Raw genomic sequence first — 57,143 nt, forward strand, 5'->3', positions numbered from 1 at the left:
CTCGGGCGAGACGGAGAAGCGGCCGATCTCCTGGAGCGGCTCATAGCGGACGCGCCGGCGCGGCGGCACCCTCGATACCTCGCCTTGCGTGCGGCAGCCTGCAGTCATTTGGGGCGCACCGAGGAGGCGCAGCGATGTGCCAGTGCCTCCATTGAGTCGGTCGGCAAGTGTTGGAAGGGCGATCCGGCGGCGGGGCCGCGGCAATATGTGGACTGGCTCGTGGATACCTTGTACCTGCGTCGGGACGAGGACGCGGAACGGTTGCGCGAGGGCTTGCGGCGAGCCGGGTTGCCGGCTTGATGATGGCTTCTTCTGACGGCTCTTCCCAGCAAACAAGTCATTCCGCCAACGATTGCATATGGCAGAGTTTCACCCTGGTGAGACCTACGGGAACGAACAGAGTCGACCCGAAGCGGCCACTGCCAACTAGAGTGGTGAACGGCTGCGGTGAGCCCGAAGCAGTCGTTCGCCCGTGAATCGACGGTCGGCAACGCGCGTTTTTGTCAGGCAGCCTCCGCAAGAAGAATAGCCCGAACGGTGAATGACAGGCTCACTAGAAAGAACGAGTGGCGAATTACTGTATTTCTCGTCTCCGCAGTCCTCCTCAGGGCCTAGTCGAGGTGGTTCAGCGTGACCACACCCGTATCGGCGGCAACCCCGGCAAGTGCGATGGAAGTCGACCAACAAATTGGCGCTCGAGGGTCGATTGACTCTTTCTTTCAAGACGGCGGCCCGCCAAGTAACCTCCTGATGACATCGTCGCAATCGGAGTCGAAGCACCGACCATGACTGAGCACAATGCGCTCCGGCCGCCAGGAACGGATTTTCGCGAACGCTGCATTGGCCTTTCGTCGCTGCAATAACAGGGGCAGCCTCATGCCGAAGAATATTTGCCCGCGGGGATGGTACATTCCGCTCAGTTTCGTTGCCGTTCGCCAAGGCTCGGGCATTTTGTCCAACTCGACGTTGATGATCGTGTCCGTCAGGATCAGCGTTCTCGAGGTTTTGTGGTAGAAGATGAACTCCTTGAAATATCCGCCCGGAAACAGCGTCTGGTCGATGTCTTGCCGCCAATCCTCGGTCGGATTTAAGTCGAGGTCCCGCGCAAACGTGACATCGTTGCGCCGGGCGCGCGCCCTTTGGCGGACATGCGGCGAAGCCCAGGTGATCGCGTCGGGAAAGACCTTGGACCACTCCCCGATATGAGCGTAGTGAAATTGGTTGGGCGAGACGAGATGACGGATTGCGCCCATCCGCTGCAGCTCGCCTGCCAACGCCTCGTCGAACTTGATCGGCGAGTGCAGGAACAGACTACCGTCCGAAAGGCGCACGATGGTCATCCGGGTCGTGAAAGGCAGCGGTAGCCTGACGCCACCTACGGTCAGATACTCGAATGGTCCATCGACTATCCCGATTTCCGGCCCTATCGGCTTGTATACGTTGATCGGCTCGTAGAGAGAGGCGCCCACAGATCGTCTCCCAGATAACTTCTTGAACCGAGTATGTCTGATTGCTTGATGTCTGCAACCGGTCCGAAATTCAGCCGCTGAGCGGGAGCGTTAAGGCAGACAACGCGCCGCTATGAGATGGTCTGCAACGCACGATCCAAACGGTCTCTGTAAAGTGCCACGGCGGGAACCAGCGCAAATACGCATCCGGTCGCAACGAGAACCGCTGCCAGGGACACTTCTTGGAGACCAATCGAGGGTGAGAGTGCCACGCCAGTCTGACTGGCAACAAACAGTCCGGCCAGGTAGGAGCCCGCGAATCCGAGGATGAGGCCAGCAATCGCGCCAGTGGCGACGATGGTCACGACGTAAAGCCAGATGCAGGCGAACACATAGGCCCTGGGTGCTCCGAGCGCCCTGAGCACGGCGAAACGACGCCTGTGGACGCGCAGCAGGACAATCACGCAGGCGATCACCGCGGCGATGACGAGAGCCTGGGTGCCAGCGGCGAGCGCCGTCATCATCACGCGGATGTCGCCGAGCACCTGATAGAGCCCGACCAGCACTTCCGCCGGAAAGAATGCCGTCGATGTCTCGGTTCGGAACAGGTTGCGCAAGCCGTACGCCGCGGCCAGATTTTCCGGCTTCACCACCATTGCCGGAACTCCGGTCAGGTAGGCGTCGTCGAACGGCGGGCCGAGGACGGGTCCCGCCTCCGGCGCGTGGCCCGTCGGAAGATTGTGCAGCTTCCAGATCTGCTCCACCGGAATGATCACGGCGCGATCCCACGGCGATCCCTGCGCCGGAAGTCGACCGACCACTGTAAATCTGCTGGCATGGACCAGGCCGCCTGTCGTCTCCTCGGGACCGTGGCCATGGCTCGTCTGGAACGTGTCGCCCACCTTCAATGGCGAAGCCTGCCCGACGACCGCCTCTTCCCAGTTCTCAAAGCCCCGGCCCTCTGCCAGATGTCCGTCCGCCAGATGAAGAACGAGGTCACGAGTCGTCCCGACGACCGGGTCGCCGTTGACGCTGTCGCCGAACGCAAGCGGCGCGGCGAATGCGACGCGCTTTTCCGCAACGACCTGCCGAACGACCTCCGGCTTCAGCAGTTCGACCGCGCCAGGTCGCAGGAACAGTGACTTCAGGGTCACGTCTGTAATGCTTCCGGGAGCCGCGACTATCAGGTCGAACTTGTCGACGGCCCGCGCGCTCGCCTGCTTCAGGGCGCGCTCCTGCGATATGATCGCCACACCCAGAGCCGTGGCAATCATGACGAGGATCACGAGCATCAGGTTCAGGCGCCGGTCGGCGCGGAGCGTCGAAAGGACCATCGGCAACGGGTTCATTGCGCGCGATCCTTTCTGACTACTCTTCCGTGATCGAGATGGATGGTCGTTGCAGCTCGCGCGGCGAATTCCGGATCGTGGCTGACGGCAATAACCGTCTTGCCCTTGGCCGCTTCTTCGATCAGCGAATCGATGACGAAGGATCCGTTTTTTGTGTCGAGGCTGGCGGTCGGCTCGTCGGCCAGGATGATCCGCGGATCGAACAGCAATGCCCTGGCAATCGCGACCCGCTGCTGCTCACCACGCGACATCCGCGAAACCGTCGTTCGGTCTTCCGGAACGCCGAACCGCTTCATGAGCGATCTCGCATCGGCGGCAGGACGGGCCGCCTTGCCGAAGCTTTCAGGCAAGCGAATATTGTCGAGCGGCGACAATTCGCCGATCAGATTGAAGTCCTGGAAGATCATGCCGACAGTCTGGCGTCGCCAGGCATCTCGCCGGCTTTCGCGGAAATCGGTCACTGTCTCCCCAAAAACGGTGACGGAACCGCTTGTGAGGGGCGTGATGCCGGAAATGACGTTCAAGAGCGTGGATTTGCCAGATCCCGATGGCCCCGCCACCACGGTCAATTCCCCAGGTGGAAACGAGAGATCCTCGATGGTGAGAATGGCGCGTCGGTCATTAGCCGTATCCGGCACTTCGACGTTGATTTTCTTGAGGGAGACCATTGGGTGTTCAAAGCCGCTCGAAAACAGCATCCGTGAGGCGGAGGAAGCTGACAAAGCCGGTTTCCGGATCCTTCTCGAAGCCGACCTCCAGCTTGCCCACCACCTTGATCGGGAAATTGAAGGGCGTGGGGTCCACGATCGACGAGGTTTTGATGAGAACGATGTCGGTCGGCCAGTCCAGCGTCGAATCGCAGAACGGGCAGACGGCCATCGGCATCTTGGTCAGCACGAAGAATGTCGCCTGTGCCTTGAGCGGGGGTGCCATGTATCCGACGATCTCGACCTCGCTGCCTGTAAGCGCCTTGGTCTTGGCGGACGGATCACTGCCCTTCTCATAGAGTTCCGCGAAGCTAAGCGTGCTTGCTGCCGCTATGGCAGCGCCCGCAGCGATCGCAACCGCGATGAACATCAAGAAGGCACCCGTGATCAATCGTCGCATTCGTCACCCATCAAAATGGAGCAACCCGGCCGTCGACCGGGTTGCCGGAACATCCGTCAACGATGAACCGTCAGTCCTGCTGGCCGAGGCCCGAGGCGTTGGAGAGGACGTGATAGATGTAGTTCTCTTCGACCGTGCCCGAGACCAGATGGGCCTGCGGACCCCAGGCATAGATCACCACGTCGTCACCGGCATGGGTTTCCGACTCCATCGGCACCAGGGCCGGCTGCAGGAAGTCTGGTGACTTTGTGTCGACCGTCGTCAGGTCGGGACGGACGCCGGCAGGCTGGGCTTCCGTCTTGCCTTTTTCCAAAGCGGGGAACACCGCACCCGGACCGTTGGCGTAGCCGAGGGTCGTGTAGGGCTTGCCGTCGGCCGCCTTGGCGACCTCGCCGTCCACATCGACGACGAGACCGAACAGCGGGTTGCCCCGCTTCGGGTAGCCGTTGATCGTCATGGTGTGGCCGTGGTCGGCGGTTGCGACGATCAGCGTGTCTTCGCGCTTGGTCATTTCCAGCGCCTTCTTGATCGCCTGGTCGAAGGCGATCGCATCTTCGAGCGCGCGGGCGGCATTGCCGGCATGGTGGGCATGGTCGATGCGGCCGCCCTCGACCATCAGCACGAAGCCTTTTTCGCCCTGCGAGAGACGCTCGATCGACTTGGCCGTCATCTCTGCGAGCGACGGTTCGCCCTTGGCATCCTTCGGACGATCCAGCTCGTATTCCATGTGGCTACGGTCGAACAGGCCGAGTAGCTTGGCACCGGAGGAAAGGTCGGCGGCGTCGAAGCCCGCCTTGTCCGTCACATAGAGATGGCTGTTGCTCTTCGAGGTCCACTCGGCCGTCAGGTCGCGCTTGTCGGTGCGGCTGCCGGTCTTTCCTTCATCCTCGACATCGGCGGTTTCGGCTGGAACGAAGTTGCTGCGGCCGCCGCCGAGGATGACCTCGAAACCGTCGCCGGCCGTCCAGTTGACGAGCTGGTCGGCAAGATCCTTGCAGCCCTTGGCGAGATTCTCGCCGACTTCCTTGTCGTTCTCCCAGTCGCGGTCGGGCGTATGGCCGTAGGTCGCAGCCGGCGTTGCATGCGTGATGCGGGCGGTCGAGACCACGCCCGTCGCCAGGCCCGCCTCTTCGGCGAGTTCGAAGATCGACTTGACTTCCTTGCCCTTCGAGGCCTCGCAATCACCGACGACCGCGTCCTGGTTCAGGCCGATGATGTCGTTGCGCGTCTTGACGCCCGCCACCATCGCCGTCGCAGTCGGCGCGGAATCCGAGACCTGGCCGTCGTGGCTGTAGGTCTTCGACATCGCGGTGTAGGGGAAGGTGTCGATCGTCAGGACGTTGGACTCGCCGTCAACGCCGCGCTTCTGCCCTTCGAGGATGCGGGCGGCCGTGACAGTTGCCACGCTCATGCCGTCCCCGACGAAAATGATGATGTTCTTCGCCTTGCCAGAGATCGGCTGGACCGCGAGTTTTGCCTCGAGCGCGGCCTTGGCCGCGGTGAAATAGCTGTCGCTGGCCTGCGGGAGATCGGCGGCGCTCACATGCGCGGCCATCAGCGCGGCGCAGCATACGCCGGAAAAAAGTGTCCTGATCATCAATGAAACCCCTCGAAGAACGTGGAAGGCATGGCACCGGAAGTGCCGCGCGGAGGGACCCTATTGGGGGTTCATTTCAGTTATGTGACACTTAGTCGTGAGAGTGCCCCGCGTGGGAGTGCTCGCGCGCATCAGCAGGCTCGACCTCGGAATGGACGGTCAACTCACCACCCGGTTCGAAGCTCAGGACCATCTCGATCCCGTCTCCGACCGCAAGCTCTTGCGACAGCCCGTCCAGCTTTATTGCAAGTCCGCCTGGATCAAGCTGGACCTCTCCGACGGGGACGTCGATGGCACCGACAGCGGCTGTCGTGAGCTCGGTCCCTTCCATCACGATGCCGACGAGCTCGGCGCGCTCGGCCACGTCAGTCCTGACGCGGGTCAGCCTGACGGGGCCGCCGGCATTCTCGATATCCATGAAGACCAAGGTCGAACCACCGGCATCGGCCGCCCTCGCCCACGGGTGCACCACCCGGATGTCTCCCATTGCAGCGACGTGACTCTCGTGATCCTCCGCCATCGCGTTCGAAGCATAGAACATGACGGCGCAAATCATCGATCCAAGTAGTTGTCTAACTCGCATCCGTCCCTGCCTTGTTTGTCCATGAGATAGCAACGGGCCTTATCACTTGTGTGACAGCCAGGCATTTGCTGTGATTTCCCGCAGATCAGCCGTCGCGAGAACGGCTTAATTCCATCTTCCGGACGCCAGCCACAGCACCGCGCAGGCGGCGACAATTGGCGCTGCAAATTTGAGCCAGGCGTGGAGAGGGGGAAGCAGCCGACCTTGCCGAGCGCCGTCGGCGCTGGCCGCATACAGGGCAAATGCGCACCATCCGCCGAGGAAAGTAACGGCACCTGCTTGCGCACCGACATAGCGATCGCCGAAGAACCAAGTGCCCAAAGTAATCGCTGCCAGAAGAACGATCAGGCCGACGGCACAGACTGCGATCTCAGCCCGATCATCTGTCTGCTTCGGGCGTTCTTGTCGGCTTCGTCTCACAATCCGGTTCATCGTTCCGTTCCGAATGCTTCCTCTGGTGAACGCTCTCAAGAATGCCCCAGTGCGCAGCACCGCTATCAAGCGGTTCCGCTCTGCGCAACGCCCTTCTGCGGCGCGGCCGCGATGGAGGACAGGTCCTCGTCAGGGTTGACGGGCGTTCTGGCTTCCTTGCGCTCCGAATAGCGGTCGACCAACCGGGCGGAGTGCGGCCGCAGGAGGATGGTGAAGCGAACGAGTTCCTCCATCACGTCGACGATGCGGTCATAGTAGCTCGACGGCTTCATCCGCCCATCCGCATCGAATTCCTGGAATGCCTTGGCGACGCTCGACTGGTTGGGAATCGTGAACATCCGCATCCAGCGACCGAGTATCCGAAGCGTATTGACCGCGTTGAAGCTTTGCGAGCCGCCGGACACCTGCATGACGGCCAGCGTACGGCCCTGGGTCGGACGGATGCCGCCCATGTTCAGGGGCAGATGGTCGATCTGCGCCTTCATGATTCCGGTGATCTGACCGTGCCGCTCCGGCGAGCACCACACCATGCCCTCGGACCAAATCGCGTGCTCGCGCAGCTCCTTCACCGCCGGGTGGTTATCCCCCTTGACCTGGTCAGGCAGCGGCAGGTCGGAAGGATCGAAGATGCGGGTCTCCGCGCCGAAGTATTCCAGGAGACGCGCGGCCTCTTCGACGGCTAGTCGCGAGAAGGAGCGTTCGCGCAGCGAACCATAGAGGAGCAGAATGCGCGGCTTGTGGTCGTTCGGCCCGAGGCCATCCGCCGGGTTACGGTGCATGTAGGCGGGATCGAGCGCCGGAAGGTGGTCGAAATCGGTAAGGGGGCGTAGTCTCATTTCAATTCCCATGCGTAAGAAGCGCGGCGGTTCAGACGAGCCGGCGGCCATTCTCGTCGAGAACCGCTTCCCCATCTTCCTTGACGAAGGGTCCCATGAACGCGTCGGCCGGCAGGATGTCGAGGACAGCCTCGGACGGCCGGGCCAGCCGCGTGCCGATCGGCGTGACCACAAACGGCCGGTTGATCAGGATCGGATGATCGAGCATCGCTGTCAGGAGTTGGTCGTCGGAGAGTGCCGGATCCTCGAGCCCGAGCTCCGCATAGGGTGTTCCGTTCTCCCGGACCGCTTCGCGGACGGTCAGGCCGGCACCGCGGATCATCGCGGCGAGCTCCTCCCGGCCCGGCGGCGTACTGAGATAGTCGATCACCGTCGGTTCGATGCCTGCGTGGCGAATGAGCGCCAGCGTGTTGCGCGATGTCCCACATGACGGATTGTGGTAGATGACAACGTCCATGATCATTCGGTCCCCTTGACCTTAATTGGTGAAGTTGAGGTGTTTTGCTCGGCAAGCAACCACCCGGCGATAGCCGTGGCCACGAGCGCGCCGAGAACTTCGGCGGCGACAAAGGCCGGAACGTCCGTCGGTCGGATGCCCGAAAAAGTGTTCGAAAAGGCGCGGGCGACAGCGACAGCGGGGTTGGCAAAGGACGTCGAGGCAGTGAACCAGTAGGCCGCGGTGATGTAGAGGCCGACCAGCGACGGGATGGCGTCGGCGCGCAAGCGCAGTCCCGCCAGGATCGTAAACACGAGGCCGAAGGTGGCGACCGTCTCTGCGATCCACTGGCCCTGCCCTGTCCGCAGTGTTTCCGAAACCTGGAAGATCGGCAGGTCGAACATCGCATGGGCAACAAACGTTCCTGCGAGGCCGCCGGCAAACTGCGCGAGGACGTAGAGCGCCGCTGCGGATGGCTCGATCTCGCGCCTCGCCGCGAACACCATTGTTACCGCCGGATTGAAGTGCGCTCCGGAGATCGGCCCAAGAATGCTGATCAAGACAACCAGGATCGCGCCCGTTGGAATCGTGTTTCCGAGAAGGGAGACCGCGACGTCATCGGAGAGGCGGTCGGCCATTATCCCGGAGCCGACGACGGTGGCGACCAAAATAGCAGTGCCGAGCGCTTCCGCGCCGAGGCAGCGTTTGAGGTCGAAGGTCATGCTTCAGCTCGCCTGCGGCCTTGCGGCGGCAGTGGAGCCTTCCATCCGGCCGATCTCGTGGAGGCTTGAGGTCAGGCTCATCCGCTCGAGGCTCTCGACAGGCAGAGCTGCAAAGGCTGCAATGCGAAGCTTCATGTAACGGAGCGTCGTTGCGAAGGCGACACGCTTTTCGGCGTCCGTCCCCTCGACTGCTGCCGGATCCTCGACGCCCCAATGCGCCGTCATCGGCTGGCCGGGCCATACCGGGCAGGCCTCGCCCGCCGCGTTGTCGCAGACGGTGAAGACGAAATCGAGATCAGGAGCGCCGGGCCGCGCGAACTCGTCCCAGTTCTTGGAGCGAAGTCCGTCGATCGGATAATTGTGGCCCGCGAGCGTCTCGAGCGCAAAGGGGTTGACCTCGCCTCTTGGCTGACTGCCGGCTGAAAAGGCGTTGAACTTGCTCCCCCCGTCCTTTCTAAGGACGCTCTCGGCAATGATCGAACGGGCGGAGTTTCCCGTGCAGAGAAACATCACGTTGAACGTCGTCTTGGTCATGGGGCTACCTTTTCGCTTGAACGGCAGGGGTTGAGCGCTTCGACCAGCGGCGCGCAAAGATCGGCGTTTCCGCCGCAACAATCCTGGACGAGGAAGAGGGTCAGATCGCGCAAACGCGAAACATCCGCGCGGTAGACGATAAGTCGGCTGCGGCGTTCGGAAGAAACCAGACCCGCCCGAGCGAGGATGTTCAGATGCGTCGACATCGTATTGTGGGGCACGGCCAAGGCGCGGGCGATGTCGCCTGCCGGCAATCCATCGGGCTCATGCCGGACAAGCAGGCGGAAGGTTTCAAGGCGTGTCGACTGGGCGAGTGCCGCAAGCGCGAGAATTGCGTTTACTTGTTCCATATGTCGAGAATACCCGAAATGTGGACAGCGTCAACCGTCGGTGCTACACATTGAACGAAGAGGTGGAGCAACTCCGCCGAAGGCTTTTCGAGGAGACGGGAAGCATCGCCCGCAAGAGGCACGCGGGAGGAGCCAATGAAGGGAATCGAGGACATTCCCGACTGTCGGCCCGGCGGACACGCCAGGCTTGGCAGACGATGCTTCATTGGAGGCGCGCTGTCGCTTTTATCGATGCCAGCACTCGCAGCCGCCGCCGCGAACTCCTTGGAAAAACCAGTACTGCGCTTCGGTCTGACGCCGGTCTTTCTCTCCAATGACCTCGAGGTTCTCGACGAACTGAAGAATTATCTCGCTAACGCGACGGGGCATGAGGTCCAGCTTGTCACACAGAGGACCTACCAGGAAGTGACCGCCCTGCTCGTGGCGGGGAACCTGGAGGCCGCGTGGATCTGCGGCTATCCCTACCGGAAATTCCAGGACGAACTGGTGCTCGTCGCGACGCCATCGTGGCGCGGACAGCCGCTCTATCAGTCCTATCTCATCGTGGGAGCGGACCGGGGGGCAAGCTCGCTCGACGATTGCAGGGGCGACATCCACGCCTTCTCGGATCCCGATTCCAATTCTGGCTACCTGGTCACGAAAGCCTACCTCGCACAGCGTCACCTGAGCGAGGATACGTTCTTCCGGAAGACGTTCTTCACCTACGGGCACCGCAACGTGATCCGCGCCGTCGCCGCGGGCCTTGCGAATTCCGGCAGCGTCGACGGCTACGTGTGGGAGGTGATGAAGAGCATCGAGCCGGACCTCGTCTCCCGGACAAAGGTACTGGTCAAATCGGATTGGTACGGTTTTCCGCCGATCGCCGCGCCCGCAAGGCTCAAGGGCACGGCCGCCTTCGAAAGACTTCGATCGGCCTTCCTCGGGATGGTGTCCGATCCGGTCGGACGGTCGCTCCTTGGTCGCCTGCAGCTTGACGGATTCGTCGATGCGCCGCCTTCGACCTTCGATGGCATCGCCGCCAACATCGAACTCGTCAGGAGGCTGGGGTGAAGCTCGTCGACGAATTCCGGCGGATACCCCTCACGATCCGCGTGCCCGCGATGGTCGCAGCGCTGATGATCGTCGTCAGCGCCATAATCTCGGAACGCGTGCTAAGCAGGCTCTACGAAACCCAGCAGCAGCACATGGCGGCCGTCGTGGGCACCTACCTCGACGGGCTTTCGAATGCGCTCATTCCTCCGGTGCTACGCGGCGACATCTGGGAGACCTACGATATCCTTGACCGGACACCGTCTACCTACGGCGTGCTCGTCCCTCTCGAGACGATCGTCACCGGGCGCGACGGCCGGGTCCTCGCATCGAGCCACCCGAAGTCGGTAGCCCCGCTCGCGGAATTGCCCGCCGAATACGCTGACCGCGCTCCGCCGAGCGACGGCATGCAGATCGACTGGGAGAAGCGGACAGGTTTCGGCAGGCGTGACCTCCTCTACCAAGGCAGGCCGGTCGGCGCGATCCACGCCTCCTTCGACATATCCCACCTGATTGCCGAACGGCGCGAGGTCCTGAACACCCTGCTCGCCACGAACGCCGCGCTCGCCATCGCATTCGCGACTGTCGGCTACCTGCTGGCGCGTCGAATGGTCCGGCCCGTGAAGACCTTGGCCGACCACATGAGATCGGGGGCGAGCGCCACTCCCCGGCCGATCGCGCTCGAGGAATTCCCGCGGCGGGAAGGCGAGTTCGCCGAGCTGTTTCACGGGTTTAACGCGCTGGTCGAGGCCGAGCGGGAACGCAGCGCCCTCACGCTGAAACTCGCGGAGGAGGAGAAGCTCGCCAGCCTCGGGCGTCTCGCTTCCAGCATGGCGCACGAGATAAACAATCCCCTCGGCGGCCTGTTCAACTGCATCGACACCCTCAAGCGTCACGGAGCCGACGAGTCAGTCAGGGAGACCAGCCTGTCGCTTCTCGAGCGCGGCCTGACCGGTATCCGGGACGTGGTGCGCGCGGCTCTTGCGACATATCGCGCGGACCGGTCCGGGCGGCCGCTGACCGTCCAGGACCTCGACGACGTGAGGCTGCTCATCGGGCCGGAGATCGCGCGAAGACAGCAGACGCTGAACTGGGAGCGATGTCCAGACACGCCGTCGCTCGCGGTGCTTTCCGGCGTCGCGGTCCGACAGGCACTTCTCAACCTAGTGCTGAATGCCAGTACGGCGGCCGGCGACGGCGGCAAGATCTCTGTTCAGTCCCGCTTCGATGCCGAAGCATGCACATTGGTGCTCGCAGTCGGCGACAGCGGCCCTGGCTTGAGCAGTGATGCTCTCGAAGTGCTCGTGGCACCGGACCCTGCACCCGCAAGCCGCCGCGCCAATGGGCTGGGGCTATGGATGGTCAGGAAGATGGTCGACGAGACCGGTGGTCGGATAAGAGTTGGAGAGAGCGACAGCGCCGGCGCACTCGTCGAACTCCATCTGCCGCTGCGAGACCCCTTGGAGGTGAACCATGCAGCATAACGCAGGACGCATCGGGCTTCTGGAAGACGATCCCATCATGGGCGAATCGCTTGTGCAGCGCCTTTCGCTCGAGGGACACAAGGTGCAGTGGTGGACACGCGGCGAGCAGGCGCTTCGAGAGCTGTCCGCCCACGTCGGCGATTTCGATCTGGTGATATGCGACATCCGCCTCCCGGACATGAACGGGGAAGACGTCTTCCGGCAGAGTTGCTGCGAAAGTTCGACACCGTTCCTGTTCATGTCGGGCTACGGCGACATCGACCAGGCCGTGCGGCTGATGCGCAGCGGCGCCGTGGACTTCATCACCAAGCCTTTCGAAATGGCCACGCTGCTCGACAGGATAGCATCAAGCCTTCGGTCGAGCCCCAGGGACTCGCTTGAGGGCGAGCTTGGGATCTCAGCTTCCATGCGGCACGTGGAGATGGTCCTCCGGAGATATGCCGCGCACACGCTGCCAGTCCTCATTCAAGGCGAAACCGGGACGGGAAAGGAAATCTGCGCGCGCTTTCTCCATCAGGTATCCGGCCGGGCCAGTTCTCCATTCATGGCGGTCAACTGCGCTGCGATTCCGGGCGAGTTGCTGGAAAGCGAGCTGTTCGGCCACGAAAGGGGAGCGTTCACCGGGGCGAACCAGCTTCATCGCGGTTATGCCGAACGAGCAGGCGACGGCATCCTCTTCCTCGACGAAATCGGTGACATGCCGATTCCGTTGCAGACGAAGCTGTTGCGGCTCATCGAGGACGGACATTTCCACCGCCTGGGGAGCGAAAAGCCGATCCCGTTCAAGGCACGCATCGTCTGCGCCACCCACCAGAACGTCGAAAGCGAGCCTGGCCGCTTCCGCCAGGACCTGTACTTCCGCTTGTCTGCCCTGCCGGTTGCGATCCTACCCCTCCGGGAGCGACCCGAGGACATTCTGTGGCTGGCGCAGCGGTTCCTGGACGAGATCACCGAGGCGCGCGACACACCGGTGCGCGGTATCAGTGCGCTCGCCGAAGATGTGATGCTCGAGCATCAATGGCCGGGCAACGCGCGCGAGCTCCGCAACCGTCTGGAACGCGCGGCGGCGCTGTCCGAGAACACGTTGCTGATGCCGATAGACCTCTTTCCAGACAAACGAGCCGGACACGTCGCCGGCTCCGTCGCTACCCTGTCGGAGGCGCGCGACGCCGCCGAGCGCAGGCAGATCCTCAGGGTTCTCAGCATGACCAACGGGCAGATATCCGAGGCCGCGCGTTACCTCGGCGTGTCGAGAACGACGCTGTGGGAGAAGATGACTCGGTTCGGGATCGAAGGTGGAGCACGTTCGGAAAACTGAACATCCGGCACGTCGGCTGTTCGCATTTTCCGACAGCTTTTAACGCCTTTATCTCGCAAAGGACCGTTCTCCCCCGGAAATCCGGCATTCTCCTAAATGGCATGACGTTTGCTGACCTGTGGACGAGGACATCCAACGTAGGGAGGCTTGAATGTCACGCTGTCGAAACATGGTCGATCTGGGCCGCCGCCAGTTCCTGCGCGGCAGTGCGTTGATGGCCGCCAGTGCCACGGTTGCCGCGGCCGGAGCCGCGCCTCAGGCGAAGGCCGCGACGCCCGCGGCCAGGGTCGAGTACCCTTCAAACCGTCTCGCCAATGTCTCCGAACTCAAGTTGAACGAGCCCTTGGAGGTCACCTATCCGGACCCGGACGCGCCGGGAGTCCTTCTCAAGCTCGGCATACGCGTCGAAGGCGGGGCCGGGCCCGACGGCGACATCGTCGGTTTCTCGACGATCTGTCCGCACAAGGGCTACCCCCTCAGCTATTCGGCCGACAGCAAGACCTTCAACTGTCCCGGACACTATTCCGTGTTCGATCCTGAGAAAGGAGGCCAGCAGGTCTGGGGCCAGGCCACGCAGAACCTGCCGCAGTACGCGCTTCGCATCGCGGAGAACGGCGACATCTTCGCCGAGGGCGTGGATGAACTGATCTACGGCCGCCTGTCGAACGTGCTTTGAGGGAGAAAGACGATGGCCTACAAACGCAACATCGACCGTCTGCCGATCATCCCCGCGGACGCAAAGCAGCACAACGTCACATGCCATTTCTGCATCGTCGGCTGCGGCTATCACGCCTATACCTGGCCCGTGAACAAGCAGGGCGGCACGGAGCCGGATAAGAACATCTTCGGCGTCGACCTCTCGAAGCAGCAGCAAGCAGAAACCGTCGCCTGGTACTCGCCCTCGATGTACAACATCGTCAAGCAGGACGGCCAGGACGTACATATCGTCATCAAGCCGGATCGCGAATGCAGCGTGAACTCCGGATTGGGCTCGGTCCGCGGCGCTCGCATGGCGGAAATGAGCTACTCGGAGGCGCGCAACACCCAGCAGCAGCGACTGACCGACCCGCTGGTCTGGCGCTACGGCCAGATGCAGCCGACGAGCTGGGAAGACGCGCTCGATCTCGTCGCACGCGTGACCGCAGCCGTCATCAAGGAGAAGGGAGAGGATGCGCTCTACGTCTCGGCCTACGACCACGGCGGCGCTGGCGGCGGATACGAGAACACCTGGGGCACGGGCAAACTCTACTTCGAGGCGATGAAGGTCAAGAACATCCGCATCCACAATCGCCCCGCCTACAACTCCGAGGTCCACGCCACCCGCGACATGGGGGTTGGCGAGCTCAACAACTGCTACGAGGATGCCGAGCTTGCCGACACGATCTTCTGCGTCGGGGCCAATCCGCTCGAGACCCAGACCAACTACTTCCTGAACCACTGGGTTCCGAACATGCGCGGCACGACAGCCGACAAGAAGAACGAGCAATTGCCGGGCGAAGAACATCCTCCCGTCAGGATCGTCTTCGTCGACCCGCGGCGAACCGTCAGTGTCAACGCATGCGAGGCCGAGGCTGGCGCGGACAACGTGTTGCACCTCGCGATCAACTCGGGCACCGACCTCGCCCTCTTCAACGCGATCTTCACGCACATCGTCGAGAAGGGCTGGACCGACAAGGAGTTTATCAAGGCAAGCACTGCAGGATTCGACGAGGCCGTCAAAGGCAACAAAACGACCCTCGAGGAAGCTTCCGAGATCTGCGGAGTGCCGGCTGCAGACATCGAAAAGGCGGCGCAGTGGATCGCCGAGCCGAAGGCCGACGGCAAGCGCCGCCGGACGATGCTGCCCTACGAGAAAGGACTGATCTGGGGCAACGACAACTACCGCACCAACGCAGCGCTGGTGAACATAGCGCTCGCCACCGGAAACATCGGACGGCCTGGCGGCGGCTGCGTGCGCCTCGGCGGCCATCAGGAAGGCTACTCCCGCCCGTCCGACGCCCACGTCGGCAAGCCAGCAGCCTATGTCGACCAGTTGCTGATCGGCGGACAGGGCGGCGTGCACCACATCTGGGGGTGCGACCACTACAAGACGACCCTGAACGCCCACGAGTTCAAGAAGGTCTACAAGAAGCGGACCGACATCGTGAAGGACGCGATGAGCGCCGCGCCCTACGGCGACCGGGACGCGATGGTGAAGGCGATCGTCGAGGCGATCAACCAGGGCGGATTGTTTGCCGTGAACGTGGACATCATTCCCACCAAGATTGGCCAGGCCTGTCACGTCGTGCTTCCCGCCGCGACCTCCGGCGAGATGAACCTGACGTCGATGAATGGGGAACGTCGGATGCGCCTCACCGAGCGCTACATGGACCCGCCCGGCCAGGCGATGCCGGACTGCCTGATCGCGGCAAGGCTCGCCAACAACATGGAGCGCGTGCTGCGCGACATGGGCGATGCGGCCTATGCCGACAAGTTCAAGGGCTTCGACTGGAAGTCCGAGGAAGACGCCTTCATGGACGGGTATCACCAGCACGAGAAGGGCGGAGAGTACGTCACATACGCTCGGCTTCGCGCGATGGGCAACAACGGCTTCCAGGAACCTGCCGTTGGCATCGAGGGCGGTCCCGTCGCCGAGGGCAGTTCGCGCGGCGAGACCACGACCGGCGCGCAGCCGGGAATGATCGTCCAGGGCCCGGCCGTCGAAGGCGCGCGCGGCAAGGAACCGGTTCAGCAGGCTGACCCGAACGCCGCGGCCGCTCCAGTGCCTGACGCCGGCACGCAACGCATTATCGGCACCCGGCGGCTCTACGCCGACGGAAAGTTCAACACCCCTGATGGAATGGCCAAGTTCATGGTGTCTGAATGGCGCGGCCTGCAGGCTCCGGGCAAGCAGGAGCAAAAGGACAAGTACAAGTACCTGATCAACAACGGCCGGACCAACCATGTCTGGCAGTCGGCCTACCTCGACCAAGAGAACGACTTCGTGATGGACCGCTGGCCCTATCCGTTCATCCAGATGAACCCTCAGGACATGACCGAAGCGGGCCTGAAAGAAGGTGATCTCGTCGAGGTCTTCAACGACAGCGGCGCGACCCAGGCGATGGTCTATCCTACGCCGACGGCGAGACGCGGCGAGACCTTCATGATGTTCGGCTACCCGACAGGCGTGCAGGGCAATGTCGTGAATGCGGGCACGAACGAGCTGATCCTGCCTAACTACAAGCAGACTTGGGCCGACATTCGCAAGATCGCGGACGCACCGCGAAACGTCGCCCATCTCACCTTCAAGTCGCAGGAATACAAACCATCTTGAATCACCGCGGGAGGGCGGCCGTCGCCCTCCCATTTCCACTTGAATGCTTTTTCCCGCACTTCCGGGGCTGACTGAGGGATGCCGACTCTGTTGCATGCGACTTCAGGAAAAGCGCTGACGGCTCGTTCTCGACGCCCCGCGAGATGCTCCTATTTCCATGGGAATCGAAATACTGATTGACATGGGAACATCGGCTTCGTTATGAATATTTCCATGAAACTCGAATTAGCCGCATCTCAACTGGAATCCTTGGGCAATCCAACGCGACTGCGCCTATATCGGGCGCTGGTGCGGGCGGGCGTCGATGGCCTTCCGGTCGGAGGCCTTCAGCAGAAACTCAACATTCCGGCGAGCACGCTTTCGCACCATTGTCGCAAGCTGATCGACGCCGGACTTGTGACGCAGGAACGAAACGGGACGACGCTGATCTGCCGTGCCAACTACAAGGCGATGTCGTCGCTCATCGGCTATCTTGCCGACGAGTGCTGCGCCGATGGGGCATGCGAGGAACGCAGGGAGACGGCCGAGGCCTGATCCTTTTTTTGACTAGTAATTTCGATAAAACCAGAAGTATGGAAGGACTTGAACATGTACCACTACTCCGAGCTTCCGGTCGCAGTGATCGGCGCGGGGCCGGTCGGACTCGCCGCGGCCGCCCACCTCCTCCAACGCGGGCTGCAGCCGGTCGTATTCGAGCGCGGAAATGGGCCCGGCTCCTCGCTGGTCGATTGGGGCCATGTTCGCGTGTTTTCTCCCTGGCGGTACGTCTTCGACAAGGCCGCCCTGGAACTCCTTGAAGAGAGCGGCTGGAGCCAGCCCGATCCGGACGCCCTTCCGACCGGATCGGAGATCGTGCAGCAGTATCTGATCCCGCTCGCCCGTCTGGTGGCGCGGTACACCAAGTACGGCACGACCGTTCATTCGATCGCCCGTCTCGGGCTCGACAAGGTCTCCAACGAAGATCGCGACCGCGCCCCGTTCGTGGTTCGCTACCGGGACGAAGCAGGAGCGGAAAGGCGTCTCACGGCGCGGGCGGTGCTGGACGCCTCCGGAACTTGGCTCCGGCCCAATCCTATCGGTGTCGATGGGCTTCCGGTACCAGGCGAATCCTTGGCGGGTGACCGGATAAGCTACGGCATCCCGGACGTGCTGGGGCGCGAGCGCGAGCGCTACGCCGGGAATGACGTGCTGGTGATCGGAAGCGGTCACTCGGCCATAAATACAGTGTTGTCACTGCTCGACCTTCAGAGGGAGCATCCGAAAACGTCGGTCACCTGGGCGCTGAGACGCAACAAGATCGACAAGCTGCTTGGTGGAGGCCTGAACGACCAACTGCCCGCCCGTGGCGCGCTCGGCCTGGCGGCCAAGAACGCCATTGAAAGCGGCCGCCTGAAGCTGTTGGCACCATTCTCCGTCGAATCCATCGCTCCCAGGGGAGAAACCCTCGAGGTCAAAGCATTGGTGGGCGGCCGACCCGAGTCGCTCAATGTGAACCGTGTCGTCGTCGCGACAGGATTCCGCCCGGATCTGGAGATGTTGAGCGAATTACGCATCGATCTGGACGTCGCCGTCGAGTCGCCGCGCCGGCTCGCCCCGATGATCGATCCGAACTTGCATTCCTGCGGTACCGTGCCTCCGCATGGCGTCGAAGAGCTTGGCCATCCCGAACGCGACTTCTTCATCGTCGGTTCGAAGTCGTATGGCCGCGCGCCGACGTTCCTCATGGCAACGGGCTACGAGCAGGTGCGCTCCGTAGTCGCCGAGCTGGCGGGCGATCATGTCGCTGCGCGCCAGGTCGAGCTCGTGCTTCCTGAAACCGGGGTGTGCAGCGTGACACTGCCCGGTCTCTCGGGCGCGCCAACGGGAGGCTGCTGCGGTGGCCCTGCTCCGGTCGAGGTCGACGCTTGCTGTGTCGCTGACGCGGGGGCCAAGTCAGAAGGCAAATCTGGTTGCGGTTGCGGCGCTAGCCAGAAATCAGAAGCGGAAACTGCCGCATGATTGAACCGAACGCGCCCGCACGAGTGATCTGGGCGCTCGGCGTGACCCAGATCATCGGCTACGGCACTCTGTATTATTCCTTCAGCATTCTCGCGCCAGGAATGGCGCGGGATTTCTCCATACCGCTGGATTGGCTGTTCGGCCTTTTGTCGTTGTCACTGCTGTTCGGTGGCATCATCGCTCCGAAGGCAGGAGCCTGGGCCGACCGCTTCGGTGCGGGCAGGCTCATGGTTCCGGGTTCCCTCGGTGCCGGGCTTGCCATGACGGCGGCCGCATGTTCGCCGAATGCGATCGCGTTCGGCATCTCATTGGTGCTGATGGAGGTGGCATCAGCCTTCGTGCTCTACGGCGCGGCCTTCGCAGCAATCGTGCAGATCGGCGGACGCGGCGCCCAGCGCAGCATCACCCATCTGACGCTGATCGCAGGATTCGCTTCGACATTGTTCTGGCCCCTGACGGGGATCCTGAGCGATCAAGTCGACTGGCGAACCATCTACCTTGTCTTCGCCGCGCTGAACATCCTGGTCTGCATGCCAATTCATCTCTGGGTCGGGCGACTGCCGCGTCAGCCTGAAGCTCCGTCATGTGCTGACCAGGAGCCTCTCGCGCCCAGTGCAACTCTGCACCCACCACGAAATGGCCTGTTCATTGTGATGCTCGCTGCATTTGCAATCGAGGGTTTGGTCCTGGCGTCCATCCTCACACACATGGTGCCGATGGTGAGTGCCCTGGGATTGGGTACTGCAGGGTTAGTGACTTCGAGTCTGTTCGGGCCGTCCCAAGTGGCAAGTCGCCTGCTGAACATGCTGTTCGGAGGGCGATTGTCCCAGACGTCTTTGGCCATCACTTCCGCCGGGTTGCTGACGATGGGCCTGGGCGTGCTGTTCATGACCAGTCCTTGGCTGCCCGGCGTTGTCGTCTTCGCCATCCTTTTCGGCCTGGGCTCCGGTCTCGCCAGCATTGTGGGAGGCACGCTGCCGCTCGAACTGTTTGGGCGGCCAGGCTATGCGGCTCGGCTCGGTTGGGTGAGCTCTGCTCGACAATTCTCTTCCGCCCTCGCACCGTTCGCGTTCGCGTTCATCATGCAGGCACGGGGAATCAGCGAGGCAATCTTGATCGGGATCGCAACGGGTGGCGCGGCCATTGCCTTGTTTTCGCAGGTAGCTTTCCTCCACAGAAGGCCGTCGTCGTCCCCCACTGCAGTTCCAAGCAGCTAGTATGATGCCACCTAGTAGTCGCTGAGCGCGTAGCCCGCGCCCCGAACGGTCCGGATTACTGTATCCGCCTTGCCCAGACTGATGCCTTTCCTCAGTCGGCCGATGTGGACATCGACAGCGCGTTCGTCGACGGTCGTATCATCGCCCCAGAGGGAAGCCTTGAGCTCGGAGCGCGAATAAACCCTTCCGGGCGAACTCATCAGGAATTCGAGCAGCTTGAACTCCGTCGGACCGAGCTTCACTTCGCGCTTCTGCCGATGGACTCTGCGCGCCGCCCGGTCCAGCGTGAGGTCGCCCACCTTGATCATGTGGTCGAGCAATGCGGGGTTTGAGCGTCGAAGTAGGTTCTTGACGCGTACGATGAACTCCATGATCGAGAACGGCTTTACCAGGCAGTCATCTGCTCCAGCCGAGAGACCGGCGATGCGTTCGTCCTCGCCCGCCGCATCCACCAAGAGCACGATCGGCAAGTTGAAGGTTGCAGAACGCGTCCGGAGGCGTCGGCAAAGATCGATGCCGGTAACTCCAGGCAGAGACCACTCAAGCACAAGGGTATCGGGGGCGCTTGCTTCTATCCGGGCCTCCGCTTCGTCTCCGCGCGTGAGTCCGTCGACCGTGAATCCCTCCTTGCGGAGATTATGCTCGAGCGTCAAACGCAGTGGCTCGTCATCCTCGACGACAAGAATTCGCGCTCCCATGCAGTCTTCACTCCCTTACTGAGTCTCCAGCGAATACCCCGCCCCGCGCACAGTCCGGATCACATCCGGCATATTGGAGAAATTCAACGCCTTCCGCAGCCGCCCGACATGAACGTCGACCGTGCGCTCGTCCACGTAGATGTCGTGCCCCCACACGCCATCCAGGAGTTGCGCCCGCGAAAAGACCCGTCCAGGAGACACCATGAAAAACTCCAGCAGACGGAATTCCGTCGGTCCGAGCCGGACCTCTCGACTTCGACGATGGACGCGATGCGTTTCGCGGTCGAGTTCGATGTCGCCTGATTTCAGGACCGTGGAGAGGACCTCCGGCTTGGCACGCCGCAGCATCGCCTTGACGCGGGCCATCAGTTCGGGTGTCGAGAAAGGCTTGACGACGTAGTCGTCAGCGCCCGTCGAGAGCCCCCGGACCCGCTCGCTTTCCTCGCCTCGCGCCGTCAGCATGATGATCGGCAACCGCTCTGTCTCGGCCTTCTGGCGCAACCGTCTGCATAGCTCGATGCCGGACACTCCCGGCAGCATCCAGTCGAGGATCAGGAGGTCTGGAAGGCGCTCCTGCAGGCGGACTTCCGCCTCGTCGCCGCGAAGGATGGTGTCGACCTCGAAACCTTCGGCTTCGAGGTTGTAGCGAAGAAGGATGCTCAGTGCCTCCTCGTCCTCAACAACAGCTATCCTGGGTAGCATTCAGCCAAAACTCCGTTGTGATTTGATCCTGTTGCCAGTTCGCAGGCGCTACTCTCCCGCGCCTACGGACGGGGTCGTGTCGTCCTTTGGACGCTCGCCTTCGGGCTGAGAACCGGTCGCCATATAATAGATCGTTTCGGCGATGTTGGTCGCATGGTCGCCGATCCGCTCGATGTTCTTGGCGCAGAAGAGCAGGTGCGTGCACGTCGTGATGTTGCGCGGATCTTCCATCATGTAGGTGAGCAGTTCGCGGAACAGCGAGGTGTAGATCGCGTCGATCTCCTCATCGCGCTCTCGGATGCTGTTCGCCTTCTCCGGCGACCGCGATGCGTAGACGTCGAGCACTTCCTTGAGCTGGACCGCAGCGAGCTCTGCCAGATGCTCGAGGCCACGCGCGAGCTTGCGCGGAACGCCAGAGCCCGCGACCGCGATGACGCGCTTGGCGGTGTTCTTACCCAGGTCGCCGACACGCTCCAGGTCGGCCGCGATCCGGATCGATCCCATGATCTCGCGAAGATCCGAAGCGACCGGCTGACGCTTGGCGATGGTGACGATCGCCTTCTCGCCGATTTGGCGCTCGGCATCGTCGAGGATCGTGTCGTCCGAAATCACCTTCTGGGCAAGCGCCAGGTCGGAGTTCACCAGAGCCCGGACGGAGTCCGCCACCATCTGCTCGGCGAGACCGCCCATCTCCGAAATCCGGCGGGTCAGATATTTCAACTCTTCATCGAAGGCGGTCGTAATGTGTGTGTGAGACATCTTCTGTTCCTCGATAGGCGCGCTCTTCACAGGGTCTGGCCGATCAGCCGAAGCGGCCCATGATGTAATCCTGGGTGCGCTGGTCGTCCGGATTGGTGAACATCTTGTCCGTCTCATTCTCCTCGACGAGGTTGCCGAGATGGAACATGGCGGTGCGCTGCGAGACGCGGGCCGCCTGCTGCATCGAATGGGTCACGATGACGATGGTGAAATTCGAGCGCAGCTCGTGGATGAGTTCCTCTACCTTGGCCGTTGCGATCGGATCGAGCGCCGAGCAGGGCTCGTCCATCAGGATCACTTCCGGACTGACGGCGACGGCGCGGGCGATGCACAGGCGCTGCTGCTGGCCCCCGGAAAGACCCGTTCCCGGCTCCTGCAGGCGGTCCTTCACCTCGTTCCACAGACCCGCCTTCTGCAGGCTGTTCTCAACGATCTCGTCCATGTCAGCCTTGTGGCGTGCAAGCCCATGGATACGCGGGCCGTATGCGATGTTCTCATAAATGGACTTCGGGAACGGATTGGGCTTCTGGAACACCATGCCGACGCGGGCGCGCAGTTCCACCACGTCGACGGTCGGATCGTAGATGTCATCCGTATCGAGCGTGATCTTGCCGACGACGCGGCAGCCCTCGATCGTGTCGTTCATGCGGTTCAGCGTGCGCAGGAAGGTCGACTTGCCGCAGCCCGACGGGCCGATCAGGGCCGTGACCGTGTTCTTGCGGACGTTGAGGTTCACGTCGAAGAGAGCACGCTTCTCGCCGTAGTAGACAGAGACGTCCTTTCCGACCATTTTGAAGTTTACGGTGCTCATCTTCTTATCCAGTGCCTTTTCCACTGCTGCTTCGGACATAATGTTCATCTCGGTTTCTCCCTACCAGCGGCGCTCGAAGCGCTGTCTGAGAAATATCGCGATCCCGTTCATCAGCACGAGAAATGCTAATAGAACCAAGATTGCAGCGGAGGTACGGGACACGAAGCCACGCTCCGGGCTATCCGCCCAGATGTAAATCTGTGTCGGCAGTGCGGTGGACGCCGCGAAGACACCCTCGGGCGGGCTGGTGATGAAGGCGTTCATGCCAATCAGCAGCAGCGGCGCGGTTTCACCGAGCGCTCTCGCCAGCGAGATGATCGCTCCGGTCATGACCGTCGGCATCGCGAGCGGCAGGATGTGATGGAAGATCATCTCGTGCTTCGACGCGCCGACGCCCAACGCCGCTTCGCGAATGGAGGATGGTACCGACTTCAACGAGACGCGTGTAACGATGATCAGAGTCGGCAGCGTCATCAATGCCAACACCAAACCGCCAACGAGAGGCGCGGAACGCGGCAGGCCCATCCAGCCGAGGAATACTGCGAGACCGAGCAGACCGAACACCACGGACGGAACGGCAGCCAGGTTGTTGATGTTGACTTCGATGAGGTCGGTGATCCTGTTCTTCGGTGCGAATTCCTCGAGGTAAATTGCTGCAGCAATACCGATCGGGAAACTGATGAGGAAACAAACCAGCAGCGACCAGAACGAGCCGGAGATTGCGCCCGCCAGACCGGCGAGTTCAGGGAAGCGGCTGTCGGCGTTGAAGAACAGGCCCCAGTTGAACGGCGTCGAGATCACGCCGTTAGCGACGAGCTGATCGTAGATCCCGATCTGCTTGTCGTTGATGCGGCGCTGGTTCTCTGGGACGTCGCGGCTGATGCCGGCCTTGGCCAACTGGTCGACCGGATCGGCCATCGGTATCGCGAAGCTGCTCTTGCCGGTCAGCTTGCTGGGGTCGGCGACGACCGCATCACGGACCAGGAACGGCGCCGACGAGGTGAACATCTCGAAGAACTTGCGCTCTTCGCTTCTCTTCATGTCGGGCACCAGGCCGCGCAGGGCGCCGCGGACGATACCGCGCCAATCCGCTTCACCGATGTTTGCCGGATCCACCTTTGCCGTCGACAGAACGATCTCGACGGTAGCGACGGTCTGCGTAAAGGCCTTGTAGCCGGTGAAGCTCAGCGAACCCACCAGGATGGCAAGGAAGCCCAAGGCAAACGTGATCGCGATGATGCCGTAGATCTGCAGACGTCTGTCTGCCGCATACCGGGCTTTGCGTCTCGCCTTCATCTCATCGGAGTGCCAGTTCACTCCGGCGGGGCTGACAGTGTCAGTAATGGCTGCGCTGGACATCAGTATTTCTCCCGGTACTTCCGCACGGTGCGCAGAGCGATGAGGTTCAGGATCAACGTCACGATGAAGAGGATGAGGCCGAGCGCGAAGGCTGCCAGTGTTTTCGGGTTGTCGAACTCGGAGTCGCCGATGAGCAGCGTGACGATCTGCACGGTTACCGTGGTCACCGCGTCGAACGGATTGACAGTCATCTTGGCGATAAGGCCTGCGGCCATGACGACGATCATCGTTTCACCGACGGCGCGGCTGAGCGCCAGCAATACGCCGCCAACGATGCCGGGCAGAGCTGCCGGAAGCAGTACCTTGCGGATCGTCTCGCCCTTCGTCGCGCCAAGAGCGAAGGACCCTTCCCGCATTGCCCTCGGCACGGCCGCCAGAGCGTCGTCAGAAAGCGAGGAGATGAACGGGATGATCATCACACCCATCACCGCGCCGGCGGCAAGAGCGCTGTTCGGAGAGGATTCGATACCCAGGCTGAGGCCGAGGTTACGCACGGCAGGCGCGACGGTAAGAACGGCGAAGAAGCCGTAAACGACCGTCGGGACGCCGGCGAGAATCTCGAGCAGCGGCTTGATCACCGCGCGGAACCGCTTGTCGGCATATTCGGTAAGATAGATCGCGGAAAGGATGCCGGTAGGGACGGCGACGATCATCGAGATCAGCGATATGACGAACGTGCCGAAAAGAACCGGAATGACGCCGAATGCTCCCTGCCCCGCCACTTGGTCGGCGCGGATGGCGATCTGCGGCTCCCAGCGCAATCCGAACAGAAACTCGGTGACCGGCACCTTCGTGAAGAACTGGAATGCCTCGAAGACGAGCGAGGCGATGATGCCGAGCGTCGTGACGATGGCAACGAAGGACGAGAACATCATGAAATAGGTGACGGACCGCTCGACGCTGTGACGGGCACGATAGCGGTTATCGATGACGCGGTATCCGAAGAACGCGCCGACCGCCATCGTGGCGGCCACCACCGCGACCATCGCGGCGGTCGAAATCTGCTGCAGGGACTTCAGATGCACGACGGCGGCCTGGATTTCGGGCGTCGGCTCTTTGAATATGTTTCCAGCCGCGACCTGCCGGACCTCGCTCATGATGAGCGAGCGGGCCGTCGCGTCGAGGCTTTCCGAACCGGGAAAGCTGGCGATGACGAGTTGATTGATTACGCTGTTCTGCCCGACGAGCCACAACAGCAGGAAGATGAAGGCCGGCACGCCGGTCCAGATCGCCGCATTCAGGCCGTGATAGATCGGTCGAGAGTGCGTCTTTTCAGAAGCTCCGTTCTGCGTGGCGCGAGCGCGCGCAGAACCGACAAAAGTCATAACTAGCGCTGCAAGCGCCAAAGCTGCCAGCAAATATCCGGACATGTGGCCCCCAGAAACAAAGGTGGGGCTGCCTACCACAAGCGGCAGCCAGCCCCAATGTCTGAAGTTACGAACCGAGCTTCTTGGCTTCGGAAACAGCCTTCTGGACTTCCGAGCGCTTAGCGTCGTCGAGCGGCGTCAGGCCGCGTTCGGCGAGGTAGCCATCGGGGCCGAGAGCGCCGTCAGAGACGAACTCTTCGAGGAATTCCTTCATGCCCGGAATAACGTCGCGGTGAGCGTTCTTGATGTAGATGAACAGCGGACGAGCGACCGGATAGGAACCGTCGGCGATCGTGTCGAAGGTCACTTCAACGCCGTTGATCTTGACGTCCTTCAGCTTGTCGGAGTTTTCGTAGAGGAACGAATAGCCGAAGATACCCACCGAGTTCGGGTCGGATTCGAGGCGCTGTACGATCAGATTGTCGTTCTCGCCGGCTTCAACGAACGGGCCGTCCTGGCGCATGCGCGAGCAGACTTCCGTCCACTTCTTCTCGTCGGCCTTCTTCAGGTCGGCCATGCCCGGCAGGCCCTTGCAGCCGTCGTGCATGACGAGTTCGACGAAGGCGTCACGCGTGCCGGAGGTCGGCGGCGGGCCGAAGGCGACGATGTCCGTTGCCGGAAGCGACGGGTCGATGTCCGACCACTTCTTGTTCGGGTTGGCGACGAAGCCGCCCTTGCCATCCGGGAGTTCGGCGGCGAGAGCCTTGAAGATCTGCTCTTCGGTCAGGTCCCAGTCTTTTTCGTTGCCGCGAGATACGGCGATCGAGAGGCCGTCATAGCCGATCATCGCTTCGGTGATGTCGGTAACGCCGTTGTCGGCGCAGAGCTTCACCTCGGATTCCTTGATGGCGCGCGAAGCGCCGGTGACGTCGGCGAAGTCTTCGCCAACACCGCCGCAGAATGCTTTGAAGCCGCCGCCGGTACCTGTGGATTCAACGACCGGAGCAGTCTTGCCGGACTTGTTGGCGAACTCTTCAGCAACAGCCTGCGAATAGGGGAATACCGTCGAGGAGCCGACGACCTTGACCTGATCGCGAGCAACAGCGACGCCAGCGGTGCTCAGCATGATTGCGACGAGCGCACAGCTTCCTAGATACTTCTTCATGGATTGTCTCCCTGGAATTCGGATTGACGCATCGGCGTCGGCATCCCTTTAGCCCCCGCACATAACAGTTTTGTGACAGTTTTGTTTCAGCCTGGAGAACTATCAAAATCGAGGGTTTTCGTTCGCACAGGCGTTGCCGAGAACCCGGCCGCTGATCAGAAACCTCCTGCGACTGCTTCGGGCGGCGAACCTGCCATCCGGGACCAGCGTATTGGACTTCCGCTGTCCACCCGACTGAGACGATCGGAAGCGGACAAAATGCCAGCCCAGTCCGGGATGTCGACTCCTCTCCCTCGCCTTGAAAGGACACGAACTGCAGACGAGGAAAACAAAGGCCGTGCTGAGCGTGTCCTGAAGAGCTTCGGCAATTTCGTCTGTTTCGTTTATTGCGCCTATTGCGAATATAGGGTAGAAATGGATTTCAATGGAGGGTTATCAAAATGACAGTTCCAGCAGCGGCTCAGGAACTGGGCGGGCGCTTGCCGTCGGCCTCCGAGAAAGCTGCCGCAAACCATCTGCGGAAGATCCTGGCGGCACACGCTACCGGCGATGCAAAATTGCGCCTACTCGATGATGAGACGCAGCAGCCAACGGAGATTACCCTCACCCCAGCGCTGTCCAGTTTACTAATGGAGCTGTTGCGTCACATCGGAAAAGGTGACGCGGTGACGCTCGTTCCCGTCAGCAAGATGCTGACGACACAGCAAGCGGCGGACATTCTCAATGTATCGCGGCCATTCCTGATTTCCCTCCTCGATAGGGGCGAGATCGAGTACTCCCTTGTTGGTCGACATCGAAGGATTCAGGCGGATCTCCTTTTCAAATACAAGAAGGAGCGCGACGAGAAGCGGAGTAAGGCCCTTGCAGATCTTGCCGAGTTGGACGCGGAGTATCTGTAGGCTTGTTCGCTAATCGCTTCACTGCCTTCGTAGACGCATGCACACTAACAAGTGCACTAAAGCGAAATCTGCTGCTGACCCTTGCGGAAGCGGAGTTTTTCCGCCTCCGCTGGTCCGCGATCATTCTTGATGAGACTCAGAAGGCGATCGAGAAGATCCTGGCCGATAAGGACGTCGCCGATGCTGCCGTACGGGCGTCGCGAGCAAGAGCAAGCATGGAGGCCGCATTCGAGGAAGCGATGGTCTTTGATTTTGATCAGTTCCTCTCCGCTTGCGAAGGTCTCCCCGACAAGAACGACGCGCATGTCGTTGCAGCCGCTCTGAAAACGCAGGCCGCTGTAATCGTGACCGATAATCTGAGAGACTTCCCCGAGGAATTGCTTCGCCCGCTGAACCTCGAAGCAAGGTCGGCGGATGCTTTCATCGCTGATACAATCGCCTTGGATACCGGCAGAGCGGTAGCGGCGATCAGGCGCATGAGAGAGCGCTTCAGAAAGCCGGAAAAAACCGCCCATGTCCTGCTGTTAGATATGGAGGCGAACGGCCTGACAGAAACCGTGGACGTCCTAAAGCCACACATCCTCTCGCTTTAGGTTCAAGGAGGAGTCCTGTGCCCTCCCCTGCGCGGCGGGGTGCAACTCCATAGTCGTGTTCGCGTTAATACATTATGGGCGATCGCTGACGATGCTGTTTCCGCACAATGGGTTAAGGGCGGCGGCTGGAATATGAGCATACTTGTGCCGTGGGTCATGCGTTTTACAATAGACACAGCTACATTAGTTACACCTTAATAGACGCTTGACGCCTCGTAAGTGTGGGAGCAATGTAAACCGCCGTAGGGGTGACTCCAGATACGGAAGTATTGCGAACGAACCGATCTGCAGTAAAGCAGGACGGAGTCCTGCTGCGTTCAGCTCATATGTCGAATCGGAAACGTATTGTTCTAGTTGTCGCCGATTGTGATTTTAATTCCGTGTGCGCGCTGGCTCGGCCGCGACCACCGCATCAATATTTAAGAATATTTGGAGTGCCTCGGGACCAGGGGAGGAAACGCCATGCCCAATCGCAGGCCTACGATCGTCACCAAATCCACCTCGAAAAGCGGCAGTTTTTCGGAGCGCTCCGGGCTCGAGGGCAGCAATTTGTCAGATACAGCGTCTGGGGTCATCGTATTTGCTGACCAGGACAAGAATGACACCCACACTGTAAGTTCCTCGTTCGGCACGGCCACGGTTTCAGGCGGGATGGCCGTCTCACCTTCCACCATCGCTCAAGCCGACGAGATCGCAGCCGCCGACTTCGCCCTTAACGACGTAGCCTGCCTTTTTGAGGAAGCCTTTGACGGGCAGATAAAGCGATGTTTCCAAATGCCTGCAGGTTTAAGTGAAGAATCGGTCCATAACTACATCGATCCGCTCGTAAGGGACACCCATCATCGGGGCCGAAGCGCGTACACGGTTTGGGTTGTTGAGGCAGCTGCCAACGCAGCCTGCGGCGATCGGCCACCACTTTGCCGCCGACATTGGTACGATACTCTTGAACCGAATCGAACGTAGACCCCGCGAACAACATTGCCCGAGGATGTACTTGCCTTTCAGGGCTCGACCTGGAGCTGAGCGGCCGGATTAAATAGGCGGCTCCACTAATTAACGAAACTGGCATTTCATTTAATAAGTCGACATGCTAATTAAAGGTGGCACACTTAGCTGAACTGGAACGTGCCTTGAGAAACGACGTCGCTAGTGACAAACGCCTTGGTCGTTTTGTGGAGACTGCGGTTGGCGGCGAACGCGTGAAGGCTTTTGTACCCCCACCTCTCCCCCCTACTCCCCCGATCGAAATCACTGGCCTATTAACGCACCTCAGTGCGGCTGAACGCGCCCTGGGACGACTTGATGGCGTTTCCATCCTACTGCCGAACAAGGAACTGTTCCTTTACATGTACGTGCGCAAGGAGGCGGTCCTGTCGTCCCAAATCGAGGGCACGCAGTCAACACTGTCCGATCTCCTTCGCTTCGAGACCGAAGCAATCAGCGGTGAGCCTGTCGACGACATCCGCGAGGTCTCGAACTACGTCGACACCATGATGTTCGGCCTAGAGCGAATGCGGCAGTTGCCCCTGTCACTGCGCCTCGTGCGGGAAATGCACCAGCGGTTGCTGGATAGCGGTCGCGGCGGCACAAAGAGCCCCGGCGAATTCCGCACCTCACAGAACTGGATCGGCGGCACGCGGCCGGGAAACGCGATGTTCGTACCTCCTCCGCCAAATGAGGTCATGACCTGCCTCGGTGACTGGGAAAGATTCATTCATGAGGACACGCCGGGCATTCCGCCGCTGATCAAAGCGGGCCTCATCCATGTCCAGTTTGAGACCATTCATCCTTTCTTGGATGGCAATGGTCGCCTCGGCCGACTTCTGACCACTCTCTTCCTTTGCGCGACAGGCGTGCTTCGACAACCTCTGCTCTACATCAGCCTTTATTTCAAATCGCGCCGGGCCGATTACTACCGGCTTCTGCAGGAAGTCCGAGAATATGGAACGTGGGAAACCTGGCTTGAGTTTTTTCTGGAGGGCGTGGCCGAGACAGCGGATCAAGCTTTTGAGACCGCCAACCGTATTGCACGTCTCTTCGACGACGACCGGGAACGCATCGTGAGGGAATCGGAGCGCACAGGATCGGTCCTCCAGATCCACGAAGTCATGCGCACGAGCCCCTATCTGACTGCAGCCTCCGCGGCGAAACGAAGCGGTCTCACGGTGCCGACCGTGAACGCAGCGCTCGACCAACTCCAGAAACTTGGCATCGTCGAAGAAGCCACCGGGCGGCGCCGTGGCCGGGTGTTCGTCTATCGCGCATATATGGACATTCTCAGCGACGGCGCGGGCAGCTAACGTTGCGTGTACAGCTGGTTGGTTCCAGGTGATACATTATGCGATCATTTTGGCCCAGAACGGGAACATCCGAACATCCTCCCAACAAGCCGAGCACAAGGCGCGTGAACTGCTCCCCCTCGACGCAAGGTGACATGCTCTCTGAGCGCGCTAATTTAAAGAGTTGATGGAAACCATGTTGTAACGAAGAAGGAGAGTGCAATCGCCCACGTTGCGGTCAGAACCTTTGCCTCTCGTTTTCTGTGGGTGAAGAAATAGCTGAGATATCGCCCATGCTTGTCCATAAGAGGCAAGTCTTTCAACACAATGCACCCGATCAGGACGATAAAGAGAGATGCAGATCCAAGTGCACTCATTCCAAACACACTCGTAAGGGAGCCATTTGGACCGACCATTTCTTGCATCTCCGATGCTCTCCGCTGTTCAAGTCCAGCGCAGTTGCCTTGGACCGCGCCGTTCGAGCATATCACTGTTTCAGCATCAGGTGGCTTGACGACCGCTCACCATCCGACTGAGACGGTCAGAAACCGGCAACACGCCCCAGTCCCGAATGTCGACTCCTGTCCCTCGCCACGAGCGAAAACGAACCCAAGACCCCAGGATTTGCAGGCCGTCTCGCCACAAACTGGTAAGCGTGGCGTTATGGCCGCCTACCGGCGACCGGCCTAGAGTGGGATAGTGTCCACCAAGTGCTAAGTGGACACTATGGCGGTATCTAATGTCGGGAATAAGCGAAGCGGCGAAGCGCGGTCGACGAAACTGGTCACTGGAAGACAAATGGCGAATTGTTGAAGAAGCACAGTTTCCCGGCAATTCGGTCGCGGAGGTGGCGCGCCGGCGCGGGGTCAACAGCAACTTGCTTTTCCGATGGATGCGGGCAGCCGAGGCTGGACAACTCGGTCACCGGCCGGCTTCCCTTGTGCTTCTGCCGAAACTCACCTGGACTTCATTCCGATCGGCGTATTTGGACGAGGCGATGACGAAGGGCCTGCCATGACAATACAGCCAATTAATGAGAGTTCCCACGGGACTTCACGTTTTGAAATGAACGGTCACTCAAAATGACTTCCTATTACGGGTCAGCGCGGTCATGTAACTGTTGAAGCTCGTCTGAGCCATCGCTCGACGACCAACGGACCAAAGAGCTGATTGCATGGAAAACCCGGTCTCATTGACCCGCATCGTCGAAAACAGCGTCTTTCGGAAAGGTGACGTTTTCGTCCTCTTTGGCGAACTCTTCGGTCGCGGGTACGCGACTGGCTTGGTTGACGAAGCTCGGCGGGCTGGAATGGAGATTGTCGGAATCACGGTCGGGCGGCGCGACGAGAACAACGCACTGCGGCCTCTAAACGCCGAGGAACTTTCTGCCGCCGAAGGCCGATTGGGCGGCAGGATTATCAACATACCGATCATGGCTGGCTTCGATCTCGACGCTCCGGCAGGCGGCCCTACTCCGACTGATCTTCTCGCGACGATGACGCTGGAGAGCTGGCAGCATGACAGGCTCGACTGGGACTACCTTGAGCAATGCCGGGAGATCGCCACCTCTCGGTTCACGAATTCGCTTTCGAAGGTCATGGCCGTCCTCGACGGAATGATTGCCGACGGCCGCAATGTTTTCTTCGCCCATACAATGGCCGGAGGCATCCCGAAAGCGAAGGTATTCCTGGTCGTTGCCAATCGAATCTACAAGGGTCGTGGTCCCCGCCACATGTCGTCGCAAGCCCTGCTCGACAGCGATATGGGCAAGCTCATCCTGCAGAATTTCGACGAAGTCTCCGCAAACACCTTTCGACATCTTATCGACTTCAGCAAGGCGATCCGGGAGCGCGTAGAGGCATCGGGCGGTCAGGTCCGCTATACGGCCTACGGTTATCATGGAACAGCAATCCTGATAGACGGCAGCTATCGTTGGCAGACCTACACCAACTACACGCAAGGTTACGCCAAGATGCGGCTCGAATGCATCGCGGAGGATGCCTGGGCAGCGGGCGTCAAGGCGACCGTCTATAACTGTCCCGAAATACGGACCAATTCTTCCGACGTATTCACCGGTATCGAGCTTCCCCTGATACCGCTGCTACTCGCCTTGAAGAAGGAGAATGGAGGCCAATGGGCAGAGGAGCAGTGGCGGGCCTGCCAGCAGCTTCTGGCAGACGGCTTCACGATGAAGGATGTGTTCCAAAAGATTACCGATATGCAAGCCGACGAGGTCATGCATCCGTTCTACGACTTCTCGGCGTGGCCGATGGCCAACAGCCAAGCACAGTCCGATCTGACCATCGGCACGTCCAACGAGATCACACAGATGCATCGGGACAGCAAGTTGATGATGAGCGACCTCCTGAGTGCTCTCGTGGTGGAGGCGACGGGGCAGCTCATTTTTGGCGCGTCTTCAGATCCAGCCGGTCCTGTCCGGTGGCTCAACCACGATATCGTGGCGCGCCGACTTAACGCTTCCCACCTGCAAAAGGAGTCTCCCGCGCCGTTGATCGCGCAAGAGGCGAAAGACTCTCACCTTGAGGTGGCCTGAGGAATCTTCGAACGCATCCAAACAGACGAGTTTCGATGGCTCGCCTTTGAAGGAATGGAATGGACGGCGGCGGGAGAAGGGGCTTTCAACGACAGCAGGCGCCACCGCGTGGATCCGAATGTTGTTAAGGAGAGCATGACCGATCGCGATGGACGCCGGTTTGCGGTCGAATAGGGCGTTGGAAACGGCATTCAAACGTTGGCATGCAGATTGGTATGTAGCTAGCCCCCTTCGACCATTGTCACAAAGACTGGAGACATTCTAGCAGCCAAGCCTTTTATAGGCTTCTGTCTGGTGCGCTATCTCAAGGAGGAAAGGTTGCATGCGAGCGCAGCGATGAATAAGCTCCGCCGGCGGCACGTAAGCCGCTTCGTTGACGAGGATAAAGATGGCGACTGGTACCGTTAAGTTTTTCAACCAGGACAAGGGTTTTGGCTTCATCACGCCCGACAATGGCGGGGCAGATGTATTCGTCCATGTGTCGGCGGTGCAGGGCTCGCAGCCACTTCGAGACGGACAGAAGGTCAGCTACGAACTCGGTCAAGACCGCAAGACCGGGAAGTCGAAAGCGGAAAATGTCAGATCAGCTTGATCTGGGCCTCTTCTCGCCCGAAGATGGCGGTCAGCAAGCGTCGCCCGTTTCTGGCGGCATCGGCGCCTTCGGCGCAAGTGCATGACGATCCAAGGACGCTCGAAGATGAGCATGACCAGCGCTCTCGGAACAAGCGCAAGGGATTTCGGCACGTATCCAGGACACCATTGTAAGGAGAGATATGAGGCCGACGGGTTGTTTCGCTCGTCAGGCCAGTCCCTCAACGACGGGCGAGACTGTCTTCGATGGCCGCCATCCTGACGCGATAGGGTTCATTAGTTGCGCCTGCTATACTTCGACGGAACGCTTTACGCTCGAAGAGGACAAACTCATGTGGCTCAAATTGCACGACAACAATGGATCTATCTTCATCAACATGGACAATGTTACGCACTTCCAGCGGGTGGAAGGGCAGCGGCGAACGACCCTAACCTTCGTCACCAACAGCGGGAGCTGTGTGACGCACCAGGTTCAAGAGTCACCCGACGAGATCATGGAAATGCTGTGGGAAGAGTGACACAGGCCCGCACTTCACGGCAGGGAGGGAGACCGATGAGTTGGTAGAAACGCGAGGGAGTCCTAGACGCGGGAAATTTCAGGATTACCTTCGAGTGACGCCTCACACCAAGAGAGGGCACCGATGGGAAACTCCAGAGCCGCAGTTGCTGGCCGCGTAAGGGAAATCATCATCGAGCAGTTGGGCGTAGATGCTGCCATGGCTGTGGATGATGCGTCCATCGTCGACGATCTCTGCGCTGACGCTCTCGAACTCGCTCAGATCGTGATGATGATCGAGGACGAGTTTGATGTCGAAATTCAACGGTTGGAACTGCAATCGACTTCGTTGTAGCGTCGACTGCTAAGACCTAGCGCGCGAGACGCTGGCGCTTGTCTTCTAGACAACAAAAAAGGCCGGGGCGAACCGCACCGACCTTCCTCATCATCGCTTACCAAACCCGTGCCAGTACATCCGTGGTCAAAGGTCTAAAGCGATGCGGCAACTGCGAGCGGCGAGTCATCAGCGCTCATAGCAATGCCGATGCACGGGTGTATAGGGGCCGATTGTGTTCAAAACAAGTTCGGTGGCCGCAACCTGAATTCCGCGCGCATTCTCCCACCACCTTTCAAAGCGCTGGCCCGGCGAATATTCCCTCAAGCGAGGTCCGCGACAGCACAAGCCGCGCTCGTGCTCGGCGAAGAACAGAGCCTCGATCATGCCATTAGGAAATTCGAGAGGACCATGGCCGATGCTGCCTCTGAGGAAGCACACGACACCGTCGGCGCGGCGGAGCTCTCGAAATCGGTCTCGGAAGGTCGATAAAGGGATGCGCCGGCTTTCCAGCAGGCGGTCGTCCGCCGCCGCCTTTCCGCTGATAGCCTGGCGCGACCCTTATCGCAACCAACGTGATCGCTTCTTGCTTGTCCCTCGTTCGTAATTGTTGACGCTGCGCAACAATCAGCCGGCATGATCACCTCTGCTTCTTGGTGCGGTAGCTCGATAAGGATCTGGATTGATGGTGTTGGCAGTATTTCCCGGCAGCCTTGGCCGCGCAGAAAAGGTAAGGGCCGCCGTTGTTGAGGGGCCACTTGCATTCGCCGGGAAGCAAATCCACTAAATGCTTGGCATATGGCAAACGCTTCGCATCGTAACTGGAGACCGGGATTGGCTCTGCCTCGTGCGGCGTGTACAGCTTACGCGTTTCAACCTTCCTTCGAGGGCATACGGCCTTTTCGGGCCTCGCACTCCTAGATCGTTGTTTCTCCGGGAAAACGCGCGATTTCGAAATGCGATCCCGACGATCACGTTTCGGTTGACATGGAAGCGCTTTGCGAACGGCTGACGCTGATGCGGGCTACGAAGAGGTCCGCGCTCGGCTATGACGGCAGCTATGACGCCGTTGAACGAGAAAGAAGTGTACAAGTCGATCCCTTCGGGTGCGACATCAGCGCATTTGCTCTGGATTTTTCGTTCCTATCCTGATTCGCGCGGTTCCAGAGCGCTTTCGCATTTGCTTATCAGGCGATACTGTATTTTCCTCGCGGAGGGGCAAGCGTGGAACGTCGCCTTACCACTATAATGGCTGCCGATTTGGTCGGCTATTCTCGTCTCATGGCGGCGGACGAGGAAGGCACCATTTCGCGGCTGCGCAATGCGCGAACCTACGTGATTGACCCGGCGATTTTGGAAGGCGGTGGCCGCATCGTCAAAACCATGGGCGACGGGCTCCTAGTCGATTTCCCATCGCCAGTGTTGGCGGTACGAGCGGCTCTTCTGATGCAGCGCAACTTAATCTCGCGCGAGTCTCCTCAAAGGGAAGACCGACGTCTGCGTTTCCGGATCGGCATTCATCTGGGAGACGTGGTGATCGATGGGGAGGACATCCTGGGCGACTGCGTCAACGTCACTGCGCGTTTGGAAACCATCGCACCCATCGGAGGCATCTGCATATCTCGTGCAATCTACGATCATGTGGAAGGCAAGATAGAGGCTGGGATGACGTGGCTCGGACCACAGTCCGTTAAGAACATCCCCGAACCAATTGACGTGTGGCAGGTCGAAGTGGAGGGCACGGCGCCTAGCCCGGTTCGGCTCTCTGGGCAGGAACGTGCTTCAATCGCGGTTCTCCCATTCCAGAATTTTTCTGCTACGCCCGATCAGGACTTCTTTGTCGACGGACTGGTCGAAGACGTCATCACGGAACTAAGTCGCTTTCGATGGTTGTTCGTAATCGCTCGCAACTCGACTTTCGCCTACAAGGGAACAGCCAAGGACGTACGCAAGATCGCCCGGGAACTTGGTGTACGCTATGTCGTGGAAGGGTCGGTTCGGCGTTCCGGTGATCGGTTGAGGATCACTGTACAGCTAATCGACGCGCTGTCCGGAGCACACATCTGGGCCGAGCGGTGGGATCGTCCGATCGCCGATTTTTTTGATGTGCAGGACGAGATAACGCGCCGGATTATCGCGGGCATCGAACCAGAACTGGGAGCGCACGAACGGGGCCTCGCCCTCGCTAAATCGACGGACAACCTTACTGCTTGGGAACTTTGTCACCGCGGCTTTGCTGAATTGCTTTCCTTCGAAGCAGGTTCTCAAGCCACTGCCGAGAAGTTCCTTCGACAAGCGCTCGAACACGATCCGAATTTCGCACTTCCCTACGCCTATTTAGCTCGTCAGCGATACGCACTCGTGCTGTGGGGGCGTGCCGCAGACGTGCCTGTCGCTGTCAAGGAAGGACTATCGTTCGCCACGAAGGCATTAGAAATCGACAGGCGGAGCGATATCGCGTACGCGATGATGTCGCTCCTTCTTACGGTGGACGGGCGAGCGGCTGAGGCCATGCCTGTCGTGGAACAGGGCCTTGCATTAAATCCCAACTACGCGTTTCTTCACTTCGCACATGGAATGGCAGCCGTGCGGCTCAGGGAAGCCGATACTACGATTAGAGCCGCACAAAGTGCCATCGATCTCAGTCCTCACGATCCGTCTATGTTTGCGTTTAAGACACTACTCGGCATTGGCTTGATGTTGAGAGGCGAGCCCGATGACCTCTCAACCGCCCGGATGCATCTAAGGGAAGGCGCGTCCTTCGAACGCACAACCCATTATCCGTTCATTGGGCTAGCGTTGCTCGCCCTCAGAGCGGGCAATACCGAGGAAGTGGGGACCTGGATCTCTGCTGCTTTGAAGAAGTTTCCAAACCTGAATGCGGAATACGTCCGAGAGGCGGCCCACCCATTCTATGAAGGCAGTCCTTATTGCGACTACCTCGACAGGTTGATCGAGCAGGGACTCCCCCCGGGAGAGAAGCATCTGATCGAAGAATAATCGCGTCACTTAGAAGACACCAGCCGGCCTCCATGCCGTGTTTAGGCAGAAATTCCACTGATAATCCCTGTACAAGTTTCCCGATCCTTCGGCATGCCAATGACCACCGCTCTTCTCGACTGGCTGACACTTTCTGCGAAATCGTCGAAACGGAAAACGAATCCTGGCGCTTCAAGAATCGCTCGAAGGCTGAAGGCGGATTACCCCATCACCCGCACTTGGCCCGCCCCCTGCAAACCCCGGCCGGTGCCGGGCAGGCATGTGCTGATCCGAAATGCGCACAGGCGGGACCCAAAAAAGAAGCGCAAGGGATAAGTGGCTGTTCACAAAAAGGGATGAGCCGGTCTTCTGCATCGCCGGGATCTGGCGCGAAAGTCGGCCAAGCTTTCACAATGCTGACGATGGAGCCGGGACCGGATCTTGCGCCTTACCACGATCGGCAGATCGTCATCCTGGACCGCAGCGCCTGGACGGACTGGCTCAATCCGACGGCCTCTGTGAAGTCCCTGATCAAGCCACTTCCGGCAGGCACGCTCGGGGTTGAGCAGGTCGGCTAAAACCCCTCAGCTCAATCATGTGCCATTGCCCAACCGACGGAAGTGGCAAGTACGAGCAGGTTACCATCAGGTACGGCCAAAATGCCACGATTGCTCCACCGGCAAGTTCTTCGAAGACGGATGTCTCCGCGCCTATAACAGTTTTCCAACCTCCGAGCCTCTTCCTCTACTGCCTCTAAAACGGCAAGGTGATGTCTTCACCGATCTCGACGGCTCCTGTTCTAAGACAGACTCCAAGATGTTTCCTGTCGTCGTCCGACAGCATGGCCGCTCCTGTTCTGATACCTGTCCTCCACGCGTCACCGCGTTCCCAGGCTTCGTTGTACGCGATCGCCAGGTCGGAGCTTCGACGGGTTTGCAGCAGAGCTTCGAACAGTATCCCAGCCTGCCGAACGTCCTTGTCCCTCTTGAGCGCACTTGGTCCGTCATTGTGGCGACGCGAGGCCACGATCAGCTTATGAACCGCGTACCGAGACGGATCAGGAACTGTCACGGGGATTCCGCTCTTGTGCAGCACGACCGTTCGGACGGGATCGCCCATCAAGAAATCGAGAAATCGAAGCGGATCCGCGCTCGCGCCCCCGAACGCCGGCATTTTTACGGGCTGGTCCATGTGGTCATCGGAGCCCCGGTTCGACGTCAGGAATTCAACCTTGTAGCCATCCTTGTTTTGGAAGCTCGAGGTGGCGGCTTGTCCGGATCGATGCGGGACAGGGCGGAAGGTCGGATCGACCGACTGCAGCAACTCAAGGATTGGCGGCATGCTGTCGTTGACTTCGTGGCTGATAGCGAAATCTTGTGCAATGTCCGCGTCGCCTGTCATGATCGAATGACCGGGGAGGCGCACTGACAGGATCCCGGCGTAGGTCTGAAATGCGACCGTGCCGATCAGCATGCCCCGGAGCCGGAATAGTCCCCCGGATGCCAGGGCCTCGATAACGTCCCCTGACAGTCTATCCGGCGCGACCATTCCGCCTTCGCGGGTGAGGGTGGATACCATTCGACGCCGTGCCCGAAGATCGTCCTTTTGCGCTTTGAACTCCTCGACACGCTTCGCGATTTCGGGATCGCTCGCAGGACCGACGTAGCGCCGTGTCCGACCGCCTTCACCGTCAGGCTGGTCGAAATACCAATACCGTCGCTGCTTCACCGTGACAGGCGTGAAGCGGCCGTCCGACGGAAAGTCCGCGGACCATGCCGCGTCGAGCGACCGCTGCCCCAGCTCCGCCAGCATCGTCTGATACATGAGATCGATTGGCTTCAGCATGGCGGAATCCTGCAGTTATACCTTTTTTGCGAAAAGGTATAACAAAGCCGGAAACAGGGCAAGGCAGGATGCGGAACTGGATCGAGCTCAACAGACGATGAGTGCCAGAACTAAGCCCTGGCCCGGCTAGCCGGGTGATCAGAAGCGGTTATCCCAGTTGACACGGCAGCGATATCATCCCGACCCCCGCTCAACAGGCATCACTCAATCATATCAACATGTTTTCACAGGCTCGACCCCAAGCGGACGGCGGCGGAGCGAGAACCCTCCTGGTCTTCTAGGCGAATGCGGACATCGCTGTTAATCGCTCGCGAAAAGAACCGACCGGTCCTCCGTCTCGTCTCCGGCCCGTCCGGGTTTCTTGGGGCGTGCAGCCCGTGAAAGCCTTGTAAACCTTGGCGAAGTGGGATTGGCTGACGAAGCCCGACGCTATCGCGACATCAATGACGGGAATCGCGGAATTCTCAAGCAGGGCGTGTGCCCGCTCGATCCGCAGTTGGCGGTAGAATGCACGTGGCTGCATACCAAGATGCTGCTGGAACAACCGCTCGAGACGGCGGCGCGACATGCCAGACGACGCGGCAAGCGCGTCCATCGTCAGGGGTTCGGAAACTGTTTTCTCCATGAGTTTTACGGCCGCAAGAAGCGGGGAGCATACTCTTTCAAGGCGCATATGCAGGGCCATCACTTGGCGGTCTGCTCGGCTTCGCGCCCTTCCTTGCAACGCGACATCGTTGATCGAGTCTACCAGCTCCTGGCCGAAGTCCTGCTTGATGATTTCCAACACCAAATCAAACGCTGCGGCCTCCCCGGCACAGGTATGGACGAGGCCGTCGATTTCGTAAAAGGCCCGGGAAAAGACGACTTCCGGGAAGTTCTCGACGCTGGGCGCGAACACACTCCAGTGAACCGCACAACGACGGCCGTCGAGCAGGCCATGCTCCGCTAGAATCAGCGCCCCTCGACCAACGCCGGCCACGGAGACGCCCCGCGACATGGCCTCCCTCACCCATGAAACCAAACGAGCTGGAAACACGTCGTCCTTGTCGCCGGGCAGCAATGCCAGAAAGCGGTCCTGATCGAGCGCCTTGGTATTCCGTGCGCATTCGAGGTCACATTCCGCGGCCAGGCTGATGCCACAGCTCGATTGAACGGGTTCACTGTGGTGACTGACGATATTCCAGGAATAGGCCTCGTATCCAAGGACATCATTCGCGATCCGGAGAGGAGCGGTCAACGAAGTGAAGCCCAATAGCGAGAAACCATCCGTGAGGAAGATGCTGAAATGCCGCCGCAAGATCGAGAGCATTTGCGAGACCTCCAGTTTCAGTAGAACAGGCAATTTTGGAAGCCAAAGCCTAAAGCGCGTCGCATTCAAACGACCTCATGCGACGCGCTTTACGTCTTTGTTTTCATGCATGTCGTTGTCCCAAAACCGCTGCACACTTTTGGGCGACATGCATTAAGCAGCAGCGTCCGTTCACTTGATGTACCAGCCCCACCGTTCTTCGCTGACGAAGCGGGTGATCTGCTTGGTCTCGAGATAGTTCTCGAGACCCCAGCGGCCGAGTTCACGCCCGATCCCGGACTGTTTGTATCCGCCCCATGGCGCTTCCGTGAATGTCGGCTGCGAGCAGTTGATCCAGACGATGCCGGCGCGCAGCGCCGCGGCGACCCGATCCGCGCGTGCGTCGTCCTTGGACATCACTGCGGCCGCGAGACCGAACTTGCTGTCGTTTGCCAATGCGATGGCTTCGTCTTCGGTCGCGAATGACCGCAGGCAGACGACCGGGCCGAAGATCTCCTCCTTCCAGGCGTCGCTCTCCGGCGGGACGTCGACCAGCACCGTCGGTTCGACGTAGAAGCCCCTGTTGAATCCCGCGGGCCTGCCGCCGCCGACCGCTACGCGAGCGCCGTCGGAGCGAGCCTTGTCGATGGCGGCGAGGACCTGGTCCATCTGGCGTCGAGACACCAAAGGTCCGAGCAGTACGCCCGGCTCCTGGCCGTCGCCAATCTTGATCTTTCTCGTCTCCTCGACGAGGCGTTTGAGGAACGGTTCGTAGATGTCTTGCTGGACCAACACGCGGGACGTCGCCGAGCACACCTCGCCCTGGTTCCAGAATATGCCGAACATCACCCACTCGACGGCGGCGTCGATATCGGAATCGTCGAACACGAGGAACGGCGACTTGCCGCCTAGTTCCAGGCTCACGCGCTTGATGTCGCGGGCGGCCGCCTGCATGATCTTGGAGCCGACTGCACCGGAGCCGGTGAAGGCAAGCTTGTCGACATCGGAATGGTCGACCAGCGCCTGTCCGGCAACCGGTCCGGCTCCGGTGACGATATTGAGTACGCCCGGAGGCAAGTCGGCCGCCTCAGCGATCACCCCGAGTTCCATCGCCGTCATCGACGTCAGCTCTGCGGGCTTGAGGACCATGGTGCATCCGGCCGCGAGCGCCGGCGCGACCTTCCACGCGCCATGAGCAATGGGTAGTTCCACGGGATAATGGCTCCGACCACGCCTACTGGCTCCTTGACCGCCTTCGAGGTGAAACGGTCGTCGGCCAGCGTGATTCGCTCTTCCGGGTTCCGATCGAGTTCCTCGGCAAGGTCGGCATAGAAATCGAAACAACCCGCCGCGTCGCCGATGTCCCATTCCGCTTCGGGGATCGGCTTGCCGTTGTCGATAGTCTCCATTTGGGCAAGTTCCGAAAGCCTGTTGCGAATGCCCGTTGCGATCGCACGAAGATACCGGGCGCGTTCACCTCCCGACATCTTCGGCCAGGGGCCATGATCAAACGCCCGACGTGCCGCAAGCACCGCGAGGTCCACATCTTCGGCGGTGCCGGATGGCCCGTGATGAACAATCTCTTCGGTTGCGGGATTCAAGATCGGGAATGTGCCGCCCTTGACGGGCTTGACCCAGCAACCATCGATAAAGAGTTCGTTTCGCATTGGCATTCCTTCTATATGGCGCATCGTTGTTTGGCCGACGCGGAGGGTTCTCGCTTGGTTGAGGGCATTGCTGACGGTCGAACGTTCAGCTCGTCGAGGGCTTGGGAACGATCGGAAGAAGCCAGAGGGCGAGCATCGGTGCCTCTCCCGAGCGCATGCCATGGACTATGCCCGGCGGGCTATGGAAGACGCCGCCGATGCCCGGGTCGAACCATTCGGCTTCGTCCTGCCGGAACTCTCCGTTCGAGAGAGCGAGGTAGACCTCCTCGGGCGGATGCGAATGGTCGGGATAGCGGACGTTCGGCCGCATGATCGTCAGACCGACCCAGACGTCGTGGCGATCCTCCGCACCTCCGGGTCCGATGATCATCCCGGTCGCGTGCCCGTCCATGAAATTGTCCGACGCGTTCGGCCCGCCCTCTCTTCGCCTCCATCCAAGGTGCGACAGGAGGGGCCGCAGGGTTTTCGCAAGATCGCCAAGCCGCTCGTCCTTGCCTTCGAGTTCCTCGAGCAAGGGGTCGACCAAGGCGCAGACGGGAAACATTTCGCGCCGAGATGCGGACAGAGGGCGGCCGGAAGATATCGAGCCGAAGACCTTCGCCAGAGCGGACTTAGTGGCCCCATCCACCGTTGCGGACGAAAGGGCCGAGCGAGCTGCCTCGACGAAGGCGCTGACAAGCGGCGAACGGTCATGCATGTTCCTGACCTCCTGCATCGTCGCCAGCGCCGGATTGCTCTCTGAAGTCGGTAATGCGTGTCACTGACTCCCATGCGTCGATCTCTTCGATGACGCGCTCAAGCTTGGCACGTGCCCGAGCCAGGGCATCGCTACCGAGCAGCAGGTGCAGAGGCGGGTCATCGCTGTCGGCCAGAGCGATGATCGCCATCGCGGCGAGTTCGGGATCGCCAACCTGATGTCCGTCCGCCGTTTCGAATGCCGCCGCACTGCGGCCGATGGTCTCCGAATAGGCGGCATCCGCAGCCCCGCTTCGCTGGATGGACCTGGGGGAGAGGAAATCGGTCCGAAATGCTCCGGGAGCGACGGCCGTCACCTTGACGCCGAGCGGGGCGACCTCCAGGGCCAACCCCATCGAAAGACCTTCGAGCGCGGATTTCGCGGCTGTGTAGATGGCCGTCCCGGTCGTGGGCGCGCGCCCTGCGATCGAAGTAATGTTGATGATGTGTCCGGAGCCTTGTTTGCGGAGATGCGGCAACGCCGTTTGGATGATACGCAGCGGCGCGAAGAAGTCGACGGCGAAAAGCGCCTGGACCTCCTGGTCGGTGGCGCTCTCCACCGCGCCGAGAAGTCCATGACCGGCGTTGTTGACGACGACGTCGATCGTGCCGACGAGCTCAAACGCTCTCGTGACACTCGCCTCGGCGGACCCTTGCGCGCCCAGATCGGCCGCGAGGACGTGGAGCGTGCCGAACTCGTGGTCGAGCGAAAACGACCCGGAACGCGCAGTTCCAACCACGGTATCGCCCCGCGCCAACGCCGCCGTGGCCAACGCCCGGCCGAGGCCGCGCGATATGCCGGTGATAAACCAGTTCGTCATGCCACCTCTCCTCTCGTGATGTCCGTTCGGGCCGACCGCCTTGAACACAAAGAGAGCTTACATCCTCGTGCGTTCGCCTTTCGGGTCGTACATCGGCTTCAACGAGGCATGAGCCGGGAAGCGTTCACCGGCGATCTCGATCTCGTATTTCGACGCGAGGATGTCATCGTCGCTTTCGCCGCGGCAGGGAACATAGCCCATCCCGATCGCGGCCCCCAGATGGTGGCCGTAGTTCCCGGAAGTGATGATGGAGACGATCTTGCCGTCGCGCACGAGCGCTTCGTTGTGAAACACCAGGGGTTCCGGATCGTGGAGCCTGAACTGAAGCATCCGCCGCTTGAGACCCTCTTCCCGCTTTCTAAGGATCGCGTCGCGGCCGGTGAAGTCGACCTTGTCGGTCTTGACCGCGAACCCAAGCCCGGCCTCGAGAACGTGATCCTCGTCCGTGATGTCGTGCCCGAAGTGCCTGAAAGCCTTTTCGATCCGGCAGGAGTCGAGCGTATGGAGGCCGCACAGTCTAAGGTCGGACGCCGCGCCCGCCTCTTCGAGCGCCTCGAAAACATGCGCCGCCTGGTCGGACGAGACATAGAGCTCCCATCCCAATTCGCCGACATACGTCACTCGGTGGGCACGGGCGAGCCCCATGCCGATTTCGATCTCCTGCGCGGTCCCGAACGGAAACGCCTCGTTGGAAAAGTTGTTGGGGCTGACCCGGTTGATCACCTCGCGTGCCTTGGGACCCATCAGGACGAGAACGGATTCCGAAGCGGTGATATCTGTGATGACGACGAATTCGCCGTCCCGCACGTGCTTGCGCATCCAGGCAAGATCACGCTGCAGCGTCGCGCCCGGAACGACCGCGAAGAATGCCGTCTCCGAGAGGCGGGTGACGGTGAGATCGCTCTCGATCCCACCTTTCTTGTTGAGCATCTGGGTGTAGACGATCCTGCCAGGCGCGACATCCATTTGGTTCGCGCACAGCCGATTGAGAAACGCGCAAGCGTCGCGGCCTTCGACCCTGATCTTTCCGAAAGAGGTCATGTCGAACAGGCCGACGCCGTTTCTAACGGCGAGGTGTTCCTCCCTCTGGTTCTCGAACCAGTTCTGCCGATTCCAGCTATAGCGGTATTCGCGTTCCTGGCCCGGTTTGGCGAACCAGTTGGCGCGCTCCCATCCGGCGACTTCGCCGAACACGGCACCACGTGCCTTGAGGTGTTCATGCAGCGGCGAGCGGCGGATGCCGCGCGAGGTCTCGACCTGGCGATAGGGGAAATGGTCGGCGTAGAGCAGACCGAGGGTCTCCGTCACCCGCTCCTTGAGGTAAGCGCGGTTCTTCTGGAACGGCTGCGCCCGGCGGATGTCGACGTCCCACAGATCGAAGGGCGGCTCGCCGTCATTCATCCATTGCGCTAGCGCGAAGCCCGCGCCGCCGGACGAGACGATGCCGATGGAATTGTAGCCCGCGGCGATCCAATAGCCTTTCACCTCGGGGGCCTCGCCGAGATAGTAGCGATCGTCGGGGGTGAAGGACTCCGGACCGTTGAAGAACGTGTGAATCCCCGCCGTTTCCAGCATCGGCATCCGGTTTACGGCCATCGCGAGTATCGGCTCGAAATGGTCGAAGTCCTCGGGGAGCTGGTCGAAACAGAAATCCTCGCGGATCCCCTCCATGCCCCACGGCTTTGCCCTTGGTTCGAAGGCACCCAGCATCATCTTGCCCGCGTCTTCCTTGTAGTAGGCGCATTCGTCCGGGACGCGCAGAACAGGGAGGCGGGTGAGGTTTTCGATGGCCTCGGTCACGATGTAGAAGTGCTCGCAGGCATGGAGCGGAAGCGTCACGCCCGATCTCGCGGCCAGATCGCGGCCCCACATGCCGCCGCAATTGACCACCAAATCGGTTTCGATCGTTCCGGCGTCCTCACCGCTGGCCCATGAAACGCCCGTGACCCTCCCGTCGCGCTTGTGAACATCGGTGACCTTGACGTTCTCCAGGATTTTCGCGCCAAGCCGCCTTGCCCCCTTTGCGAGTGCCATCGCGATATTCGCCGGGTCGCACTGTCCATCGAGCGGAAGGTGGACGGCCCCGACGACGTCGGAGATATTGAGATGTGGATACATCTCGTTGACCTCACGAGGAGAGACCTCGTTCACGTCGATGTCGAACGCCCTCGCGAGAGTCGCCTGCCGATAGATTTCCTGCTTGCGCTCCTCGGTGAGGGCGACGGTAATGGAACCGTTTTGGCGCATGCCGGTTGCGATCCCGGTCTCGGCTTCGAGCTTCACGTAAAGGTCGGCCGAGTATTTCGCGAGCCGGGTCATGTTCTGCGACGCGCGCAACTGCCCGATCAGGCCAGCGGCATGCCAAGTCGTGCCGGATGTCAGTTGCTTCCTTTCGAGCAGAACGATGTCGGTCCATCCGAGCTTCGCCAGGTGGTAGGCGACGGAGCATCCGGAAATTCCTCCGCCGATGACAACAACTCGAGCTTTCGTTGGCAAATTGGGCATGCGCGTCTTCTTTCGCAGTTTGGGTCGGCCCTGACAGGCCAACAGGTCGTTAATGAATTTGCCCGGGCGGCGGGCGCAGTTCCCCAATCCGCTCAGTCGGCGGCGCGGAGAGCCCGATTGCGGTCTTACGTTTGCGGCCCGCTATCCCAGTCTTCGGCGACGGCTCTGAAGCGCGCCCTTCGAAACCCGGTCCAGGAGGATGGCGACCGCGACGATCGACAGCCCGGCCCGAAGGCCGAGGCCCATCTCCATTCGCGTCAGCCCCCGCGTGACCTCCGCACCCAGGCCTCCGCCGCCGACGAGGCCGGCCAGGACGACCATGGCGAGGGACAGCAGGATGCACTGGTTCAAGCCTACGATGAGCGTCGGCATCGCCGAAGGAATTTCGATCTTGAACAGGATCGACCGTGTCGGTGCGCCGATCGCCTGTCCCATCTCGACCAGGGGCTTGGGCACCTGGTTGAAAGCCAACGTGGTGAGCCGCAGCATGGGCGGAATGCCGTAGACAATGGTGGCGATGGTCGCGGGGACGCGTCCGAGGCTGAAGACCATGACCGCGGGGATCAGGTAGACCCAAGGCGGGACGGTCTGCATCACGTCCAGGATGGGCCGAAGCCCCGCTTCAAGTCTTTTATGTCGCGAGGCGAGAACCCCGAGGGGAAACGCGATCAGGACGGAGACAAAAACCGCGACGACGACGAGAGCGACCGTCTGCATGCACGCCGTCCAGAGACCTGCCAGCAGGCAGAAGCCGAGCGACACCAACACCACCAGCGCAACGCGAACCGTGGTGAAATAGGCGGCGGCCAAGACTGCCACGGTTATCACGACATAGGCGGGCGGGTAGAGCAGCGCCGACTCGAAGGCGACAAGAACGGACTCGACCGCCTTGGAGACAGCGTCGAAGAACGGATGAAAGTTCGCGTTGAGCCAGTCGACCGCCGGCGCCAGATATGCGCCCGGGGAAAAAAGCAACAGTTCGAAGTTCATCTTGCACCTGCCTTGACGCGGCGGGCCGCATTCTGGGTCAGTCGATCCAGGATCATCGTCAGGATGACGATCGCGATCGCGGCGTTGATGGATGTGGCGATATCAAGCGTTCGTACCGCTCCGTAGATCGTTTCGCCAAGACCGCCGGAGCCGACGATGCCCGCGATAACCACCATGCCGAAGGACATCATCAGACTTTGATTGATGCCCGCCATGACACTCGGGATAGCGAACGGAAGCCTGATCTTCGTGAACATCTGCCCGGGTGTGAGGCCGCTCGCATGGCCGAGTTCGATGAACTCGTGCGGCGTCATCCGGATGCCGAGCGAGGTCAGGCGGATCGCGGGTGGCATCGCCACGACGACCGTGGCGATCAATGCCGTTGCCGGGCCATAGCCCAGAAGCGCGATTGCTGGCAGGAGGTAGATGTATGGCGGAAGCGTCTGGATAAGGTCCAGAACGGGTTCGAGTGCTTTGTTCAGGGTGGCCAGGAATCCCGCCGCGATACCGATTGGAATGGCGACCGCGAGCGCCAGAACTGTGGCGGTGGCCACCAGTGCGAGCGTGCTCATGGTTTCAGCCCATAAACCCATGATGGCGCAGAATGCGAGCGCGACGCCCGTCAAGATCGCGGAAACGAGACCCATCAGCCTCCAGGTAAGCAACGCCACGATGAGGGTGACGACATAGAACGGCGCGAACTGGAGGAGCCAGAGGATGCCGTCGTAGGTGCCCTCAAGTATTCCCCGCAAAAAGTCGAAAGCCCACTCGCCGTTGTCGCTGATCCAGGCAAGCCCGTCATCGACCCATATGTCGAAAGTGTCGGTGAGGACTGAGGTGTCCATTGAGCCCTCCTATCAAGCCGCCGCGCGAGCTTCAGCGGGACTGCCCGCGACGCCGCGAAGCAGACCTCTGGCGGTGACCACGCCGACGACCTTGCCGTCGTGCACGACCGCTACGGCATCGCGATCCGATTGCATCGTCAGATCGATAAGCTCTCCGATGTCGGCATCCGGCGTTGTCCTGAGCAGGGCGTCGACATCGCAGTTGGGATGCGCGGCCCTGAACTCGGCGACTGGCTTCATCACGGAATGCGCCTTCACCAGATGGATTCGCGAAATACCCGCGACGAAGTCGGCGACATAGTCGTCCGCCGGCCTGGTGACGATCTCCTCGGCGGTACCGACCTGAACGATGACACCGTCCTTCATGATGGCGATCCGATCGCCGATACGGATGGCCTCGTCGAGGTCATGGGTAATGAACACCGACGACTTGCCCAACGATTTCGTCAGTTGCCGGAACTCGTCCTGGAGCTGTCGGCGGATAAGCGGATCGAGAGCGCTGAACGGCTCGTCCATCAGGATGATCTCTGGGTCAGCGGCGAGCGCCCGGGCGAGCCCGACGCGCTGTTGCATGCCGCCCGACAGTTCGGAAGGGTACCTTGCGGTCCAGTCGGACAAGCCGACCTTTCCCAGGGCGGCAAGCGCGATCTCGTTGCGTTGCTCCCTGGCGATACCGCGCACTTCAAGCCCGAAAGCAGCATTCTCGAGCACCGTTCTGTACGGCAAGAGCGCGACGCTCTGGAATACCATGCCGATGGTGTTGGCACGCATCTCGCGCAGTTCCGCAGGTTTCAGGGCCGAGATTTCCCGCCCTTTCACCGTGATGGTGCCAAGGCTCGGTTCGATCAGGCGGTTGAAGAGACGGACAAGCGTGGACTTGCCGCTGCCGGACAGGCCCATCACGCAGAAGATTTCCCCTCGGCGTAACTGCAGGCTGGCGTCCGCGACGCCGACCACACAGTCGAAGTCCTGGAGGACTTGCTTCTTCGACAGGCCACGCTCGGAGACCGCCTTCACCGCTGCGGGAGCGCGTGCCCCGAATATCTTCCAGACGTTCCGGCAGTCGAGCAGCACGTCGTTGTCATTGATTTTCTTTTCCATGACATTCCCCAGAGCCAGTCTACGACCGGTCATTATTGGCGGAGGGCGAGCCGTCGACGCCGCCGCGGCTCGCCTGCTTCGATCATTCTCCCTTGATGTTTTCCCAACGCTTCAGGAGATCCGCATGATTGTCGGTCCAGTCCTTGATCGCTTCGTCCATGGTCTTACCGTCGGCGACCGCACCGTTGATGGCGGTTATGTCAGCAAGCGGAACATAGACGCTCGAGATGATCTCGCGAGCTCGGGGATTTTCCTCGGAAAAGCCCTTGGTCCCGATCCAGTAGTAGGTCTGCGCCGCGGGGAAGATGTTCTTCGAGTCCTTGAGGAACTTCAGCGGATACTTCTGCATCATCCAGGAAGGTTCCCAGATCGTCACCGCGATCCATTCCTTCCGTTCGACTGCCGATTTCAGGGCGGCCGTCATTGCGGCGGTGCTGCCCTCGACGGTCTGAAGCTTGAGATCGTATTCCTTGGAGGCGGTGGCCATGTCGCGCATAAGACCGGAACCCGGCTCGACGCCGATGATCTTGTTGCCGAACTTGTCGGCGTTCTCGTTCAACTGCTCCATCGTGTCGATGTTCACGTAGTTCGGAACGGCGACAGCCTGATAGAGGCCATGCGAAACCGGCGAGATTTTCTCGAGACGCCGCTTGTTCTTGTCCCAGTAGTCGTAGGTCACGTAGTTCACGTGCGATGTCAGGATTTGAATGTCGCCCTTGCCGAGCGCTGCGAACGCGATGCCCCATTCGGAGAACGGGACGACCTTGACCGTGTAGCCCTGGTCTTCGAGGACTTTCTTCGTGATACCCGTGATGGGCATCAGATCCTCCCAGGACAAGGTTCCCATCGTAATGGTCTTCTCCTCCGCGTGGGCGGACAGGAACGTCATGCCCACCATCGCCGCCGCGACCAGTGCTTTCAACAATGCCTTCATTTCACTCACTCCTCCGTATTGTTCCCACTCCATCGGAGACCCGTTACGGGCTCCTCATTGCGCGGCGAGTCATCAAGTCTCGTGGCGTGCACGCAATTCCGTCCTCCCGACCTCTCGGTCGAACCGGAGCCCGCGCCCCTCGGCGCTCGCTCTCCGGGCATTCACATGTGTCTCGTCAGTCCGCCATCCACACGCAGGTTCTGACCGGTGATGTAGCCCGCGTCCTCGGAAAGCATGAACGCAGCCGTCTTGGCGATCTCGGCGACGGTACCGATCCGGCGAAGCGGGATCGGATCGGCCGCCTCGGCTGGATGCGCCATACTGGCGATGTAACCGGGAAGAAGCGCGTTCATGCGGATGTTCCGGGGACCGTACTTGTCCGAGTACATCTTGGTGTAGGCGGCCACGGCCGCCCGGTAGGCGCACGAGATGGGATAGTTCGCGTCCGGTTCGAAGGTGGCGAGCGTCGTGATGTTGAGGAACGCTCCGCCTCCCTGGTCGAGCATGAGAGGGGTCACGAGCTTCGCCATCCGTTGGACCGAGAGCAGGATCGAACGGTTACCGTCTTCCCAGACCGCGTCGTCGATCTCGAGCAGATCGCCCGTCGGCGGATGAGCGGTGTTGTTGACGACAGCGTCGATCCGGCCATAGGCCGAGCGGGCGAGTGCAACCAATGCCTCGAGATCGGCCAGACTGTCAGTGGAGCCGCGCATCCCCTTGCCGCCAAGTTCGACAGCAAGCGCTTCCGAACTGCCCGAAGGCGACATGAGAACCAGGCGGTAGCCGGCACGATGGAGTTCGCGGGCGATGGCCGCTCCCATTTCGCGGCCGCCTCCCGTTATGATCGCGACTGGTTTCGAGGTTTCCAAGTTCACGAGCGGAGCTCCAGTTCGAAAGAGTTGGTGTTTGGCGATCTAGCGCGTTGAACCGTCGAGCAAGGGCGCGAGGGCCTCCTGAAGCGCCCTGTCCTGTTCTGCCTTCAGTTTCGCGAGGGGCTTGCGGACATTGCCCGTTCCGTAGCCGCGGAGCTGGGCTGCCCGCACGACGGACGGCGTGTAATGCGTTCTCCAGATGAAGAGGAGAGAGGGAAGCATCCGCTTCCAAAGCTCCAGGGCTTCCGCGTATTTGCCAGCGGAAACGAGGTCGTAGAGACGGACCGCCTCGTGAGGCATGTAGTTCGCCCCGCCCCAGATCACGCCCTTCGTACCCGCCATCAATGCGTAGACCGTGGTCGTGTCGCAGCCGTTCAGAACCGACGCCGATGTCGACAGATACTCCTGATGGACGGTGAGGTCGCCAGCGCTATCCTTGATCCAGTTGAAATTCCTGAGCGTCGTGAGGCGTTGCAGGAGTTCGACCGAGACCGAAATGCCCGTGTTCTGCGGAATGTTGTATCCGATGATGTCGATGCCGATCGCGGCATCGATTTCCTTGTAGAAGGCGAACAGGCCGTCGTCGTCGCCCGGACCCTCGAAATAGGGCGGAAGGATCATGAGTGCATCAGCGCCGATCGATTCCGCATGCCGGGAGCGTCGGATCACCTCGTCCATATTCAACGCGGACGTCTGGCAGATGACGTTGCAGCGGCTGCCTATGCGCTTGGCACCTATCTCGTAGAGCTTGTTGCACTCGTCCTCGGTGAGGTAGGGATGCTGTCCGGTGCCGGCACCGAGCACCAGTCCGTGAACCCCCGCATCAACATACTTGTCGATCAGTTCCTCGAAAATCTGGAAGTTCACCGTCCCGTCGTCGTTGAACGGGGTTTGCATCGCGAGATTGATGCCCTTGAGATCAGCCATTCTTGTAGTCCCTTTCGCTAAACTTCCTTGCCAGCCTGTTTGAAGCGCCATCCCGTGACGAACCGGACGCCCGTCGATGTGATGAGCTTCGGATAGGCGCGTGAAGGCGCGACGCGCCGCTTGAGGATTTCGATGATGGGCGACGATCGGCCCACGGCGAGTTCGGCGACGGATTTGCCGAAGGATGTCCCTCTCGAAACCCCTGTGCCGTTGCAGAATGCCGCGCCGAAGACGTTGTCCGCGAGTTCGCCGAAGACCATGCCGCCGTTCTGCGCGAGCGTCAGCAGGCCGCCCCAGCTCGCCACGAATCCCATCGACGAAAGCTCCGGCCATCGGCGGTCGAACGCGACCTGCTGTTGCATCTTCGCGCTTTCGACATCCTTGAACGTGGTCTTGAAATCGGCCGCGTAGGAGTAGACGTTCCGCAGAATGAGGCGGTTGTCGTTTGTGCGCCGGACAGTCGTGCCGAAGCTGTTGGCCGGGATCAGCCCGTAGCCTCCACGATCGCCGACCTTGGCCAGCTCCGCGGTCGTCAGCTCGCGGGTCATGCTGGCAAAGGTATAGAGCGGGATCGCGCTGTTCGGATAGAAACCAAACTCGGTGAGGTAGCCCGCCGCGCAGATGATGACCTTGCTGGCCGTGATCACGCCCGTCGGCGTCTGGAACGTGTGGAACGGCTTGCCGTAGTCGGCTCCGGTGATCGCCGTATACTCGTAGACTGTGACGTTCTTCGGCAGAGCGCGCGCGGCGTTCTTCAGATATTTCGCCGGGTGGATCAGGATCGTCCCGGGGTGGTGCAGCGCCCGGATGTAGTGCCTGCTTCCGGTCAGCGCCTGAATCTCATCCTTTTCGACCCAGCGGTAGCTCTGTCCCATCTTGTCGAGGGCGTGGGAGAAATTGACGAGGTCGGCCACGCCGTGCTCGGTCGCGGCGCTATGGTATTTGCCCTGCGGGTCCCAGTCGCAATCCACCCCGAGTTCCTCGACGGAGGAACGCAGGTAGGCGTTGCCGTCCAGGTTGACTTCGAGCTCCTCGCGATTGCCCTTGATGTCTTCCACGAAATCCTGCTTGCGCGGATTGTGCGCTAGGTCGATCGCGAAACCCATGCAGCGGCCGGACGCGTTGTTGCCAATGCGCCCCGCATCGACCAGAACGACCGTCGCGTCCGGACGAAGCTCGGCGTAGCGGCGGGCGGCATGCAAACCCATCCATCCCGCGCCTATCACCAGGCACTCGCAGTTCGTCTGACCGCTTTGGGAGAGCAGCGGGAGGTCTGGCCCCGATGTCATATACCAGCCCGACACCGTCGGTTCATCGTGTGGTCGGGGCACGGAAACATGCTCCCGCGGCGCGTTTCGATGTGTCGGAGCCACGTTGTTCTCTCTCGGTTCTGGTAAATTTCGCGGGGCCTCCCGAGCATCCCGCCGTTAAAGTCTGTCGCGAGCTAAACATACAAAAGACACTCTCTGTAGACGGAAAAGATGTCACCTGATATGAATCCCATTCATGTCAAAGCTCCGCTCCCTGCTGCCGTCGCCGCATTCCTTGTTCGTCTTCGAAGCAGCTGCCCGAAACCTGAATTTCGCAGCGGCTTCAAAGGAGTTGAACGTCACACAGCCAAGCGTTTCCCATTCGATAAAGGCTCTGGAGAAGCATTGCGGCACCGCCCTATTCGTAAGGGAGAACAGGGGCGTGCAGCTCACCGAGGCCGGGCGGGTGCTTTACGACGGCGTGCGGGCGAGCTTTACCAGGATGGAGGACAGCTTCAGGGCGATCTCCCCCGAAGCCACCCAATACCTGACGCTGGCGGCATCCACGTCAGTGGCCGCACATTGGCTTATGCCCAAGCTCTACCAGCTCCAGCACGACCACCCGAACCTGAAGATCAAGGTCGTCACCACCGACCGGGACGTGGAGCCTGACTCCGAAATCGACATGACGATCTGGATTCGGGATCGGGGATTTCAGCGGCAAAACACGTGGTTCGTTTGCGACGAGGTAGTGTTCCCGGTGTGCTCGCCTGCCTACCTTGCCGAACGCCCTCGCATAAGAACCGTCGCGGACCTGCCTGACCACCAGTTGCTCCACTCCTTCGACGCCCACCGCAAGCGGATCGGCTGGGAGGAATGGTTCGACCTCGTGGGAGCCGGATCGGTGCAAGCACCGCCCAAAATGGTGTTGAACGACTATCAGCTTGTTATGCAGGGAGCACTCTCGGGTGAGGGTATTGCTCTCGGATGGAATTTTTCAGCTCAGCTGTTGCTTCGGAACAAGCTCCTCGTGAAGCCACTGGACGTTTCCGTGCGGACGGGAGGAGCGTTTTTCCTGGTCGCCAACCAACGAAGAGCCGAACAGGAGAACCTCGACATTCTTGTTGCGTGGTTGCTCTCGCAGACTAGGGACCTACGCTGAAACGGCATTCGCCGAGTGGAACGCGGCCCTCGCTTTGACGCTCTCAGGTCTAGTCGTCTTTTACCTGATCGGTTTCTGCCATAACAGGCTGGTGAAGCTAGGGCTCATCCATTGTGGCTGAGCTTCGTGGTCAGCACACTCGACATTGTGCTGCATTTTGCCTGATCGTCGGCACGAATCCTTTGGCGAAGCCGAGATGCCGCAGGCTATGCAACTGCGCGAGGGCTCCTTCACCTCTCTCCTGATCTTCGTTTGCCTCGCCGCGCTGACGCTGTCGCCGCTCTTTGGCGCTCTGGGTTGGCGTTTCCGCGGCCGTCTCGTGGAGTGTGGCGGTCGCCTGGGTGATCGCGCAGCCGGGGACGCTCACCGCGGCCGACTGACGACGACGTCGTGAGGGCGTTGCGCTGCACGCAGTTGATGGGCGCTCCGGTACGGCAATGGTCAGCCCGACAGGGCACACGAGTTCGCTTCGCCACTTCCGCGACACATGTCGTTACAAACGTCGAGTCGGGCAGACACATCGTCGATACACACAGGCGCTCAAATGGCGGCATTGGCTTCGAAAACGAAGCTCGACCCAATAGGCGAAAGGACGATGATATGAAAACGTCTCGGATCATGGCGGCTGCACTGCTGATCGTTGGAAGCGGATTGGCGCTGCATGCGGCCAACGCTCAACAAGCGGGCATTCAGCGCACGGATCTCCTGCAGCACGACCTCGGTACGGCTGGCCGCGAGGCAGTCCAGGTGCGGGTCGATTTCGAACAGGAAGCAGTCTCCATCAAGCACTCTCATCCGGGTGAAGAGATTGCCTATGTCCTCGAAGGCTCGCTGGAATATCAGCTCGAGGGGAGAGCACCGGTCATCCTTCATGCCGGGGAAGCCTTGTTTATCCCGGCCGGAGTGGCGCACGTGGCGAAGAATGTCGGCAACGGCAAGGCATCGGAGCTTGCGACATACGTTGTCGAGAAAGGCACCCCGCTGGTCGTTCCGGTCAAGTGAGCGATTGACATGGATACTGAGAACCACCTGGAAGGAAGTGCGAAGATGACCGCACAGCGAGTGTCCGACGCGCCCGTGTTGTCCCGCCGGGCTCTGCTCCTGAACGGAGCTGCGGCGGCAGCCTTTACGGCTTTGCGCCCTGCAACGGCCCTCGCCCAAGCGGCTGCGTCCGCGATCTTGGACGCCGATGCCGTTCGCCCCTTCCGTGTGGATGTGCCGGCGGCAGCGCTCGTCGACCTCCGCCAGCGCCTTGCCGCCACACGCTGGCCCGACCCGGAGACGGTCGACGACCGCTCCCAGGGCGTGCAGCTTGCGAAGCTTCAATCACTCGTCAGCTACTGGGAAACGCACTACGACTGGCTTAAGGCGGAAGCGAAACTCAACGCCCTCCCGCAGTTCCTGACGAAGATCGATGGCCTCGACATCCACTTCATCCATGTTCGCTCCCGTCATGCAGATGCATTGCCGCTCATCATGACCCACGGCTGGCCCGGGTCGGTCTTCGAACTGCTGAAAGTCATCGGTCCGCTGACTGATCCCACGGCGCATGGAGGGGTCGCGGAGGACGCCTTCCATCTCGTGCTTCCGTCCATTCCCGGCTTCGGCTTTTCCGAGAAGCCGAAAGCTACAGGCTGGAACCCGGACCGAGTTGCCCAAGCCTGGGACGTTCTCATGACACGGCTTGGATATATGACCTACGTGTCCCAGGGTGGCGACTGGGGTGCGATCATCTCCGATGCCCTGGCTCGCCGGGCTCCCGAAGGTCTGCTTGGCATTCACGTCAACCGGATCGAGCGCGCAACCACGATCCCGCCAGAAATTGCCAAGGCGTTGAGAAGCGGCGATCCTGCACCGGCCGACCTCACCGCCGAGGAACGGGCAGTTTTTGATGAGGCCAGGGAGTTCCTCAGTAAAGGTTTCGGCTATGCGGCGCTCATGGCGACGCGCCCGCAAACCATCGGTTACAGTCTGGCCGACTCGCCGGTCGGACTGGCGGCGTGGTTCTATGACAAGCTCGCCGACTGGGTGTTCACCCGTGGCGAACCGGAACGCGCGCTGAGCCGCGACGAGATCCTCGACAACATCACGCTCTACTGGCTGACGAATACCGGGACCTCAAGCGGCCGGATTTACTGGGAGAACAGCGCCGGCACTGGCAAGTCGGCCCCGATCGCGATCCCGGCGGCGGTGACAATCTTCCCCGGAGAAGTTTACAGGCCGCCGAAGAGCTGGGCGGGACGCGCCTACCTCAACCTGATTTACTACAACCGCGCCGACAAGGGCGGCCATTTCGCCGCCTGGGAAGAGCCGGACCTGTTCAGCGCCGAGCTGCGGGCGGCTTTCCGGCCGATGCGTCAACTCTAATCGGCACGGGCGCACGAAGCGGTGAATTCCGCTACCACGGCGCTCTCATTTTGATAAGTAATGGCAGTCGAACGGTGGAGATCGCGCCATGGAGCACATCGACCACATCTTGATCGTTGATGACGATCGGGAAATCCGGGAGCTTGTGTCGAGCTACCTGAAGAAGAACGGCCTGCGCGTCACCGCCGTCGCCGACGGGCGGCAGATGCGCGCGTTCCTCGAGGCCAACACGGTCGACCTCATCATCCTCGACCTGATGATGCCAGGCGACGATGGGCTGGTTTTGAGCCGCGAGCTGCGCGTCGGTAGACACAAGGCGACACCGATTGTCATGCTGACTGCCCGCTCCGACGAGATGGACCGCATCATCGGTCTCGAAATGGGCGCCGACGACTATCTCGCCAAGCCGTTTTCGGCACGCGAGTTGCTCGCCCGCATCAAGGCGGTCCTGCGGCGCGCGCGCATGCTGCCTCCCAACCTGCAGATCTCGGAAGCCGGCCAGCTGCTGCGTTTCGGTCAATGGAAGCTCGACACCACGGCAAGGCACCTGATCGA

At 60.7% G+C, this 57,143-nt stretch carries 53 protein-coding genes and 4 pseudogenes (1 of these 57 running past the window's edge); 24 read left to right on the top strand and 33 right to left on the bottom strand.

Going from position 1 to position 57,143, the window contains the following annotated elements:
• Window positions 1-719 precede the first annotated feature (719 nt).
• The 12 genes from ATC00_RS10900 to ATC00_RS10955 all read right to left on the bottom strand — a co-directional run bounded on the left by ATC00_RS10900 (window position 720) and on the right by ATC00_RS10955 (window position 9,394).
• Complete coding sequence (locus ATC00_RS10900; protein ID WP_064252750.1) at window positions 720-1,469, bottom strand: DUF4336 domain-containing protein; 750 nt, start codon at window positions 1,467-1,469, stop codon at window positions 720-722.
• Window positions 1,470-1,579: 110 nt separating this feature from the next.
• Window positions 1,580-2,797 (bottom strand): FtsX-like permease family protein, encoded by a 1,218-nt coding sequence (locus tag ATC00_RS10905; RefSeq protein WP_064252751.1) that lies wholly within the window; start codon window positions 2,795-2,797, stop codon window positions 1,580-1,582.
• A complete protein-coding gene (locus tag ATC00_RS10910) occupies window positions 2,794-3,465 on the bottom strand; it encodes an ABC transporter ATP-binding protein (protein WP_064252752.1) in 672 nt (223 codons plus the stop codon). The genes ATC00_RS10905 and ATC00_RS10910 overlap by 4 nt, the downstream gene beginning before the upstream one ends.
• 7 nt (window positions 3,466-3,472) lie before the next feature.
• A complete protein-coding gene (locus ATC00_RS10915) occupies window positions 3,473-3,904 on the bottom strand; it encodes a hypothetical protein (protein WP_064252753.1) in 432 nt (143 codons plus the stop codon).
• A gap of 70 nt (window positions 3,905-3,974) precedes the next feature.
• The gene (locus tag ATC00_RS10920) at window positions 3,975-5,501 is read right to left on the bottom strand and encodes an alkaline phosphatase (RefSeq protein WP_064252754.1); all 1,527 of its coding nucleotides are present in this window, start codon (window positions 5,499-5,501) and stop codon (window positions 3,975-3,977) included.
• Window positions 5,502-5,592: 91 nt separating this feature from the next.
• Window positions 5,593-6,042, bottom strand: a complete 450-nt coding sequence (locus tag ATC00_RS10925; RefSeq protein ID WP_161951904.1) for a copper chaperone PCu(A)C — start codon at window positions 6,040-6,042, stop codon at window positions 5,593-5,595.
• Window positions 6,043-6,189: 147 nt separating this feature from the next.
• On the bottom strand, window positions 6,190-6,516 hold the full coding sequence (locus ATC00_RS10930; protein ID WP_064252756.1) for a hypothetical protein: 327 nt from the start codon (window positions 6,514-6,516) through the stop codon (window positions 6,190-6,192).
• A gap of 65 nt (window positions 6,517-6,581) precedes the next feature.
• Window positions 6,582-7,352 (bottom strand): arsenical resistance protein ArsH, encoded by a 771-nt coding sequence (gene arsH, locus ATC00_RS10935; protein WP_064253050.1) that lies wholly within the window; start codon window positions 7,350-7,352, stop codon window positions 6,582-6,584.
• Between the two features lie 31 nt (window positions 7,353-7,383).
• Complete coding sequence (gene arsC / locus ATC00_RS10940) at window positions 7,384-7,809, bottom strand: arsenate reductase (glutaredoxin) (RefSeq protein ID WP_173827772.1); 426 nt, start codon at window positions 7,807-7,809, stop codon at window positions 7,384-7,386.
• A 2-nt stretch (window positions 7,810-7,811) separates the two neighbouring features.
• The gene (locus tag ATC00_RS10945; RefSeq protein ID WP_064252758.1) at window positions 7,812-8,510 is read right to left on the bottom strand and encodes an aquaporin; all 699 of its coding nucleotides are present in this window, start codon (window positions 8,508-8,510) and stop codon (window positions 7,812-7,814) included.
• 3 nt (window positions 8,511-8,513) lie between these two features.
• On the bottom strand, window positions 8,514-9,044 hold the full coding sequence (locus ATC00_RS10950) for an arsenate reductase ArsC (protein WP_037385549.1): 531 nt from the start codon (window positions 9,042-9,044) through the stop codon (window positions 8,514-8,516).
• Window positions 9,041-9,394 carry an ArsR/SmtB family transcription factor gene (locus ATC00_RS10955; protein ID WP_037385552.1) on the bottom strand — a complete coding sequence of 118 codons (354 nt, stop codon included), beginning with the start codon at window positions 9,392-9,394 and terminating at the stop codon, window positions 9,041-9,043. Before ATC00_RS10955 ends, ATC00_RS10950 begins: the two co-directional genes overlap by 4 nt.
• Window positions 9,395-9,529: 135 nt before the next feature.
• Here ATC00_RS10955 and ATC00_RS10960 point away from each other — a divergent pair, with 135 nt between their 5' ends.
• The 8 genes from ATC00_RS10960 to arsK all read left to right on the top strand — a co-directional run bounded on the left by ATC00_RS10960 (window position 9,530) and on the right by arsK (window position 19,753).
• Window positions 9,530-10,444, top strand: a complete 915-nt coding sequence (locus ATC00_RS10960; RefSeq protein WP_064252759.1) for a substrate-binding domain-containing protein — start codon at window positions 9,530-9,532, stop codon at window positions 10,442-10,444.
• Window positions 10,441-11,907, top strand: a complete 1,467-nt coding sequence (locus ATC00_RS10965; RefSeq protein WP_064252760.1) for a sensor histidine kinase — start codon at window positions 10,441-10,443, stop codon at window positions 11,905-11,907. The genes ATC00_RS10960 and ATC00_RS10965 overlap by 4 nt, the downstream gene beginning before the upstream one ends.
• Window positions 11,897-13,225 carry an arsenic response regulator transcription factor AioR gene (gene aioR / locus ATC00_RS10970; protein WP_064252761.1) on the top strand — a complete coding sequence of 443 codons (1,329 nt, stop codon included), beginning with the start codon at window positions 11,897-11,899 and terminating at the stop codon, window positions 13,223-13,225. The genes ATC00_RS10965 and aioR overlap by 11 nt, the downstream gene beginning before the upstream one ends.
• Window positions 13,226-13,376: 151 nt before the next feature.
• A complete protein-coding gene (locus ATC00_RS10975; protein WP_173827771.1) occupies window positions 13,377-13,901 on the top strand; it encodes an arsenate reductase (azurin) small subunit in 525 nt (174 codons plus the stop codon).
• 12 nt (window positions 13,902-13,913) lie between these two features.
• A complete protein-coding gene (locus tag ATC00_RS10980) occupies window positions 13,914-16,538 on the top strand; it encodes an arsenate reductase (azurin) large subunit (protein ID WP_064252763.1) in 2,625 nt (874 codons plus the stop codon).
• Window positions 16,539-16,751: 213 nt separating this feature from the next.
• Window positions 16,752-17,072, top strand: coding sequence for an ArsR/SmtB family transcription factor (locus ATC00_RS10985; RefSeq protein ID WP_064253051.1), 321 nt, complete (start codon window positions 16,752-16,754; stop codon window positions 17,070-17,072).
• Window positions 17,073-17,126: 54 nt separating this feature from the next.
• Window positions 17,127-18,536: an FAD-dependent oxidoreductase gene (locus tag ATC00_RS10990; protein WP_064252764.1), complete on the top strand. Its 1,410-nt coding sequence runs from the start codon at window positions 17,127-17,129 to the stop codon at window positions 18,534-18,536.
• Entirely contained in the window at window positions 18,533-19,753 is a 1,221-nt protein-coding gene (gene arsK, locus ATC00_RS10995) for an arsenite efflux MFS transporter ArsK (protein WP_064252765.1), read from the top strand. The genes ATC00_RS10990 and arsK overlap by 4 nt, the downstream gene beginning before the upstream one ends.
• Before the next feature lie 11 nt (window positions 19,754-19,764).
• Here arsK and ATC00_RS11000 read toward each other — a convergent pair whose 3' ends face one another.
• From ATC00_RS11000 to ATC00_RS11030, 7 genes are all read right to left on the bottom strand, one after another.
• Window positions 19,765-20,451, bottom strand: coding sequence for a winged helix-turn-helix domain-containing protein (locus ATC00_RS11000; protein ID WP_064252766.1), 687 nt, complete (start codon window positions 20,449-20,451; stop codon window positions 19,765-19,767).
• Window positions 20,452-20,466: 15 nt separating this feature from the next.
• On the bottom strand, window positions 20,467-21,153 hold the full coding sequence (gene phoB, locus ATC00_RS11005) for a phosphate regulon transcriptional regulator PhoB (RefSeq protein ID WP_064252767.1): 687 nt from the start codon (window positions 21,151-21,153) through the stop codon (window positions 20,467-20,469).
• A gap of 48 nt (window positions 21,154-21,201) precedes the next feature.
• Window positions 21,202-21,912, bottom strand: a complete 711-nt coding sequence (gene phoU, locus ATC00_RS11010) for a phosphate signaling complex protein PhoU (protein WP_064252768.1) — start codon at window positions 21,910-21,912, stop codon at window positions 21,202-21,204.
• 43 nt (window positions 21,913-21,955) lie between these two features.
• Window positions 21,956-22,771 (bottom strand): phosphate ABC transporter ATP-binding protein PstB, encoded by an 816-nt coding sequence (gene pstB, locus ATC00_RS11015; RefSeq protein ID WP_064252769.1) that lies wholly within the window; start codon window positions 22,769-22,771, stop codon window positions 21,956-21,958.
• 12 nt (window positions 22,772-22,783) lie between these two features.
• On the bottom strand, window positions 22,784-24,067 hold the full coding sequence (pstA, locus tag ATC00_RS11020) for a phosphate ABC transporter permease PstA (protein WP_412458386.1): 1,284 nt from the start codon (window positions 24,065-24,067) through the stop codon (window positions 22,784-22,786).
• A gap of 14 nt (window positions 24,068-24,081) precedes the next feature.
• Window positions 24,082-25,452 (bottom strand): phosphate ABC transporter permease subunit PstC, encoded by a 1,371-nt coding sequence (pstC, locus tag ATC00_RS11025; RefSeq protein ID WP_064252771.1) that lies wholly within the window; start codon window positions 25,450-25,452, stop codon window positions 24,082-24,084.
• Window positions 25,453-25,516: 64 nt separating this feature from the next.
• Complete coding sequence (locus ATC00_RS11030) at window positions 25,517-26,554, bottom strand: PstS family phosphate ABC transporter substrate-binding protein (RefSeq protein ID WP_037385589.1); 1,038 nt, start codon at window positions 26,552-26,554, stop codon at window positions 25,517-25,519.
• Between the two features lie 440 nt (window positions 26,555-26,994).
• Here ATC00_RS11030 and ATC00_RS11035 point away from each other — a divergent pair, with 440 nt between their 5' ends.
• The 9 genes and pseudogenes from ATC00_RS11035 (at window position 26,995) to ATC00_RS11075 (ending at window position 34,341) form a co-directional block, all read left to right on the top strand.
• Window positions 26,995-27,453, top strand: coding sequence for a helix-turn-helix domain-containing protein (locus ATC00_RS11035; RefSeq protein WP_064252772.1), 459 nt, complete (start codon window positions 26,995-26,997; stop codon window positions 27,451-27,453).
• A gap of 2 nt (window positions 27,454-27,455) precedes the next feature.
• Window positions 27,456-28,046, top strand: a complete 591-nt coding sequence (locus ATC00_RS11040; protein ID WP_064252773.1) for a PIN domain-containing protein — start codon at window positions 27,456-27,458, stop codon at window positions 28,044-28,046.
• 462 nt (window positions 28,047-28,508) lie between these two features.
• A complete protein-coding gene (locus tag ATC00_RS32775; protein ID WP_064252774.1) occupies window positions 28,509-29,009 on the top strand; it encodes a hypothetical protein in 501 nt (166 codons plus the stop codon).
• A 167-nt stretch (window positions 29,010-29,176) separates the two neighbouring features.
• Window positions 29,177-30,346, top strand: a complete 1,170-nt coding sequence (locus ATC00_RS11050; RefSeq protein WP_072642944.1) for a Fic family protein — start codon at window positions 29,177-29,179, stop codon at window positions 30,344-30,346.
• Window positions 30,347-31,064: 718 nt separating this feature from the next.
• Window positions 31,065-31,343: a transposase gene (locus ATC00_RS11055; protein WP_064252775.1), complete on the top strand. Its 279-nt coding sequence runs from the start codon at window positions 31,065-31,067 to the stop codon at window positions 31,341-31,343.
• A gap of 156 nt (window positions 31,344-31,499) precedes the next feature.
• The gene (locus ATC00_RS11060) at window positions 31,500-32,879 is read left to right on the top strand and encodes an enoyl ACP reductase FabMG family protein (protein ID WP_064252776.1); all 1,380 of its coding nucleotides are present in this window, start codon (window positions 31,500-31,502) and stop codon (window positions 32,877-32,879) included.
• A 388-nt stretch (window positions 32,880-33,267) separates the two neighbouring features.
• Window positions 33,268-33,471, top strand: coding sequence for a cold-shock protein (locus tag ATC00_RS11065; RefSeq protein WP_064252777.1), 204 nt, complete (start codon window positions 33,268-33,270; stop codon window positions 33,469-33,471).
• 331 nt (window positions 33,472-33,802) lie between these two features.
• A complete protein-coding gene (locus ATC00_RS11070) occupies window positions 33,803-33,988 on the top strand; it encodes a hypothetical protein (protein WP_037390079.1) in 186 nt (61 codons plus the stop codon).
• A gap of 123 nt (window positions 33,989-34,111) precedes the next feature.
• A pseudogene (locus ATC00_RS11075) lies at window positions 34,112-34,341 on the top strand (acyl carrier protein).
• Between the two features lie 310 nt (window positions 34,342-34,651).
• Here the strand turns inward: ATC00_RS11075 and ATC00_RS33375 are convergent.
• A pseudogene (locus ATC00_RS33375) lies at window positions 34,652-34,924 on the bottom strand (hypothetical protein); the annotation flags it as partial.
• Between the two features lie 600 nt (window positions 34,925-35,524).
• On the opposite strand from ATC00_RS33375, the gene ATC00_RS11085 reads away from it, so the two are divergent.
• Entirely contained in the window at window positions 35,525-37,300 is a 1,776-nt protein-coding gene (locus tag ATC00_RS11085) for an adenylate/guanylate cyclase domain-containing protein (RefSeq protein ID WP_064252779.1), read from the top strand.
• A 288-nt stretch (window positions 37,301-37,588) separates the two neighbouring features.
• Window positions 37,589-37,857: pseudogene (locus ATC00_RS32075) on the top strand (SOS response-associated peptidase family protein); the annotation flags it as partial.
• Between the two features lie 175 nt (window positions 37,858-38,032).
• On the opposite strand, the gene ATC00_RS11095 reads toward ATC00_RS32075, so the two are convergent.
• The 13 genes and pseudogenes from ATC00_RS11095 to ATC00_RS11155 form a co-directional block, all read right to left on the bottom strand.
• Entirely contained in the window at window positions 38,033-39,121 is a 1,089-nt protein-coding gene (locus ATC00_RS11095; protein WP_064253053.1) for a nucleotidyltransferase family protein, read from the bottom strand.
• A 280-nt stretch (window positions 39,122-39,401) separates the two neighbouring features.
• Window positions 39,402-40,433 (bottom strand): GlxA family transcriptional regulator, encoded by a 1,032-nt coding sequence (locus ATC00_RS11100; RefSeq protein ID WP_064252780.1) that lies wholly within the window; start codon window positions 40,431-40,433, stop codon window positions 39,402-39,404.
• A 171-nt stretch (window positions 40,434-40,604) separates the two neighbouring features.
• A pseudogene (locus ATC00_RS11105) lies at window positions 40,605-42,079 on the bottom strand (aldehyde dehydrogenase family protein).
• 85 nt (window positions 42,080-42,164) lie between these two features.
• Window positions 42,165-42,776, bottom strand: a complete 612-nt coding sequence (locus ATC00_RS11110) for a dimethylsulfonioproprionate lyase family protein (protein ID WP_064252781.1) — start codon at window positions 42,774-42,776, stop codon at window positions 42,165-42,167.
• Window positions 42,769-43,635 (bottom strand): SDR family NAD(P)-dependent oxidoreductase, encoded by an 867-nt coding sequence (locus ATC00_RS11115; RefSeq protein ID WP_064252782.1) that lies wholly within the window; start codon window positions 43,633-43,635, stop codon window positions 42,769-42,771. Before ATC00_RS11115 ends, ATC00_RS11110 begins: the two co-directional genes overlap by 8 nt.
• Before the next feature lie 57 nt (window positions 43,636-43,692).
• Window positions 43,693-46,140 (bottom strand): GcvT family protein, encoded by a 2,448-nt coding sequence (locus ATC00_RS11120; protein ID WP_064252783.1) that lies wholly within the window; start codon window positions 46,138-46,140, stop codon window positions 43,693-43,695.
• A gap of 141 nt (window positions 46,141-46,281) precedes the next feature.
• Window positions 46,282-47,130: an ABC transporter permease gene (locus ATC00_RS11125; RefSeq protein WP_064252784.1), complete on the bottom strand. Its 849-nt coding sequence runs from the start codon at window positions 47,128-47,130 to the stop codon at window positions 46,282-46,284.
• Window positions 47,127-47,975 carry an ABC transporter permease gene (locus tag ATC00_RS11130; protein ID WP_064252785.1) on the bottom strand — a complete coding sequence of 283 codons (849 nt, stop codon included), beginning with the start codon at window positions 47,973-47,975 and terminating at the stop codon, window positions 47,127-47,129. Before ATC00_RS11130 ends, ATC00_RS11125 begins: the two co-directional genes overlap by 4 nt.
• 12 nt (window positions 47,976-47,987) lie before the next feature.
• A complete protein-coding gene (locus ATC00_RS11135; protein ID WP_064252786.1) occupies window positions 47,988-49,076 on the bottom strand; it encodes a quaternary amine ABC transporter ATP-binding protein in 1,089 nt (362 codons plus the stop codon).
• Between the two features lie 82 nt (window positions 49,077-49,158).
• Window positions 49,159-50,010, bottom strand: a complete 852-nt coding sequence (locus ATC00_RS11140; protein WP_064252787.1) for a glycine betaine ABC transporter substrate-binding protein — start codon at window positions 50,008-50,010, stop codon at window positions 49,159-49,161.
• 161 nt (window positions 50,011-50,171) lie between these two features.
• The gene (locus ATC00_RS11145; protein ID WP_153045206.1) at window positions 50,172-50,879 is read right to left on the bottom strand and encodes an SDR family oxidoreductase; all 708 of its coding nucleotides are present in this window, start codon (window positions 50,877-50,879) and stop codon (window positions 50,172-50,174) included.
• A 45-nt stretch (window positions 50,880-50,924) separates the two neighbouring features.
• Window positions 50,925-51,809: a dihydrodipicolinate synthase family protein gene (locus tag ATC00_RS11150; protein ID WP_064252789.1), complete on the bottom strand. Its 885-nt coding sequence runs from the start codon at window positions 51,807-51,809 to the stop codon at window positions 50,925-50,927.
• Between the two features lie 17 nt (window positions 51,810-51,826).
• A complete protein-coding gene (locus tag ATC00_RS11155) occupies window positions 51,827-53,098 on the bottom strand; it encodes an NAD(P)/FAD-dependent oxidoreductase (RefSeq protein WP_268801680.1) in 1,272 nt (423 codons plus the stop codon).
• A gap of 217 nt (window positions 53,099-53,315) precedes the next feature.
• Between ATC00_RS11155 and ATC00_RS11160 the strand changes: the two genes are divergently transcribed.
• From ATC00_RS11160 to ATC00_RS11180, 5 genes are all read left to right on the top strand, one after another.
• Window positions 53,316-54,221, top strand: coding sequence for a LysR substrate-binding domain-containing protein (locus ATC00_RS11160; RefSeq protein WP_064252790.1), 906 nt, complete (start codon window positions 53,316-53,318; stop codon window positions 54,219-54,221).
• Between the two features lie 196 nt (window positions 54,222-54,417).
• A complete protein-coding gene (locus ATC00_RS11165; protein ID WP_064252791.1) occupies window positions 54,418-54,615 on the top strand; it encodes a hypothetical protein in 198 nt (65 codons plus the stop codon).
• Window positions 54,616-54,821: 206 nt separating this feature from the next.
• Window positions 54,822-55,223 (top strand): cupin domain-containing protein, encoded by a 402-nt coding sequence (locus tag ATC00_RS11170; RefSeq protein ID WP_064252792.1) that lies wholly within the window; start codon window positions 54,822-54,824, stop codon window positions 55,221-55,223.
• A gap of 45 nt (window positions 55,224-55,268) precedes the next feature.
• On the top strand, window positions 55,269-56,588 hold the full coding sequence (locus tag ATC00_RS11175; RefSeq protein ID WP_064252793.1) for an epoxide hydrolase family protein: 1,320 nt from the start codon (window positions 55,269-55,271) through the stop codon (window positions 56,586-56,588).
• A gap of 88 nt (window positions 56,589-56,676) precedes the next feature.
• Window positions 56,677-57,143: the 5' portion of a response regulator gene (locus ATC00_RS11180; protein WP_064252794.1), read on the top strand. It continues 271 nt past the right edge of the window; 467 of the gene's 738 nt are visible here — the first part of the coding sequence; it begins with the start codon at window positions 56,677-56,679; its stop codon lies off the right edge, out of view.

The organism is Sinorhizobium americanum (assembly GCF_001651855.1).
In the GTDB taxonomy this organism is placed as follows: domain Bacteria; phylum Pseudomonadota; class Alphaproteobacteria; order Rhizobiales; family Rhizobiaceae; genus Sinorhizobium; species Sinorhizobium americanum.

Bases quoted from the DNA above. Each gene is read 5' to 3' on its own strand.
- ATC00_RS10905 (WP_064252751.1), bottom strand. From the start codon at position 2,797: ATGAACCCGTTGCCGATGGTCCTTTCGACGCTCCGCGCCGACCGGCGC.
- ATC00_RS10910 (WP_064252752.1), bottom strand. From the start codon at position 3,465: ATGGTCTCCCTCAAGAAAATCAACGTCGAAGTGCCGGATACGGCTAAT.
- ATC00_RS10915 (WP_064252753.1), bottom strand. From the start codon at position 3,904: ATGCGACGATTGATCACGGGTGCCTTCTTGATGTTCATCGCGGTTGCG.
- ATC00_RS10920 (WP_064252754.1), bottom strand. From the start codon at position 5,501: ATGATCAGGACACTTTTTTCCGGCGTATGCTGCGCCGCGCTGATGGCC.
- ATC00_RS10925 (WP_161951904.1), bottom strand. From the start codon at position 6,042: ATGTTCTATGCTTCGAACGCGATGGCGGAGGATCACGAGAGTCACGTC.
- ATC00_RS10930 (WP_064252756.1), bottom strand. From the start codon at position 6,516: ATGAACCGGATTGTGAGACGAAGCCGACAAGAACGCCCGAAGCAGACA.
- arsH (WP_064253050.1), bottom strand. From the start codon at position 7,352: ATGAGACTACGCCCCCTTACCGATTTCGACCACCTTCCGGCGCTCGAT.
- arsC (WP_173827772.1), bottom strand. From the start codon at position 7,809: ATGGACGTTGTCATCTACCACAATCCGTCATGTGGGACATCGCGCAAC.
- ATC00_RS10945 (WP_064252758.1), bottom strand. From the start codon at position 8,510: ATGACCTTCGACCTCAAACGCTGCCTCGGCGCGGAAGCGCTCGGCACT.
- ATC00_RS10950 (WP_037385549.1), bottom strand. From the start codon at position 9,044: ATGACCAAGACGACGTTCAACGTGATGTTTCTCTGCACGGGAAACTCC.
- ATC00_RS10955 (WP_037385552.1), bottom strand. From the start codon at position 9,394: ATGGAACAAGTAAACGCAATTCTCGCGCTTGCGGCACTCGCCCAGTCG.
- ATC00_RS10960 (WP_064252759.1), top strand. From the start codon at position 9,530: ATGAAGGGAATCGAGGACATTCCCGACTGTCGGCCCGGCGGACACGCC.
- aioR (WP_064252761.1), top strand. From the start codon at position 11,897: ATGCAGCATAACGCAGGACGCATCGGGCTTCTGGAAGACGATCCCATC.
- ATC00_RS10975 (WP_173827771.1), top strand. From the start codon at position 13,377: ATGTCACGCTGTCGAAACATGGTCGATCTGGGCCGCCGCCAGTTCCTG.
- ATC00_RS10980 (WP_064252763.1), top strand. From the start codon at position 13,914: ATGGCCTACAAACGCAACATCGACCGTCTGCCGATCATCCCCGCGGAC.
- ATC00_RS10985 (WP_064253051.1), top strand. From the start codon at position 16,752: ATGAAACTCGAATTAGCCGCATCTCAACTGGAATCCTTGGGCAATCCA.
- ATC00_RS10990 (WP_064252764.1), top strand. From the start codon at position 17,127: ATGTACCACTACTCCGAGCTTCCGGTCGCAGTGATCGGCGCGGGGCCG.
- arsK (WP_064252765.1), top strand. From the start codon at position 18,533: ATGATTGAACCGAACGCGCCCGCACGAGTGATCTGGGCGCTCGGCGTG.
- ATC00_RS11000 (WP_064252766.1), bottom strand. From the start codon at position 20,451: ATGGGAGCGCGAATTCTTGTCGTCGAGGATGACGAGCCACTGCGTTTG.
- phoB (WP_064252767.1), bottom strand. From the start codon at position 21,153: ATGCTACCCAGGATAGCTGTTGTTGAGGACGAGGAGGCACTGAGCATC.
- phoU (WP_064252768.1), bottom strand. From the start codon at position 21,912: ATGTCTCACACACACATTACGACCGCCTTCGATGAAGAGTTGAAATAT.
- pstB (WP_064252769.1), bottom strand. From the start codon at position 22,771: ATGAACATTATGTCCGAAGCAGCAGTGGAAAAGGCACTGGATAAGAAG.
- pstC (WP_064252771.1), bottom strand. From the start codon at position 25,452: ATGTCCGGATATTTGCTGGCAGCTTTGGCGCTTGCAGCGCTAGTTATG.
- ATC00_RS11030 (WP_037385589.1), bottom strand. From the start codon at position 26,554: ATGAAGAAGTATCTAGGAAGCTGTGCGCTCGTCGCAATCATGCTGAGC.
- ATC00_RS11035 (WP_064252772.1), top strand. From the start codon at position 26,995: ATGACAGTTCCAGCAGCGGCTCAGGAACTGGGCGGGCGCTTGCCGTCG.
- ATC00_RS32775 (WP_064252774.1), top strand. From the start codon at position 28,509: ATGCCCAATCGCAGGCCTACGATCGTCACCAAATCCACCTCGAAAAGC.
- ATC00_RS11055 (WP_064252775.1), top strand. From the start codon at position 31,065: ATGTCGGGAATAAGCGAAGCGGCGAAGCGCGGTCGACGAAACTGGTCA.
- ATC00_RS11060 (WP_064252776.1), top strand. From the start codon at position 31,500: ATGGAAAACCCGGTCTCATTGACCCGCATCGTCGAAAACAGCGTCTTT.
- ATC00_RS11065 (WP_064252777.1), top strand. From the start codon at position 33,268: ATGGCGACTGGTACCGTTAAGTTTTTCAACCAGGACAAGGGTTTTGGC.
- ATC00_RS11070 (WP_037390079.1), top strand. From the start codon at position 33,803: ATGTGGCTCAAATTGCACGACAACAATGGATCTATCTTCATCAACATG.
- ATC00_RS11100 (WP_064252780.1), bottom strand. From the start codon at position 40,433: ATGCTCTCGATCTTGCGGCGGCATTTCAGCATCTTCCTCACGGATGGT.
- ATC00_RS11110 (WP_064252781.1), bottom strand. From the start codon at position 42,776: ATGCATGACCGTTCGCCGCTTGTCAGCGCCTTCGTCGAGGCAGCTCGC.
- ATC00_RS11115 (WP_064252782.1), bottom strand. From the start codon at position 43,635: ATGACGAACTGGTTTATCACCGGCATATCGCGCGGCCTCGGCCGGGCG.
- ATC00_RS11120 (WP_064252783.1), bottom strand. From the start codon at position 46,140: ATGCCCAATTTGCCAACGAAAGCTCGAGTTGTTGTCATCGGCGGAGGA.
- ATC00_RS11125 (WP_064252784.1), bottom strand. From the start codon at position 47,130: ATGAACTTCGAACTGTTGCTTTTTTCCCCGGGCGCATATCTGGCGCCG.
- ATC00_RS11130 (WP_064252785.1), bottom strand. From the start codon at position 47,975: ATGGACACCTCAGTCCTCACCGACACTTTCGACATATGGGTCGATGAC.
- ATC00_RS11135 (WP_064252786.1), bottom strand. From the start codon at position 49,076: ATGGAAAAGAAAATCAATGACAACGACGTGCTGCTCGACTGCCGGAAC.
- ATC00_RS11140 (WP_064252787.1), bottom strand. From the start codon at position 50,010: ATGAAGGCATTGTTGAAAGCACTGGTCGCGGCGGCGATGGTGGGCATG.
- ATC00_RS11150 (WP_064252789.1), bottom strand. From the start codon at position 51,809: ATGGCTGATCTCAAGGGCATCAATCTCGCGATGCAAACCCCGTTCAAC.
- ATC00_RS11155 (WP_268801680.1), bottom strand. From the start codon at position 53,098: ATGACATCGGGGCCAGACCTCCCGCTGCTCTCCCAAAGCGGTCAGACG.
- ATC00_RS11160 (WP_064252790.1), top strand. From the start codon at position 53,316: ATGTCAAAGCTCCGCTCCCTGCTGCCGTCGCCGCATTCCTTGTTCGTC.
- ATC00_RS11165 (WP_064252791.1), top strand. From the start codon at position 54,418: ATGCCGCAGGCTATGCAACTGCGCGAGGGCTCCTTCACCTCTCTCCTG.
- ATC00_RS11170 (WP_064252792.1), top strand. From the start codon at position 54,822: ATGAAAACGTCTCGGATCATGGCGGCTGCACTGCTGATCGTTGGAAGC.
- ATC00_RS11175 (WP_064252793.1), top strand. From the start codon at position 55,269: ATGACCGCACAGCGAGTGTCCGACGCGCCCGTGTTGTCCCGCCGGGCT.